The 57,671-nt window shown below is 38.0% G+C and carries 54 protein-coding genes and 1 pseudogene (2 of these 55 running past the window's edge); 30 read left to right on the top strand and 25 right to left on the bottom strand.

The genetic code is table 11. The annotated features are described in order from the left end of the window. From VB715_RS15905 to VB715_RS15890, 4 genes and pseudogenes are all read right to left on the bottom strand, one after another. Nucleotides 1–1,395, bottom strand: the 5' portion of a protein-coding gene (locus VB715_RS15905) for a diflavin flavoprotein (RefSeq protein ID WP_323302196.1). 342 nt of this gene lie to the left of the window's left edge; 1,395 of the gene's 1,737 nt are visible here — the first part of the coding sequence; its start codon is at nucleotides 1,393–1,395; its stop codon lies off the left edge, out of view. 282 nt (nucleotides 1,396–1,677) lie between these two features. Next, a pseudogene (locus VB715_RS15900) lies at nucleotides 1,678–1,794 on the bottom strand (restriction endonuclease); the annotation flags it as partial. Nucleotides 1,795–1,840: 46 nt separating this feature from the next. Further along, nucleotides 1,841–2,383 (bottom strand): phosphate-starvation-inducible PsiE family protein, encoded by a 543-nt coding sequence (locus tag VB715_RS15895; protein ID WP_323302195.1) that lies wholly within the window; start codon nucleotides 2,381–2,383, stop codon nucleotides 1,841–1,843. Between the two features lie 79 nt (nucleotides 2,384–2,462). Then, complete coding sequence (locus tag VB715_RS15890) at nucleotides 2,463–4,193, bottom strand: diflavin flavoprotein (RefSeq protein ID WP_323302194.1); 1,731 nt, start codon at nucleotides 4,191–4,193, stop codon at nucleotides 2,463–2,465. A 267-nt stretch (nucleotides 4,194–4,460) separates the two neighbouring features. Here VB715_RS15890 and VB715_RS15885 point away from each other — a divergent pair, with 267 nt between their 5' ends. The 4 genes from VB715_RS15885 (at nucleotide 4,461) to VB715_RS15870 (ending at nucleotide 9,381) form a co-directional block, all read left to right on the top strand. Then, nucleotides 4,461–6,905 carry a pentapeptide repeat-containing protein gene (locus VB715_RS15885; RefSeq protein WP_323302193.1) on the top strand — a complete coding sequence of 815 codons (2,445 nt, stop codon included), beginning with the start codon at nucleotides 4,461–4,463 and terminating at the stop codon, nucleotides 6,903–6,905. Between the two features lie 101 nt (nucleotides 6,906–7,006). Continuing rightward, entirely contained in the window at nucleotides 7,007–8,425 is a 1,419-nt protein-coding gene (locus tag VB715_RS15880) for a protein adenylyltransferase SelO (RefSeq protein WP_323302192.1), read from the top strand. A gap of 11 nt (nucleotides 8,426–8,436) precedes the next feature. Continuing rightward, nucleotides 8,437–8,988, top strand: a complete 552-nt coding sequence (locus VB715_RS15875) for a nucleoside monophosphate kinase (RefSeq protein WP_323302191.1) — start codon at nucleotides 8,437–8,439, stop codon at nucleotides 8,986–8,988. A 177-nt stretch (nucleotides 8,989–9,165) separates the two neighbouring features. Next, nucleotides 9,166–9,381: a hypothetical protein gene (locus tag VB715_RS15870; protein ID WP_323302190.1), complete on the top strand. Its 216-nt coding sequence runs from the start codon at nucleotides 9,166–9,168 to the stop codon at nucleotides 9,379–9,381. Here the strand turns inward: VB715_RS15870 and VB715_RS15865 are convergent. Further along, nucleotides 9,375–10,046, bottom strand: coding sequence for an ABC transporter ATP-binding protein (locus VB715_RS15865; RefSeq protein WP_323302189.1), 672 nt, complete (start codon nucleotides 10,044–10,046; stop codon nucleotides 9,375–9,377). The two genes, VB715_RS15870 and VB715_RS15865, sit on opposite strands and share 7 nt — an antisense overlap. A 226-nt stretch (nucleotides 10,047–10,272) precedes the next feature. After that, the gene (locus VB715_RS15860) at nucleotides 10,273–10,911 is read right to left on the bottom strand and encodes a hypothetical protein (protein WP_323302188.1); all 639 of its coding nucleotides are present in this window, start codon (nucleotides 10,909–10,911) and stop codon (nucleotides 10,273–10,275) included. Nucleotides 10,912–11,024: 113 nt separating this feature from the next. Here VB715_RS15860 and VB715_RS15855 point away from each other — a divergent pair, with 113 nt between their 5' ends. Next, complete coding sequence (locus VB715_RS15855) at nucleotides 11,025–12,338, top strand: glycoside hydrolase family 15 protein (RefSeq protein ID WP_323302187.1); 1,314 nt, start codon at nucleotides 11,025–11,027, stop codon at nucleotides 12,336–12,338. A 20-nt stretch (nucleotides 12,339–12,358) separates the two neighbouring features. On the opposite strand, the gene VB715_RS15850 is transcribed toward VB715_RS15855, so the two are convergent. Beyond that, entirely contained in the window at nucleotides 12,359–12,865 is a 507-nt protein-coding gene (locus VB715_RS15850; protein WP_323302186.1) for a hypothetical protein, read from the bottom strand. 279 nt (nucleotides 12,866–13,144) lie between these two features. On the opposite strand from VB715_RS15850, the gene VB715_RS15845 reads away from it, so the two are divergent. Together VB715_RS15845 and VB715_RS15840 are read left to right on the top strand one after the other, a co-directional pair. Further along, complete coding sequence (locus VB715_RS15845) at nucleotides 13,145–14,398, top strand: WcaI family glycosyltransferase (RefSeq protein ID WP_323302185.1); 1,254 nt, start codon at nucleotides 13,145–13,147, stop codon at nucleotides 14,396–14,398. Nucleotides 14,399–14,514: 116 nt separating this feature from the next. After that, entirely contained in the window at nucleotides 14,515–14,853 is a 339-nt protein-coding gene (locus tag VB715_RS15840) for a hypothetical protein (RefSeq protein ID WP_323302184.1), read from the top strand. 149 nt (nucleotides 14,854–15,002) lie between these two features. On the opposite strand, the gene VB715_RS15835 is transcribed toward VB715_RS15840, so the two are convergent. After that, nucleotides 15,003–16,403 (bottom strand): collagen-like protein, encoded by a 1,401-nt coding sequence (locus tag VB715_RS15835; RefSeq protein WP_323302183.1) that lies wholly within the window; start codon nucleotides 16,401–16,403, stop codon nucleotides 15,003–15,005. Nucleotides 16,404–16,624: 221 nt separating this feature from the next. On the opposite strand from VB715_RS15835, the gene VB715_RS15830 reads away from it, so the two are divergent. Further along, nucleotides 16,625–17,914 (top strand): glucose-1-phosphate adenylyltransferase, encoded by a 1,290-nt coding sequence (locus VB715_RS15830; protein WP_323302182.1) that lies wholly within the window; start codon nucleotides 16,625–16,627, stop codon nucleotides 17,912–17,914. Between the two features lie 83 nt (nucleotides 17,915–17,997). Here the strand turns inward: VB715_RS15830 and VB715_RS15825 are convergent, their stop codons facing one another. The 3 genes from VB715_RS15825 to VB715_RS15815 are packed head-to-tail and all read right to left on the bottom strand — an operon-like array spanning nucleotide 17,998 to nucleotide 19,713. Beyond that, the gene (locus VB715_RS15825; RefSeq protein WP_416336944.1) at nucleotides 17,998–18,282 is read right to left on the bottom strand and encodes a hypothetical protein; all 285 of its coding nucleotides are present in this window, start codon (nucleotides 18,280–18,282) and stop codon (nucleotides 17,998–18,000) included. 21 nt (nucleotides 18,283–18,303) lie between these two features. Continuing rightward, entirely contained in the window at nucleotides 18,304–18,945 is a 642-nt protein-coding gene (gene ruvA, locus VB715_RS15820; RefSeq protein WP_323302181.1) for a Holliday junction branch migration protein RuvA, read from the bottom strand. Nucleotides 18,946–18,963: 18 nt separating this feature from the next. Beyond that, complete coding sequence (locus tag VB715_RS15815) at nucleotides 18,964–19,713, bottom strand: sucrose-phosphate phosphatase (protein ID WP_323302180.1); 750 nt, start codon at nucleotides 19,711–19,713, stop codon at nucleotides 18,964–18,966. Nucleotides 19,714–20,024: 311 nt separating this feature from the next. On the opposite strand from VB715_RS15815, the gene VB715_RS15810 reads away from it, so the two are divergent. Both VB715_RS15810 and VB715_RS15805 read left to right on the top strand, forming a co-directional pair. Continuing rightward, the gene (locus tag VB715_RS15810; protein WP_323302179.1) at nucleotides 20,025–20,636 is read left to right on the top strand and encodes a hypothetical protein; all 612 of its coding nucleotides are present in this window, start codon (nucleotides 20,025–20,027) and stop codon (nucleotides 20,634–20,636) included. A gap of 29 nt (nucleotides 20,637–20,665) precedes the next feature. Further along, complete coding sequence (locus VB715_RS15805; RefSeq protein ID WP_323302227.1) at nucleotides 20,666–21,253, top strand: GGDEF domain-containing protein; 588 nt, start codon at nucleotides 20,666–20,668, stop codon at nucleotides 21,251–21,253. A 94-nt stretch (nucleotides 21,254–21,347) separates the two neighbouring features. Here the strand turns inward: VB715_RS15805 and VB715_RS15800 are convergent, their stop codons facing one another. Beyond that, entirely contained in the window at nucleotides 21,348–22,211 is an 864-nt protein-coding gene (locus VB715_RS15800) for a sugar kinase (protein ID WP_323302178.1), read from the bottom strand. Between the two features lie 11 nt (nucleotides 22,212–22,222). Here VB715_RS15800 and rsmI point away from each other — a divergent pair, with 11 nt between their 5' ends. After that, nucleotides 22,223–23,074, top strand: coding sequence for a 16S rRNA (cytidine(1402)-2'-O)-methyltransferase (rsmI, locus tag VB715_RS15795; protein WP_323302177.1), 852 nt, complete (start codon nucleotides 22,223–22,225; stop codon nucleotides 23,072–23,074). A 33-nt stretch (nucleotides 23,075–23,107) separates the two neighbouring features. Here rsmI and VB715_RS15790 read toward each other — a convergent pair whose 3' ends face one another. Then, on the bottom strand, nucleotides 23,108–23,269 hold the full coding sequence (locus VB715_RS15790) for a hypothetical protein (RefSeq protein ID WP_323302176.1): 162 nt from the start codon (nucleotides 23,267–23,269) through the stop codon (nucleotides 23,108–23,110). A 97-nt stretch (nucleotides 23,270–23,366) separates the two neighbouring features. Between VB715_RS15790 and dusB the strand changes: the two genes are divergently transcribed. Together dusB and VB715_RS15780 are read left to right on the top strand one after the other, a co-directional pair. Further along, entirely contained in the window at nucleotides 23,367–24,398 is a 1,032-nt protein-coding gene (gene dusB / locus VB715_RS15785; RefSeq protein WP_323302175.1) for a tRNA dihydrouridine synthase DusB, read from the top strand. A gap of 61 nt (nucleotides 24,399–24,459) precedes the next feature. Continuing rightward, a complete protein-coding gene (locus VB715_RS15780; protein WP_323302174.1) occupies nucleotides 24,460–25,839 on the top strand; it encodes an aldehyde dehydrogenase in 1,380 nt (459 codons plus the stop codon). A 63-nt stretch (nucleotides 25,840–25,902) separates the two neighbouring features. Here the strand turns inward: VB715_RS15780 and VB715_RS15775 are convergent, their stop codons facing one another. Then, nucleotides 25,903–26,100 carry a hypothetical protein gene (locus VB715_RS15775; RefSeq protein WP_323302173.1) on the bottom strand — a complete coding sequence of 66 codons (198 nt, stop codon included), beginning with the start codon at nucleotides 26,098–26,100 and terminating at the stop codon, nucleotides 25,903–25,905. A 357-nt stretch (nucleotides 26,101–26,457) separates the two neighbouring features. Here VB715_RS15775 and guaA point away from each other — a divergent pair, with 357 nt between their 5' ends. Further along, entirely contained in the window at nucleotides 26,458–28,086 is a 1,629-nt protein-coding gene (gene guaA / locus VB715_RS15770) for a glutamine-hydrolyzing GMP synthase (RefSeq protein ID WP_323302172.1), read from the top strand. 244 nt (nucleotides 28,087–28,330) lie between these two features. On the opposite strand, the gene VB715_RS15765 is transcribed toward guaA, so the two are convergent. Further along, on the bottom strand, nucleotides 28,331–29,383 hold the full coding sequence (locus VB715_RS15765; RefSeq protein ID WP_323302171.1) for a TIGR00341 family protein: 1,053 nt from the start codon (nucleotides 29,381–29,383) through the stop codon (nucleotides 28,331–28,333). 139 nt (nucleotides 29,384–29,522) lie between these two features. Then, entirely contained in the window at nucleotides 29,523–31,280 is a 1,758-nt protein-coding gene (argS, locus tag VB715_RS15760; RefSeq protein ID WP_323302170.1) for an arginine--tRNA ligase, read from the bottom strand. Between the two features lie 181 nt (nucleotides 31,281–31,461). Here argS and VB715_RS15755 point away from each other — a divergent pair, with 181 nt between their 5' ends. Further along, complete coding sequence (locus tag VB715_RS15755) at nucleotides 31,462–32,316, top strand: diguanylate cyclase (protein ID WP_323302169.1); 855 nt, start codon at nucleotides 31,462–31,464, stop codon at nucleotides 32,314–32,316. Between the two features lie 10 nt (nucleotides 32,317–32,326). On the opposite strand, the gene VB715_RS15750 is transcribed toward VB715_RS15755, so the two are convergent. Further along, nucleotides 32,327–32,458, bottom strand: a complete 132-nt coding sequence (locus VB715_RS15750; RefSeq protein WP_323302168.1) for a hypothetical protein — start codon at nucleotides 32,456–32,458, stop codon at nucleotides 32,327–32,329. Between the two features lie 109 nt (nucleotides 32,459–32,567). Continuing rightward, nucleotides 32,568–33,284 (bottom strand): dethiobiotin synthase, encoded by a 717-nt coding sequence (gene bioD / locus VB715_RS15745; protein ID WP_323302167.1) that lies wholly within the window; start codon nucleotides 33,282–33,284, stop codon nucleotides 32,568–32,570. Nucleotides 33,285–33,595: 311 nt separating this feature from the next. Between bioD and VB715_RS15740 the strand changes: the two genes are divergently transcribed. Next, the gene (locus VB715_RS15740) at nucleotides 33,596–34,552 is read left to right on the top strand and encodes a ribose-phosphate pyrophosphokinase (protein ID WP_323302166.1); all 957 of its coding nucleotides are present in this window, start codon (nucleotides 33,596–33,598) and stop codon (nucleotides 34,550–34,552) included. A 105-nt stretch (nucleotides 34,553–34,657) separates the two neighbouring features. Here the strand turns inward: VB715_RS15740 and VB715_RS15735 are convergent, their stop codons facing one another. Together VB715_RS15735 and VB715_RS15730 are read right to left on the bottom strand one after the other, a co-directional pair. Further along, the gene (locus VB715_RS15735; RefSeq protein WP_323302165.1) at nucleotides 34,658–35,044 is read right to left on the bottom strand and encodes a type II toxin-antitoxin system VapC family toxin; all 387 of its coding nucleotides are present in this window, start codon (nucleotides 35,042–35,044) and stop codon (nucleotides 34,658–34,660) included. Further along, nucleotides 35,045–35,278: a hypothetical protein gene (locus tag VB715_RS15730; RefSeq protein ID WP_323302164.1), complete on the bottom strand. Its 234-nt coding sequence runs from the start codon at nucleotides 35,276–35,278 to the stop codon at nucleotides 35,045–35,047. A 110-nt stretch (nucleotides 35,279–35,388) separates the two neighbouring features. Here VB715_RS15730 and VB715_RS15725 point away from each other — a divergent pair, with 110 nt between their 5' ends. The 3 genes from VB715_RS15725 to VB715_RS15715 all read left to right on the top strand — a co-directional run bounded on the left by VB715_RS15725 (nucleotide 35,389) and on the right by VB715_RS15715 (nucleotide 38,658). Then, entirely contained in the window at nucleotides 35,389–37,872 is a 2,484-nt protein-coding gene (locus tag VB715_RS15725; protein ID WP_323302163.1) for a dynamin-like GTPase family protein, read from the top strand. 83 nt (nucleotides 37,873–37,955) lie between these two features. Then, nucleotides 37,956–38,348, top strand: coding sequence for a KGK domain-containing protein (locus VB715_RS15720; protein ID WP_323302162.1), 393 nt, complete (start codon nucleotides 37,956–37,958; stop codon nucleotides 38,346–38,348). Between the two features lie 67 nt (nucleotides 38,349–38,415). Beyond that, nucleotides 38,416–38,658, top strand: a complete 243-nt coding sequence (locus tag VB715_RS15715; RefSeq protein WP_323302161.1) for an HNH endonuclease — start codon at nucleotides 38,416–38,418, stop codon at nucleotides 38,656–38,658. Between the two features lie 77 nt (nucleotides 38,659–38,735). Here the strand turns inward: VB715_RS15715 and VB715_RS15710 are convergent, their stop codons facing one another. Then, nucleotides 38,736–40,562, bottom strand: coding sequence for an FAD-binding oxidoreductase (locus VB715_RS15710; protein ID WP_323302160.1), 1,827 nt, complete (start codon nucleotides 40,560–40,562; stop codon nucleotides 38,736–38,738). Nucleotides 40,563–40,670: 108 nt separating this feature from the next. Here VB715_RS15710 and VB715_RS15705 point away from each other — a divergent pair, with 108 nt between their 5' ends. The 5 genes from VB715_RS15705 to VB715_RS15685 all read left to right on the top strand — a co-directional run bounded on the left by VB715_RS15705 (nucleotide 40,671) and on the right by VB715_RS15685 (nucleotide 44,558). Then, nucleotides 40,671–41,609 (top strand): NAD(P)-dependent alcohol dehydrogenase, encoded by a 939-nt coding sequence (locus tag VB715_RS15705; RefSeq protein WP_323302159.1) that lies wholly within the window; start codon nucleotides 40,671–40,673, stop codon nucleotides 41,607–41,609. A gap of 112 nt (nucleotides 41,610–41,721) precedes the next feature. Continuing rightward, entirely contained in the window at nucleotides 41,722–42,414 is a 693-nt protein-coding gene (locus tag VB715_RS15700) for an MBL fold metallo-hydrolase (protein ID WP_323302158.1), read from the top strand. A 214-nt stretch (nucleotides 42,415–42,628) separates the two neighbouring features. Further along, the gene (locus tag VB715_RS15695) at nucleotides 42,629–43,153 is read left to right on the top strand and encodes a DUF3122 domain-containing protein (RefSeq protein ID WP_323302157.1); all 525 of its coding nucleotides are present in this window, start codon (nucleotides 42,629–42,631) and stop codon (nucleotides 43,151–43,153) included. Between the two features lie 61 nt (nucleotides 43,154–43,214). Continuing rightward, nucleotides 43,215–43,769 carry a rhodanese-like domain-containing protein gene (locus VB715_RS15690; RefSeq protein ID WP_323302156.1) on the top strand — a complete coding sequence of 185 codons (555 nt, stop codon included), beginning with the start codon at nucleotides 43,215–43,217 and terminating at the stop codon, nucleotides 43,767–43,769. A gap of 3 nt (nucleotides 43,770–43,772) precedes the next feature. Next, nucleotides 43,773–44,558 (top strand): sulfite exporter TauE/SafE family protein, encoded by a 786-nt coding sequence (locus VB715_RS15685; protein ID WP_416336947.1) that lies wholly within the window; start codon nucleotides 43,773–43,775, stop codon nucleotides 44,556–44,558. Here VB715_RS15685 and VB715_RS15680 read toward each other — a convergent pair. Next, nucleotides 44,555–45,280 carry a hypothetical protein gene (locus VB715_RS15680; protein WP_323302154.1) on the bottom strand — a complete coding sequence of 242 codons (726 nt, stop codon included), beginning with the start codon at nucleotides 45,278–45,280 and terminating at the stop codon, nucleotides 44,555–44,557. The two genes, VB715_RS15685 and VB715_RS15680, sit on opposite strands and share 4 nt — an antisense overlap. 189 nt (nucleotides 45,281–45,469) lie before the next feature. Then, the gene (gene truB, locus VB715_RS15675; protein WP_323302226.1) at nucleotides 45,470–46,360 is read right to left on the bottom strand and encodes a tRNA pseudouridine(55) synthase TruB; all 891 of its coding nucleotides are present in this window, start codon (nucleotides 46,358–46,360) and stop codon (nucleotides 45,470–45,472) included. 177 nt (nucleotides 46,361–46,537) lie between these two features. Here truB and VB715_RS15670 point away from each other — a divergent pair, with 177 nt between their 5' ends. The 3 genes from VB715_RS15670 (at nucleotide 46,538) to VB715_RS15660 (ending at nucleotide 47,862) form a co-directional block, all read left to right on the top strand. Beyond that, entirely contained in the window at nucleotides 46,538–46,756 is a 219-nt protein-coding gene (locus VB715_RS15670) for a type II toxin-antitoxin system HicA family toxin (protein WP_323302153.1), read from the top strand. Beyond that, a complete protein-coding gene (locus VB715_RS15665; protein WP_323302152.1) occupies nucleotides 46,743–46,961 on the top strand; it encodes a type II toxin-antitoxin system HicB family antitoxin in 219 nt (72 codons plus the stop codon). The genes VB715_RS15670 and VB715_RS15665 overlap by 14 nt, the downstream gene beginning before the upstream one ends. Before the next feature lie 289 nt (nucleotides 46,962–47,250). Then, nucleotides 47,251–47,862 carry a chorismate lyase gene (locus VB715_RS15660; protein ID WP_323302151.1) on the top strand — a complete coding sequence of 204 codons (612 nt, stop codon included), beginning with the start codon at nucleotides 47,251–47,253 and terminating at the stop codon, nucleotides 47,860–47,862. On the opposite strand, the gene VB715_RS15655 is transcribed toward VB715_RS15660, so the two are convergent. Together VB715_RS15655 and VB715_RS15650 are read right to left on the bottom strand one after the other, a co-directional pair. After that, nucleotides 47,854–48,336: a GNAT family N-acetyltransferase gene (locus VB715_RS15655; protein ID WP_323302150.1), complete on the bottom strand. Its 483-nt coding sequence runs from the start codon at nucleotides 48,334–48,336 to the stop codon at nucleotides 47,854–47,856. The genes VB715_RS15660 and VB715_RS15655 overlap by 9 nt on opposite strands. Before the next feature lie 6 nt (nucleotides 48,337–48,342). After that, on the bottom strand, nucleotides 48,343–53,730 hold the full coding sequence (locus tag VB715_RS15650; protein ID WP_323302149.1) for a translocation/assembly module TamB domain-containing protein: 5,388 nt from the start codon (nucleotides 53,728–53,730) through the stop codon (nucleotides 48,343–48,345). A gap of 321 nt (nucleotides 53,731–54,051) precedes the next feature. Here VB715_RS15650 and VB715_RS15645 point away from each other — a divergent pair, with 321 nt between their 5' ends. From VB715_RS15645 to VB715_RS15635, 3 genes are all read left to right on the top strand, one after another. After that, nucleotides 54,052–56,076 carry a M48 family metallopeptidase gene (locus VB715_RS15645; protein ID WP_323302148.1) on the top strand — a complete coding sequence of 675 codons (2,025 nt, stop codon included), beginning with the start codon at nucleotides 54,052–54,054 and terminating at the stop codon, nucleotides 56,074–56,076. Between the two features lie 137 nt (nucleotides 56,077–56,213). Further along, nucleotides 56,214–57,149: a glycosyltransferase family 2 protein gene (locus tag VB715_RS15640; RefSeq protein WP_323302147.1), complete on the top strand. Its 936-nt coding sequence runs from the start codon at nucleotides 56,214–56,216 to the stop codon at nucleotides 57,147–57,149. Nucleotides 57,150–57,153: 4 nt separating this feature from the next. Further along, a protein-coding gene (locus VB715_RS15635; protein ID WP_323302146.1) for a GDP-mannose 4,6-dehydratase crosses the window boundary here: on the top strand, nucleotides 57,154–57,671 show its 5' portion. It continues 457 nt past the right edge of the window; the window shows 518 of its 975 coding nt (coding positions 1–518); the start codon lies at nucleotides 57,154–57,156; its stop codon lies off the right edge, out of view.

Here is a 57,671-nt window from a genome sequence, read left to right as displayed (position 1 = left end):
ATTAAAACTTGCTTGAGACACCCAAGAAGTCAGAAAAGCGCGATCGCTGCCGTTGTGGTGTGCGGTGACAACACAAATAGACCCGATAATGCGTCCTACAGCTTGTTCTGTGCGGTCAATATTAGCTTCTGTGATTCCTTGGAGGGGGATGCGCTGTTTTTGCTTTTTCTTGAGGTTTTGGGCGAATTCTGCCCCTGCTTGGTGAGATTGTTGTAAGGACTTTTGATCGGGCGTAAAGCGGATACGCAAGGCATTAAAGCCAAAACGATAGTTTGCATCGCGTAATTTAGCGGAAATTAGGTCAATTGCTTCCCCACTCCACCCATAGGAACCAAATACACCAGCTAACTTCGTTTTAGAGGCACTAGCTAAAACTATTCCTAAAGCGGTTTGGATCTGTACAGGTGCATGACCCCCCAAAGTAGGCGATCCTATGATAAACCCATCACAGTCTTCTAGGGTACGGGCGATCGCATCAGGATCAGCGACTTCACAGTTCAATAAGTCTACCCCTACCCCATTATCCATCAATCCTTGGGCGATCGCATTGGCTAAAATGGCGGTATTGCCATAAGCAGACGCATACAATAAGGCCACTTTGAGAGTTTGGCGTTTTTGTTGTTGACACCATTGGCGATAATCATAGGTAAAACGGCTGAGACTATAGCGGACGATGACACCATGATTAGGGGCGTAATATTTAGCTGAAAATCCTTCTATTTTGTCTAAAATGCCCTCTAATTGTTTACCTTGCCCCCCATGAAGACAGTCAAAATAGTAACGGCGATCGCTATCTAATTGTTTCCAGTCTTCATCAAATAAATTATCACTGCACAGATGAACCCCAAACAGTTTATCAGTATAGAGGATGCGGGTTTTGGGGTCATAGGTAAAAAGTCCATCCGGCCAGCGAGGAGTAGGCACTAAAAGAAACTGTAACTGATGTCCCTGTCCTAAGTCTAGGGTATCCTCAGACCTCACCACACGGATTTTGGATTCCCAATGAGGAAAAGAAGTTTTAATGGCGTTTGCGGCTGATTTAGAGCAAATTAAGCTTAGTTGAGGGCATTTTTCGACTAAAACCTTGAGGGTGGCCATGCGGTTGGGATTAACATGACCTAAAATTACATAGTCTAATTGGGTTAGATCGAACTGTTTGGCTAATTCTTCCAGAAAAAGGTTGGTAAATGATTCACCAGGGGGATCAATTAAAGCGGTTTTATCAGCTTGAATTAAGTAAGAATTGGCGGTTGTCCCCTTTTCTAAGGCATATTCTACTTCAAATTTGAGGCGATCCCAGGTTCGAGAACGAAATACCGTTGTCTGGGTTCCTAATGGGGCAATTTGAACGTCACGGGGACGGGTAGTCATGGGGGTTAAAGTTGGTGTAGACATGGTTTTTTCCTGTAATAATTTATGATTGAAAATTGGCTAGAGTGGTGAGGGATAAAAGATTTTAAATACTCGCTTTTATGGGTGGTTTCTCATTCCATAAAGTGAGACATGAGTAGAAGTAAAGGGCGGTTTTAGATGTTAATAAATTGAATATTTTTAGGGTCATTTTTTTCTCCGAAAAGCTCAAAAAATAAACGGTATCATAAAAAATAACGGGTTGATTATTGATGGAAATAATAAGTCTAAAATAAAGAGGATAACCTAATAAATAGAGATAATACCTTCTTCAACACAAACCATCAAATAATATCCTAATCCAAATATTTTTTGTCTGGCTGATTTAAAAGGACATGATGATTGAGGCTGCTTAATACTCGTAACTTTCATATCAATCAATAATTACTGCAAGCCTTAATCATCATTTATCCTACATTGCTAAACCAATTTATTCAATCGATGAGGAAGAATGGACATAAGAATTGTTGGATTGACCAACGGTTTGTTTAAAGTGAGTTTTGCGACGTTGAGACACTGTTTCTTCTGGGTCAATATTTTCAAAAGTAGGAGGCAACCAGACACGAATCACCATTAAAACACTCAAAGAAAGTAAAAACGCACAAACGGCTAAAACTTGTGTCCCTTGGGTTTCTAAAATTCCTCTGACAATGATTTCTCGTAAGACAGAAACTATCGCTACTTCAACGGCAACCCCGATAGAAATACGCTTTTCTTGTAGATAAATAATCAACAGACGGAACAATTCAACCCAAATTAATAGGGATAAAATATCGGCTGTGACCGCATTAAAATTGACTGGAGGCAGCAAAGACAAAAACATTAAGCGAATTTGCAACACCATGAAGCCAAATAACCCAATACACAACGAAATCACAATTAAATCTTGGACTAACTCCAAGGCTTTAACCACTGGGTTAACATTAAGCCAGCCATTTTTCTCAGAGGGCAACGAGTCAACTAATTTAGACATTTTTATTCACTGATAACTGATGATCTGACTACTTAATTATCTCGGACTATTTAACTGGTAACTGTTCACTGATCACTGATTAATAATGGTTTCCCACCTTACGATGATGTACAGCCGTCACTCCATCGACTTTTGAAACTCGTCCCGTTTGCACTGTGGTATAAATAATCCAGTGATCGCCAGCTTCGAGGCGACTGGTGACGGTACAGTCTAAATATGCCAAAGCATCAGCTAAAATGGGGGAACCGTTGCTAGATTGATAGGTTTTAATCCCTGTAAAGCGATCGCTACCAGGGGCAAACCGCTTGAGAAAATGCTTCATTAACCCCTGATAGTTCCCTTCTTCTAAGACATTAAGAACAAAAGTATCATTGACTTGCAATAAAGATTCAATGGCCCGATCTTTCGCAACGGCGATCGCCACTCCCAAGGGTTGCAAACTTGCTTGTGTCACCCAAGAGGCGAACATTGCCCCCGAAACTTCGCCTTTTTGGACGGTAATTAAATATAATCCGCTACTAAGGCGACCTAATGCCCGATCTAAATCAGAATCAAGGGATTTCATCTGTTTAATAGTTTTATCACGGGTTAACCACTGTCCGAAATCCGTTCCTGCTTCCTCTGCCAGCTTCTGGGTGGTGGCTGTGGGGGCATTTTTGCTTAAAATGGGGGAAAATGCTTCAGTTAAGCCTATTTCTTGAAATTTATTGCGTAGGGGGAAAATGGGTTCATCTTCTCCCCCACCAGACTCGAATAAGGCGATCGCTTGTTTGCCATGAACTGAGGCTAAAATAGTTTGCAGGGCAGTTTGTGCGATGGGATCGTGTTGAGAAGGCATTCCTATGACTAAGCCCTTCGCTTCGTGGACGAATTCCCGCGCTTCATGGGGATCAGTCTCACTAAGATTAACTAAATCAACCGTTACCTCTGTTTTTAGGAGTCCTTGAGCAATATCCCGCCCAATTTGCTCACTATAGCCATAATCTTCACTATAGAAGATTACAACCAAGTTATCGCTTTTCGCCTGTGCTTGACTCCATTGTTGATAATAGTTGATCCATTGAGGAATATTATAGTTCAGTAAGGGGCCATGACCCGTTGCAATGGTCTTAATTTCTAAGTTTTGAATGCGTTTGAGTGCTGCTAATACAGAACGAGCATTTGGCCCCATTAAACAATCATAATAATACTGGAAATCTTCTGTTAGCAAGTCTGATTCTTCGTCATAAAGATAGTCATTACAGTAGTGCATTCCAAAGACATCACAAGTGTAAAGAACACTGGTTTGATGATCGTAGGTAAAAATGGTATCAGGCCAATGTAAATTAGGAGCGGAAACAAATTCTAACTGATGCCCATTGCCTAAATTTAAGGTTTCACCGCTTTTAACTATTAAGAAATTAAAAGGTTGATGTACCATATTCTCTAGAAATTGTATGGCAACTTTTGAGCCAACAATGGTAACTTGAGGCGCAAGGTTTAGGATATTTTTGACTAACCCACTGTGATCGGGTTCTGTATGACTAATAATCAGATAATCTAGTCTAGAAAAATCAATTAACTCCTTTAATTCTTCTAGATATAAAGATTCAAATTTTATATGAGAAGTATCAACTAATGCTAATTTTTCTCCTTGAATTAAGAAAGAGTTATAAGTTGTTCCATTCCTTAATCCAAATTCAATATCAAAGCGATCTCTATCCCAGTCTAATGAACGAATAGCTGTGGTTTTTTCAGCAATTTCTTGACTTTTGATTGTTAAACGACTTGAGGTTGTAAAATCCTCAGAATGAACTGTGAGTGCAACCATACGCTGCTACCTCCTATAATTTGGGTTGTTATAAATCTGTTTCTCTATTTCCTATGATTACTCAGTCTTACTAATTTGTAAAATGTTAATCTCTTAAGTTTTTTATAAGTAAATATTATATATAAGCAACTAAAATATTTCATTTGTTAAACTATGATCATCCTCACGGTAGGGACGAACATCCGTTCGCCCCTGCCTAGTTGTGCTTAATCGTTAGTATTCGTTATAACTAAGGAAAAATTAACCATTAATAGCCAAAATTGTCTCATGTTTATCACAACGGAACCCTTTAATTCTAGGGGAGAAGGGGGAGAAAAATTGGTTTGGGAAGCCATACAATCTACATTTTATCAGAGAAAATGTTTAGCTTATTGGCGTTATCCAATTTTTTCACAAACGGGAAAATTTCGCAAAGAACCTGATATTTTAGTTGCTGATTTTGAGTTAGGATTAATTATTATTGAAGTTAAATCTATTACTCTAGATCAAATTGTCAATATTCAAGGACATCGCTGGGAATATCAGAATTTTTATACAAAATTTGGCAACCCTTATCAACAGGGAGAAAACCAATTATTTTCTTTATTAGAATACCTAAATCAAGAACCAGATTTAAAGCATAAAGTAACAGCAAAAGTCCTGGTTGCTTTACCATTTATTCAACAAGAAGACTGGAAAGAAAAAGGATTCGAACAACTGCCGAGTTGTCCTCCAATTATCTTTAAAAATCACTTATTTTTATTCCGATCTCTTGAACAAATTATACAACAAACACCCCCCATTATTTCAGGACAAGTATTAACAGATCAACAATGGGAGTTATTATTAAATATCTTGTCAGGAACCCCTGTTTTTACACAACCCAATCATAAAGTCTTAAGTCATGAGAAAAGTCGAGGAAAAATATTACAAGAAGTAAAAAAGTATCTTTACAAATTTGATTTAAAACAGGAAAAAATTGCCAAGCAAATTCCTCCAGGATGTCAACGAATTCGAGGAATAGCAGGATCGGGTAAAACGGTTTTACTCTGTCAAAAAGCAGCAATTATGCACCTCAAATATCCTCAATGGAGAATTGCTTTTATTTTCTTTTCTCGCAGTCTGTATCAAGAGATAATACAACAAATTGATCAATGGATTAGATATTTTAGTCATCAAGAAAAAACCTACAATAAAAATAATCAAAAATTACAGGTATTTCATGCTTGGGGTTCTAGGGAACAATTAGGATTTTATCGCTTACTTTGTCAAGTAACAGGAGTGATGCCATTAGGGGTTAATCAAACAACTTTTCAAGCACCGAATGAAGCATTAGGTGAGGTATGTGTAGATCTCTTAAAACAGAAAGCAATTCCTCAGTTATTTGATGCTATTTTAATTGATGAAGGACAGGATTTAATGGTTGATAATTGGCTTTATCAAGACAAACAGCCTTTTTATTGGTTAGCTTATCAATCATTACGGTCCATTAATTCTATGTCTCCTCAGCAAAGACGCTTAATTTGGGCTTATGATGAATTACAAAGCTTAGAGAGTTTAAAAGTGCCTAATACAAGTGAGATTTTTGGAGAACAATTAGGCAATTTAGTGACAGGAAAATATAATAATGATATAAATAAAACAGAAATTATGCCCCGTTGTTATCGGACTCCTCATCAACTTATTATTGTTGCTCATGGCATTGGAATGGGATGGTTAAGATCCCAAGGAATGTTAACAGGAATCAGTAATCAAGAAGACTGGAAAAGTTTAGGCTATGAAATCGAAGGTAACTTGATTGAAGGACAGAAAATCACCCTAAAACGTCCTCAAGGAAATTCACCTCATCCCTTATCTTCTTTATGGAAAGATTCACTAATTAACTTTAATACTTATTTATCACGACAGCAAGAAATTAGTGCCTTAGCACAACAAATTAAGCACAATTTACGTCAGGATGGATTAAGACCGAGTAAAGAAATTTTAGTGATAGTTTTAGGAGAATATTTTGACGCAGTTAAACTGCAAAAGACTATTGCTACTTTTTTGATCAGACAAGGGATCGATATTTTTATTCCAGGGACTAAAAAATGTAACTGTTTAACGGAAGAAAATCATGAAGATCGTAATCAATTTTGGTGTGAGGGTGCGGTGACAATTTCTCGTATTTATAGAGCTAAAGGACAAGAATCTGATATGATTTATATTGTCGGATTAGATTACCTCGCTCAAAAAGAAGATAATCTATTTTTACGCAATCAATTATTTATTGCCATCACGCGATCGCGGGGGTGGGTTAATCTCAGTGGAATTGGTAATTATCCCTTTTATCAAGAGTTAAGAAATTTGATCGATAATAAAGATACTTTTAGCTTTATTTATACTAACCCTAAACAAAGAGAAATTATTGGCACTGAAGCAGGAGAATTATTACATCGGTATCGTTTAGGAGAGAGAAACTTTCAACAGGCAGAATTAGCCAATGTTGTCCTAGAAAATCTCAATTTAGAGGATATTAATCTGATTGGGTCTAATTTATCCGGTGCTAATTTACAATATAGTCAACTCAATCGTGCTAAATTAATTGCGGCCGATTTACAAAAAGCAAATTTACAAGGAGCAAGTTTAGTTAATGCAAAATTAATGGGAGCAAATCTCAGGGATGCGAATTTAACCAATACAAATTTAACCAATGCGGACTTAACTGATGCTATCCTGAATTCTGAAATATAAATTATAAATTATGAATGAGCCATAAAAATCGAGATAAATGTACAATTTGATCAATAAACATCTCTCAGTAATTGCATTTTTAAACGGCCTAAATTAGTAATATGACACCAAACCGAGATAACCCCTTACTCAATCTCGATTATGAACCAGCCTTAGAAAACTTAGGAGACGACTATTATGATCAAGTCGCGGCTGCTGAGTTTCCCCAACATATTCTACGGTTTCGCAACGATCAATTATTACCCCAATTAGGATTAAACCCTGATCTGGTAGAAGATGGACATTTTATCGAAGCATTTGGCAAATTTCAAGGAATACGCCCCTTTCTTGCCCTGCGCTATCATGGTTATCAGTTTGGAGAGTATAACCCCTTTCTGGGAGATGGTAGAGGCTTTCTTTACGGACAAGTAAGAGGGGTGGATGGGACATTATATGATTTTGGCACAAAAGGGTCGGGACAGACCCCTTATTCACGGGGTGGTGATGGTAGATTAACCCTCAAAGGGGGTGTCAGGGAAGTCTTAGCAGCAGAAGCTTTACAAGCATTAGGAGTCACTACCTCCCGTTGTTTAAGTTTAGTGGAAACTGGGGAATCTTTATGGCGAGGAGATGAACCCTCTCCGACCCGTTCCTCTGTTATGATTCGCATGAGTCGTTCTCATATTCGCTTTGGTACATTTGAACGTCTATATTATCTAAAACGGCCAGATTTAATTAAAAAATTATTAGATTTTGTCATTGATATTTATTATCAAAATCTGCCTGATTCAAGCGATCGCTACGTTCTATTTTATCAAGAATTAGTCAAAAGGGTAGCGAACTTAGTGGCACAATGGATGGCTGCGGGGTTTTGTCATGGGGTTTTAAACACCGATAATATGTCGATTACAGGGGAAAGTTTTGACTATGGCCCCTATGGTTTTATTCCTACTTATGATCCCCAATTTACTTCAGCTTATTTTGATTATGGGGGACGGTATAGTTATGGCAATCAACCCCTAATTTGTCGGGTCAATTTAGAGATGTTACAGTTACCCTTAATGACCCTCATTTCTCCTCGTCAATTAGAAGCTGCCTTGAATCAGTTTGATGATTATTATGCTGCAGCTTATCGTGAATCTATGTTAAAAAAATTAGGAATTGAAGGGTTAAATATTGCGGAAGGGAATGAGTTATTAGATAAGACTCTTGAGGTTTTAAAGACCAGTCAAATTGGTTATCATGAATTTTTTGCGGCCTTAACTGATCAATTTAATTGGGGATGGCGTGAAGACAGTTCTACTATTTTAGAAAATAGCACAATTCCCTCCGCAGACTGGGAAACTTGGCGACAATTATACTATCAGGTTTTAAGCAAAATTCCTCAAGAAAAAATGGATGAAGTGAGTCACTGTTTACATCAATATAATACCCAAACGCCCTTACTTAGACCCATAATTGAATCGGTTTGGGAAGCGATCACTTCTGAAAATAATTGGCAACCGTTTGAAGAATTAGTGAATAAACTACAGAAAAAATAAGGGTTAAAGTGATGCGATTAGTGATTTTAGGCGGCCCAGGATCGGGAAAAGGAACCCAGGCAAAATGGTTAAGTGATTACTTTAAAATTCCCATGATTTCCACAGGAAATATCTTAAGAAATGCTATTAGTGAGCAAACACAATTAGGAAAAAAAGCGCAGGATTATGTAGAGAAAGGTGAATTATTGCCCAATGAAATAATGATTGAATTCATGAGAGAACATTTAGAGAAAAATGCTCTAGATAAGGGTTGGATTTTAGAGGGATATCCTCGCACAGCATTTCAAGCAGAAGAATTAGATTTTTTATTAGAAACTTTAGAACAAAAATTAAATTATGCCATTTATTTAGAAGTGAGTGAACCAGTAATGAAACAAAGATCATTAAGGCGATCTCTGATGGATGATCAACCTGAAATTATTGAACATCGTATTAATATTTTTAAACAGTATACAATACCTCTTCTTGATTATTATCAAGGGACAAAACGACTTTTAACTATTGCGGGTGAAGCATCAACAGATGAAGTGGGACAGGAAATTTTAAGCAAAATAATCCATTGATCACGATCACATGAAATATTCATTAATATCACAGTTTATCACTTCTTAAACTTGTTATAGTGAAATTATAAACAATCCCAAGGATTAAACCTGTTTAACAAGTTATCACTATTAACTAGGTCAAATCCCTCATTGATTAATTAAAATATTATTAAAAATAAAGGCGGGAATTTGATAATGTGCTATGTAATAAATTCCAGTTCTCATTCCTATCTGATCTCCCAAATTAACCGAGTTCTTCAAGAAGGAAAACTAACAGCAACGGAGGAAAAATATTTTTTAGATGCGATGCTTTGTTATCAACCCATTACCCAAGAAGAATTAACGGGAATTACAGAAATTTTTAGTAGATTACAATCAGGAAAATTAAAACTTATCGAAGAAAATCATTGAACCAGTTTCCCTTGATTAAGTCTTAAAATATTATCGGTAAACTTTTCTACCATATTTAATTGATGATTAACCATAATAATTGTAATGGTAGTATGATCACTTAACATCACTAATTGTTCCATTAATTGGTAAGCGCGGTCATTATCTAATGCAGATGTTGGTTCATCTAATAATAATAATTTTGGTTCCATCACTAAACCCCGAACAATACTAACAATTTGTCGTTGTCCTAAAGAGAGTTGTAACTCATTTCGTTCTAACCAAGCATCAGGAATAGATAATTGCGATCGCCATTGTTCAATTCTTTGTTGAATTTCTGGTTTAGGGATCTGTTGTAAACTTAAAGGATAAGCCAAAGTTTCTTGCACTGTCATCCCTAATAATTTAGGTTCTTGAGGAACTAAAACAATTTGCTGACGAAGTTTAATCACAGGAATATTTGTCAGGGGTTGAGACTCAAATGTAATTGAGCCAGTGCTAGGATCTTGTAAACGGTTAATGAGACGTAATAGAGTTGTTTTTCCTGAACCAGAGGGGCCAACAATGGCCAGGCGATCGCCAGAATTAATCGTCAAAGAAATCCCATCTAATAACTTATTTCTCCCTGAAGGTTCAGTTAAACTAACATCAAATAATTGTAAAAAAGAATTTTTTTCCTGTTTCATATTTATTGGATCTACTGAACCTAGTATGTAAACTATTAAAAATTATCTACTCAAACCCTTAAGGGTTAAGCTATACAGACAAAGCCTGCGAAGGCGGGCTGATCATTAGGCTGTGCAGACAGCCTTTGTTGTTATAGTATCAGGCTTTAGACTGTATATAATTGTTGATTTTGCCTTGCAAGTTCGGTAGAACCTATTTATTGCTTATTACTTATTACTTATTGATTTACTCCTGATTTTCTTCTCCATGTTCTCTTCCTGGGGTACTTTCCAAAGCAGCTAAAATAGCCTGAGAACCCGCAATAATATCCCGTTCCTCTCCCCCTAAATATAGCCGTCCAAAGCTCCCAATAGCTGAAACCTGTAAAATATTAATTAGAGCCGCTTTTTCTGCTTCATTTGCGGCTAAAGCTGCATAGGCAGCAGGTTGAACTTCTAACACATACAAAGTCTGTCCCTGAAGCAACATTTGTCCCCGTCGATTACGATTAATTAACTGCGCTTGATAAGCATCAATATTACGAATAATTTGACTAGAAACAACTTTAGGTTTGAGACAATCTTGTCTTCTTACCCCCAATGCTGCTAGAATAGCCTGACCTGCCGCCCTAATTTCTCCCTGGTTACTCGCATGAATTTCGAGAAGACCATAAAGACGTTCAACAAATTGCACCCCAGGACGAACAACTGCAGATTTTAAAGCAACATCAGTAATGCGGTTAATTTCAATTCCTGGAGAAATTTCAATCCAAAGAGAAGCATCTCCAGGGAGGGGTAGAAATCCGACTGCAACTGCGCCAATATAGGCAGCGTGTTGTGATTGTAAGCGATCTAGATAGACGTAACTGCGTAATTCAACTCCCAAAGTTTAACTCTCCGATGGTTGTGATGAGAAGTCATCATAATTTAGCCCCTACAACAAGTTACCATAGTATTTACCTAACTGAAATAATTGCCTAATCAAGTCTAACTTAAAAAATGCTGATTATTCATAATCAAACCCTATTAGATTTCATGGGTTTTCACTATTCCTTACAGGATATTGAGGGAATTACGGCCTTTCTAGATCGTCAAATGACCTTGAGTTTTTCTCCTCTAGAAAATGGTTTATTTCCGGCGGCGGCTGTGGTAGATAAAACAGCCTACACTGGTTATAGGAATGTTTGGGTCAGAGATAATATTTATTTAGCTTATACACACTATTTTTGTCAGCAAACAGAGATTGCTATCAAAACAATTAAAACTTTAATTCAATATTTCCAGAAACATCAAAACCGTTTTCAAGATATTATTGAGGGAAAAGTCAATAAAAATGAGGTTATGAAACGTCCCCATATTCGCTTTAATGGGGAAACTTTAGAAGAAATAAACCAAGAATGGAGTCATGCTCAAAATGATGCCTTGGGATATTTTCTTTGGTTTACTTGTAAGTTAATTAGAGAAAAACTTTTTATTCCTAATCCTGATGAACTAGAAATTTTAGCTCTTTTTCCTTTCTATTTTGAGACTATTTCTTATTGGGAAGATGAGGATAGTGGTCATTGGGAAGAAGACCGCAAAATTGAAGCTTCTAGTATTGGGGTAGTGGTGGCAGCTTTAACAGAGCTAAAATTACTGATTTTAGAAACATCTGATCAGGTTTATTTTCAAAACAAAACTAATATTTATCCCTTGGAACTGTTAGATAAATTAATTGATAAAGGTCAAGAAGTTCTCCATACAATATTACCTTATGAATCTATCCAAGCTCCTCCTCAAACAAGAAAATATGATGCTGCTTTATTATTTTTAATTTATCCCTTACAAATCATTCAGGGAGAAATGGCTGAAATAATTGTTAATAATGTCATCAATAATTTACAGGGAGATTATGGGATTAGAAGATATTTAGGAGATTCTTTTTGGTGTCGAGATTATCAAGAAATTCCTGAAGCCATTCGGACTACTATTTCTGCCGAAAGAGAACAATGGTTTAAAGATAATAATCGAGAACTAAGAGCAGGACAAGAAGCACAATGGTGTATTTTCGACCCGATTATTTCTGCTATTTTTGGACTCAAATTTCAACAAACCCATCAACCCAAATATCTCGAAAAACAAACCTACTATTTAAACCGTTCTTTAGGACAATTAACCGCATCGGATAGTCAATTTGGCAGTTTAAAATGTCCTGAATTATATTACTTAAAACAGGGTGGTTATTTTCCAGGAGATGCCACCCCGTTACTCTGGACACAAGCCAATTTAAAAGTAGCTTTAAAAATGATGGAGAAATCTTTGGGAAAGTTTTAGGGGACAACGGCCCTTAGCCCCTACTTCAACCTAGCTAACCCATTAAAATCAAACATTTCTAACCAAGCTTGGCGATCGCTTTCGCTAAAGGCCGGATCACGAGAAAGTACCTTAACCTGAAAACGACCCGCGACTAAAACAGCCGTTGCGGTGCTTCCTTGAGAAATAGCGGGATAACCCCCAATTTTTTGGCTACTTTTCTCAAATTTCGTCACAGCACTGGGATTATTAAGAGTATCAGAAATAGCCATCACGGCCATTTCCTTGCCATCTTTTTTCAACTTAGCTTCAGCAAACCCCTTTTTCTCCTGGGTATAAACACGCTCATAACCAGCACTAGAAGGGGGAAAAAATCGATTAAAACTCCCCCCAGACTCAGATTCACGAACCACCGCACTTGCACCCCGTTGAGTGCTTTCTTGTTGTGCTTGCTCAAACCGTGAGGGAGCTTGTGTGGCACAAGAAGAGAGAAATAATAGGGTACTTACCAGGAAAACCGCGAAAAATTGGCGTAATTGAAACAGCATTTTAAAGACCTCCCTAAGCTTTGATGAGGATAAATTTTCTTGAATTCCAGATCAGGAGATTTACCCTGATTAATGGGACTTGTGCTTTTAGTGTAAAGGGAATTCCGTAAAAAACTTCTTGACCTTTGTTAATTATTAGGTTTGAATGAAAAAAAGTCAGTAGTTTACAAAAATTCAACTTTCAGCCAACAAGCTTTATGATTAACAACGAGTAACTGACGGATCAATCCGCTGCTCAAACCTATTTTTCCCTAATTTCCCTAAATTATAACTATTCATATGAGAATCCTCATTTATTCTTACAATTATCATCCAGAACCCATTGGTATTGCGCCTTTGATGACAGAATTAGCAGAAGGATTAGCAAAACGGGGACACCAAGTGAGGGTAGTCACGGCAATGCCTTGGTATCCAGAAAGTGAGATTGCGCCAGACTATCGAGGCAAGTTATATTTAACAGAAAAGCAGAATGGGGTAAAAATTCAACGTTGTTTTGTTTGGATTCGCCGTAAAAGAAATTTTAAGAATCGCGCTTTTTTTGAAATTAGCTTTATGGTTTTGAGTTTTTTACAAGCGTTAAAAGGCTCTCGTCCTGATGTAATTTTTTTAACGATTCCTGGCTTACCTGTTTGTGTTCCTGCGGCTATTTTGGGCTGGTTATATCGAACCCCTATTTTATTAAATTTACAAGATATTCTTCCTGATGCTGCGATTCATGTGGGATTAATTCGTAGTAAAAAAATGATTCGTCTCTTTCAGTGGTTAGAAAGATTTGCCTATCGTACTGCCACAAAAATTAGTGTTATTAGTGACGGATTTACTAAAAACCTCTTAGAAAAAAGAGTACCTGAAAATAAAATAATTGAAGTTCCCAATTGGGTGGATGTCAATTTTATTAAACCCCTTCCCCAAGAGAATAATTATTTTCGTCAAGAAAACGGGTTAGAAGGAAAATTTGTGGTTTTATATTCAGGCAATATTGCTTTAACACAACCCTTAGAAATTTTAATTGATGCCGCTATTAAATTAGAACATATTCCTGATTTGGCCGTGGTTATTGTGGGTAAGGAAGAAGCTTTAGAAGGCTTAGAGAGATATTGTCAAAGAAAAAAAGCTCATAATGTTATTTTACGACCCTTTCAACCCAGACATAAATTACCTGAAATGTTAGCCGCAGCTGATATAGGAATGGTGATGCAAAAAAGCAATGTTATTTCCTTTAATATGCCCTCAAAAATTCAAGTTTTATTAGCAAGTGGTCGCGCCATTATTGCCTCGGTTCCTGGGGAGGGAACGGCAGCAAGAGCGATTGAAAATAGTGGGGGAGGAATTGTAGTTCCCCCAGAAGATTCGGATGCTTTAGCACAAGCAATTGAGCAGCTTTACTCTGACCCCAATCTCGTCATTTCTTTAGGCAAACAAGGAAGAAAATATGCTGAACAATATTATGATTTTGAAAAAACTTTGGATAAATATGAAGACTTGTTATCATTAATGAGTCAGCCAATGAAAAAACAACATCAATTTTTATAGAAATTAAGGGTTGTTAAGGGACTAATTATCATTAACAAGCCTTACTAAGTCAAGCTGGGGAAGCAGATGTTATGATTGGCATAATAAATCAATCTACATGGAGTAAATTTTGAAACATGACTGATTCTCCAACGACGGCCCAAAAAATTGCCTTTCGCAGAAAAACGATTAGGACGATGAAAGATGAATTAGATCAAACCTTATCATCCGTTCAGTCCCGTAATTATCAAGCTGCGAAAACTCCTTTTGAAAGTGCCAAAAAGAAATGGTTTACCTTTGGGGGAACTATTAAGAGAATTGCACCAGATCTTTATGAAATAATTGATCCAGGATTTAAGACAGTGAATACACTTTTAAATCAAGCAAGTCCCCAACAAGGCAACTTAACAGCACAATTACAACGAGTTGTTGAAGCTGCCACTAAAGCTGTAACAATAAGCGATGCCACAGAATAAATTTAGCCCGCGTAAGCTGTTGTGCATTTAAACTGCGTATTGTTTAAATTAATAAAACAGGCTGTAATCCACTTCCCTTTTGCCTTTTGCCTTGCTAATACACATTTAAAATGCGTATTAGCTTAGGGACACCCTTTTTAGGGTGTTTCTTATTGAAATGGCCCAATAACATCTGTAACTGTCAGGGTTTGTTCTGCTGTGTAACCAGCAAAAGTTCGAGTTGCTACGAGCTTAATTTCTACCCCTAATCCTGACCGCAAATAGTTAGGATCAATCGGTAATTTACCAACATTAATAGTAAATTTATTGCCATCAAGCACAACTAAATCTTCAGGAATTTCTCCCTCATATTTGGTACTATAATCAGAAACGGGACGAAAACGGGGGTCAGAACGAGTAATACTATAGGCAATTTTAAATTTAGTCGCAATTAAATTAGATTGATCCGCTTTATCAATTAAAGTTAATTTCATATCTGTTCCCTTTCCTGATAATTTCTGACTTTCTAAGCGGGTGGCATCTGCTCTGGGAATGGCATTATAAACGATAAATTGAGTAATATTATTCCTCTGTTGTGTCGTTGCTTCTATCCAAAGATCTTGAGGGGGATCAACCGTAATTCCCTGATCATTTTCATATTTTAAAGTAACTTGTTGCTCAGCAAATTTATTAAAAGGTTGGGGTGCATTCCAAATTAATAAAAAAGAGCGTTCTAATCGTTGTACCAAAGCTAAATATTGATCTTCTATTAGGGAACCTGGTGCAAATAACCCTGATGCTCCGTTGCGGGTTTCCCAAATATTTTTAGAGAGAAGATATCCCTTATCTTTTAAATTTCCCATCGTCACCGTTGCCGCAGGTTTATCCGGTTCTAGGGGCTTATCTAAATTAATTAAGGTTAATTTTCCTGGCAACCCTTCTCTTCCTAATACTCCAGTCGCACCCTTCGAGCCTTTTCTCCCATCTTGACAACGAAATTCTAGGGTTGTACAACGGTAATCAGCGTCTCCAGGATTGCCCCTACAGGTTTCTAGGGTCCAATAGGGTTCTGTACAGTTACATCCGTCCCCACCGTCTCCCCCTTGGCCCGCTTGTCCTCCCTTTCCTCCCGCAGCATTAACATAAATTTGTCGGAGTTCAGAAAGATTCGTTGCATAGATGGTTAAAGAGCCACCATTGCCCCCATCTCCCCCATTTCCGCCAATACCGCCATTTCCCCCACTGGGAGCCTGCAGGTTATATTTAACCCCAACAGGTTGATTGTCACATTGGGCATTTTCCCCTGATTTACCGTTTTCCCCCGGTTGACCATTTTCCCCCACTAAATTGAGGGTTAAAGGAGAACCATCAGCAAAAATGGTCAGATTTTCGCTATTGTCTCCAGCTTGTCCTGACGACCCATTTTGGGCGTTAGTACCATTTTGACCAAAGGTTTTAATTTCCGCCCCCCAAGCTGCACCTGCGCAGCTCTCAGAGAAGGAAGGGAAGGGGATCACAAGAGAGCTTGTGAAGAAGAGACTAGATAGAACAATTTTACTGAGAAGGTGCATTGATTCGTTAGGTGGTTAACGAGAGCCAGATCTGGTGACTGCTTTAGGTTAACTTTTGTTTCCTTCAGTTAATCAATGTTTGCTTAATCATCTTGATTTTGGGATTTTCTTAGGGGTTTCTGATAGACTCCCTCACTCCCTCCTTCCCCATACTTCCCAGATGTCCCCCTCAGTTCTAAACTTGACTTGAGAGGTGTAACAGGCAGTCGAGAGGTTATTTTGTGAAGAAAGTTCTAGCAATCATACTCGGTGGTGGCGCAGGTTCGCGCTTATATCCCTTAACCAAGTTAAGGGCCAAACCCGCCGTTCCCTTGGCGGGTAAATATCGCCTAATTGATATTCCCGTTAGTAATTGTATTAACGCAGAAATACTCAAAATCTACGTTTTAACTCAGTTTAACTCCGCTTCCCTTAACCGACATCTGACACGCACTTATAATTTCTCAGCCTTTAGTGATGGGTTTGTAGAAGTATTAGCAGCGCAACAGACAACGGAAAACCCCAGTTGGTTTCAAGGAACTGCGGATGCTGTGCGTCAGTATCTCTGGTTGTTTGAAGATTGGGATGTGGATGAATACTTGATCTTGTCTGGCGATCATCTCTATCGTATGGACTATAGTGATTTTGTCCGACGACATCGAGAAACGGGGGCTGATATTACTTTGTCGGTGGTTCCTATTGATGAAAAACGGGCCTCTAGTTTCGGGTTAATGAAAATTGATGATCATGGCAGAGTCATTGATTTTTCAGAAAAACCCAAAGGGGAAGAATTGAAACAAATGCAGGTTGATACGACTGTTTTAGGGTTAAACCAAGAACAAGCTAAGGAAAGTCCTTATATTGCTTCTATGGGTATTTATGTCTTTAAAAAGGAAGTGTTGACTACTCTGCTCAAAAATAACCCTGAACAAACGGATTTTGGCAAGGAGATTATTCCTGGTTCTTCTAAGGACTACAATCTACAGGCCTATTTATTTAAAGGGTACTGGGAAGATATTGGAACCATTGACGCATTTTATCAGGCTAATTTGGCTCTTAATCGTCAGCCAACCCCTGCCTTTAGCTTTTACAATGAAAAAGCTCCCATTTATACCCGTGCGCGTTATTTGCCCCCTACCAAGGTGCTTAACTGCAACATAACTGAATCCATGATTAGTGAAGGCTGCATTATTAAAGATTGTCGCATTCATAATTCAATTTTAGGGATTCGCAGTCGCATTGAAGCTGATTGTGTCATCGAAGATACGATGGTTATGGGGTCGGATTTTTATGAGTCTCCAGAGGAGAGACAATCTCTCGACGATCAGGGTAAGATTCCCATGGGGATTGGTAAAGGTAGCATCGTCCGACGGGCTATCATCGATAAAAATGCTCGTATTGGTCGCAATGTCTCTATTGTTAATAAGGAAAACGTGGAAGAATCTAATCGTGAAAACGAAGGGTTCTATATTCGTAATGGCATTGTTGTGGTGATCAAAAATGCCATTATTCCTGATGGGACAGTGATTTAAAAGATCATTAGGGGACGATCTTTCGTCCCTCTTTTTTGATCCGATCGCCAAAATATAGCACTTGATTCAGTCACGAATATTAATTATAAAATCATCTGCATTTGTTCCCAAGTTAATCCTTGTTGGATATAGTTAGGATTATTAGGATTATAAGGACTCATTAACCGATCAATACTAATAATAATTGCGTCATCAGATAACATGGGAACATCGGGATCAAAGTCAGTGGGACGCATTAAAGAACTAGAAAATCCTTTGAAAATTAAAAGTTGATCCCCTTCTCCATCTATTTCAAGGGTAATTAATAAGACTTCTTGGGGATGTTTAAGGGTATATTGTTCTAATTGTTGTATTCTAGACATTGCCATCGTTTAAATAATTGATTATGTTTAAGAAGTCCCTTGACTTAACCAAGCGATCGCCTCTCGAATCCATTCTTCTGTATTGGTATTTTTTAACATCAGATTATCTTGACTCAAGGTAGAAATTGCTTGATTAATCTCTTCATTAGTATAACCTAAAGCTAATAAGGTCATCTCAATATCTTCTAAAATGTCTAAGGATGGCATCGCCGATGATGTTGTTACTGTTACCCCAACTAATTGCCGCCATTGAGATAGTTTCGTTTTTAATTCTAAGGCAATACGTTCGGCTGTTTTTCTTCCTACGCCTGGGGTTTGGGATAAAATTCTAATATTTCCTGTGACAATGGCTTGCACTAATTCTTCTAATCCTAATGTGTCAATTAAGGCTATACCTAATTGTGCGCCAATACCACTGACACTAATTAATTGACGAAATAATTCTCGTTCTGATGCTGTTGAAAAACCATACAAAATTTGCTGATCTTCTCTAATTTGTAGATGAGTAAAGATTTGAATTATTTTGGGTTTATCTTGGGATAATTGTCGCGCCATTCGAGAGGGTATTTGTATTTCATATCCCACCTGATTTACGTCTAAAACCAGCACAATTCGCTGGTTAGTATTCTTGATTATTTCGACGGGGTTGCCTTTAAGATAGCTAATCACAGATGATAAATATAATGATTATTGAATAAAACCAAAATGGGTTAATCCTTCTAAGATTCCTGCTGCATAATGATCTTTAGCGAGATAACGAAATGGGGTTTGATGATTATAATACCACTGAAGCAGTTCAGGTTTAGCATTGCCAACAATGATCCCCCTTTCTTCTCCTTGAAATAAACTAATATCGTTACCTGAATCCCCACAAACTACTGTTTTATCAGCCGCAATTCCCCATTTATTTCGTAAGTATTGTAAAGCTGAACCTTTGCCGCCATTGATCGGTAAAATATCTAGGGCATAACTCGCACTATAAATGATTTGAGTTAGTAAATTATGATGAGCTAAATCTGATTTTAAACGGGGAATGATTTCATCAGCAATAGACTCAGATAAATAATAACTTATTTTAAAGGGAGTTTGTTCTGATTGGGGTTGTAATAATAAATCAGAAAAATGACTAGCGATAGCACAAATTCCCTCCCGATCCCATCCTTCTGATACCTCATTGGCCCAAGCTAAATCAAAGTTATGATCAGATGGGTTGATATAGATTTCTGTCCCCACAGATGTGATTAATCTATCCGGTGGTAAAATTGATTTTTCCTGAATCAGTTGATGATATCGATACAGCGATCGCCCTGTAGAATAGACAATTTTTGTACCATAATCAGTGCGATTCTTATTTAAAATTTTGTTAAGAAGACTCAAGGGAATATCGTCACCGATTAAAGTATGGTCAAGATCAGTAACAAATAAAAAATTTGCCATTTTATCGCCTAAAAAAATTGATTATTCTGTGTTATTTTTCTTTGATTATAACATTAAATTAAACTCCCTCTCAAAATTTTGTTTAAGAATTTTCACAAGAGAGGAGACAACTAGAGCTTGGGTTTGAATAAGTCTCAATAATTTAGATAAGCATTTCAGGATTCTCAGGGTTTATACGGAGATTATTTTTCCCAATTATGGAGTAGTTATTGACAAAATTCAGACTATTTCTTGAGTTAACAACGATTTAAACTATCATTATTAATATAGAGTTCCGAATGTAAAATTTAATTAAGAGTCAATTAGCGATTATGTGGGATTTTCTTACCCAAAGATTATTGTCTGAAACTTATATTCCTCATGGACATTGTTACTTGTGGAAACCTTCTTTAGTGGGGTTACACCTTATTTCTGATGGCTTAATTGCCCTAGCTTATTACTCTATTCCCCTAATTTTGCTCTATTTTATCCGTAAACGGGAGGATATGCCATTTAAAGGCATTGTAGTCCTATTTGGGGCTTTTATCCTCTCCTGTGGCACTACCCATATATTTAACATCTTGACATTATGGAACCCGATTTATTGGCTATCAGGAACCGTTAAAGCTTTTACGGCAATGATTTCAATTTATACTGCCATTGCCCTCATTCCCTTAGTTCCCAAAGCCTTAGCCTTACCTTCTCCCAAGGAATTAGAAGTATTAAACCATCAATTAGAAGGACAAATTAAAGAACGTCAAACAGCAGAACAAATTGTCCGTCAACTCAATGAAGAATTAGAAAATCGAGTTCAACAACGTACCGCCGAACTGGAAGCAACTAATCAACAATTACAAACTGAAATTAAAGAACGTCAGCAAGTTGAAACTGCCTTGCGGGAAAATCAACGATTTACGCAAAGAATTGCTGATTTAACGATTTAACCTATTTACACTTACCATTAAATGATTCTATAACCCCTTGTCAAAAACGTTTAGCAGAGGCAATATCTAAGCAAATTGCCATTTCTTTAGCCAATCTAAAACTAAGAGAAACCCTACAATATCAGAGTTTTCGTGATGCTTTAACTGGTCTGTTTAATCGTCGTTATTTAGAGGCATCTATTGTGAGAGAAGTCCATCGTGTCAGTCGAGAAAATCAGCCTCTAGGAATTATTATGATTGATGTGGATAACTTTAAAAAATTTAATGATACTTTTGGCCACGAAGCGGGAGACTTAGTGTTACAAACAATTGGGACTTTTCTTAAGGATAATATCCGTCAATCTGATATTGCTTGCCGTTTTGGGGGAGAAGAATTAACCATTATTTTAGCCAATGCCTCTCTAGAAAATACCAAAGAAAGAGCCGAACAAATCCGTCAAGGGGTTAAAAATTTACACCTTAAATATGGTGATCAATCATTAGGAACAATTACCATTTCTTTAGGAGTTGCTGTATTTCCTAATCATGGAGAAACACCAGAAGACTTATTTCATGCGGCTGATATTGCTTTATATCAAGCGAAAAGTCAGGGACGAGATCGCGTGGTTTCTGCTTAAAACTTAGCGTCGTAACCAGCTAAAGACTCATCAATATTAGGGAGTTTAAGCAAGTCTTCAAGCAAAATTGTTTGAGAAAGTGAAGTCTTCATACTTAGGTTTTTTTTGTAACGGACATCCATTGACGAGTGCCAAAAGATTGACAAGCAACCGAGGCAACATGAGAAGATTTAGCCAGGGCATCAACAAAATTATAGCCTAAAATAAAATGACAAAACGCCCCATGAAAAATATCTCCTGCCCCTAAAGTGTCAATAGCTTTAATCGGTGGAATATCAATCATTCCTGCTCCTTTTTTAGTCCAATATTGAATGGGTTTTTCTCCTTGGGTGATGGCAATATAAGGAATTGATTTTTGTTTTAAATAATCAAATACTTCTTGAGTATTAGAACAATTAGGCGGATAAAAATTAGCCGAACAAATGGCATAATCAACATAGGGTAAAACCTTCTCAAAGCCAGGTTTCCAACTTCCTCCATCAATAACAACAGGAATACCTTTTTCTTGGGCTTTTTGGGCAATAATTTGACTTGCGGTCATTTGATGACCATCAATTAAAATTATGTCAATATCTTGTAAAATTTCTAAGGATAATTTACCCACTTTTGCCTGAGATTTGGTAGCATTAATGGAAATCACTGCCCGTTCTCCTGTCCCTTGATTAACAATAATTGAAGAAGCAGGGGGAGGATTTTGATAAAAAGGTTCGAGATCAAAAACATTAATGTAACAATCTTCTAATTCTGCACAAATCAGTTGACTAATGGGATGATTTCCAATCACACTTAAAACTGTTGCTTGATGGCCAAAATATTTGAAGGTAATAGCCGCATTTGTCGCTGGCCCTCCTGCGGCAATAGTTTGATCAATGGCAACAATTTTTTCATTATGGTCAGGCAAATGATCAGTAAGATAAATAATATCTAAAGTCGTTAAACCGACAAATAATCCATTCATGAGTGAAGATAATGAACAATGAAAACTTACAGCAAGGAACCCTTTATCTTGTGGGAACTCCTATCGGTAATTTAGAAGATATCACTTTTCGGGCTATCCGAATTTTACAATCAGTCAACTTTATTGCCGCAGAAGATACCCGTCATACTGCTAAATTGTTGCAGCATTTTCAGATTAGCACACCGCAAATCAGCTATCACCATCATAACCGTTTGGCCCGTCAAACAGAACTATTAAAAATACTCCAACAAGGGGATAGTATTGCCTTAGTTAGTGATGCAGGAATGCCAGGTATTTCTGATCCAGGTTATGAGTTAATTTGTGCTTGTATTGCAGTTAAAATACCCATCATTCCTATTCCTGGGGCAACGGCGGCCATGACGGCCTTAGTTGCTTCTGGTTTACCCACTGAACGCTTTGTTTTTGAAGGTTTTCTTCCTACCAAGGGGAAGGAAAGACGCGATCGCTTGACGAATTTAATCACAGAAACTCGCACCCTCATTTTTTATGAAGCTCCTCATCGTATTCTAGCAACTTTAACGGAATTTGCTGAAGTTTTTGGAAAAAATCGTCAGATAAGTTTGGCTAGAGAGTTAACTAAACGTTATGAAGAATTTTGGCGAGGAACTTTAGAAGCTGCTGTTTTATTTTACCAAGATTCTCAACACATAAAAGGAGAGTTTACTTTAGTTTTAGAGGGATGTCCTCAAAGTAGTTCTCTTAATTTGACGGTAGACCAATTAAAAGAGGAATTACAACAATTATTAGAGCAAGGAATGACGCGATCGCAAGCTAGTCGTCAGTTAGCCCAGTTTACCTCTTTTTCTCGTCGTCAAATCTATGATTTATCCTTAGAAAATTAGTAACATTTTATCAAGATGTTTTGAAACCTTAACCTAGTAGTCGCTATCGGCCACACAAATGCCCTTACATTTAATACCATTACTAGCCGTACGTCGGCAATGGGGACAAAGTATCGGCTCATCCTCAATTTTTTGAGCTTGTTTGTTGTCAGTAACGACTTCTGGATAATCCTGATTATTCTGGTGGGAAAACATTATAATTGATGAGGAACTGAATCTGATTAAAGTGCTAATAATTTTCATTATAACACTTTCTTGACATAACCTATCCTTAATGGTCTGTAATTATTAAATGGTATCTTTATCTTATCCCCTAAAAGAGAAATTATCAACCCCTTTAAAAATTGGCACAGTTGAGGTTAAAAGTCGCGTTTTACAATCTCCCTTATCAGGGGTAACAGACTTAGTTTTTCGTCGCTTAGCGAGACGTTATGCTCCCTATTCTATGATGTACACAGAGATGGTGAGTGCCACAGAAATCCATCATTTAAAACAACTACCAAAACTAATGGAGATTGATCCCCATGAGCAACCTATTAGCATTCAATTATTTGATTGTCGTCCTGATTTTATGGCAGAAGCGGCTCAAAAAGCTGTAGGCGAAGGGGCGCAAACTATTGATATTAATATGGGATGCCCTGTTAATAAAATCACTAAAAAAGGTGGTGGATCTTCTTTACTTCGTCAACCAGATATTGCTCAAGCGATTGTTCAAGAAGTGATTAAAGCTGTTGAGGTTCCTGTTACAGTAAAAACGAGAATAGGCTGGGATGATAATGAAATTAATATCCTAGAATTCGCCCAAAAAATGCAAGATTCTGGAGCATCTATGTTAACTATTCATGGGAGAACTCGCGCCCAAGGTTATCAGGGTTCTGCTCGTTGGGAATGGATTAAAAAAGTCAAAGAAATTTTGACCATTCCTGTCATTGCTAATGGAGATATTTTTTCCGTTGAAGCAGCCATTAAATGTTTAGAAATGACAGGTGCTGATGGGGTAATGTGTTCTAGAGGAACCCTCGGTTATCCTTTTTTAGTGGGAGAAATTGACTACTTTTTACACACGGGAAATATTTTACCCCCTCCGACAGCAATTCAACGTTTAGAATGTGCAAAAGAACATCTCCAAGGGTTATGGGAATATAAAGGAAAACGGGGGATTTATCAGGGAAGAAAACATCTTACTTGGTATTGTAAAGGGTTCCCTGGTGCATCAGAATTAAGAGAACAAGGATCTCGGATTGAAACCCTTGAAGAAGGACATAAATTGTTAGATAAAGGGATTCAATTTTGTTTATCTAATTTTAGCGATACTACTCATTGATTTTATGATATTATTGACTCATAAAATCCTTGTCTTTGTAAACTTTGGAAAAACATAAGTGATGTTAATAGCCAGTAATATTCCTCAGTTAATTCAAACACAACGTCAATTTTTTGCCACTGGAAAAACCCAGGATATACAATTTCGTTTAGAACAGCTTAAACAGCTTAAAACGGTAATCAACGAGTATGAAACTGAAATTTTACACGCCCTACAAAAAGACTTAAGAAAACCAGATTTTGAAGGCTATCTTGCCGAAATTAGAGCGACTATAGCAGAAATAAACTATACCTTAAAACATTTAATAAAATGGGTGAAAAAGAGAAAGGTTTCTCTTCCCATTGAACAGTTACCCGCTACAGGTTGGGTGCAACCTCAACCGAGAGGAGTTGTCTTAATTATTAGTCCTTGGAATTATCCCTTTAGTTTAGCAATTATACCCTTAATTGGAGCGATAGCTGCTGGAAATTGTGCCATCATTAAACCATCAGAAATGACTCCTACTACATCTAGAATTATTGCTGAAATTATCGAGAGAACCTTTGACTCATTTTATCTAAAAGTGATCGAAGGAGGTAAGAAAAGCAGTCAAGAATTATTAGGGAAAAAATTTGATTATATTTTCTTTACAGGTAGCCCATCAATTGGTAAGATTGTGATGGAATCTGCGGCTAAATATTTAACCCCTGTCACCTTAGAATTAGGGGGAAAAACTCCCTGTATTGTTGAAACAAAGATTAACTTAAAAGAAACAGCAAAGCGTATCACTTGGGGAAAATTTATCAACGCTGGACAAACTTGTGTTGCTCCTGATTATTTATTAGTTAATCAGCAAATAAAGACTGAACTAATCAAGGAAATTTGTCAAGTAATCAAGGAATTTTATGGAAACGATCCCGCCCAAAGTCCTGATTATGCTAGAATTATCAATCAACATCATTTTGAGAGATTAATCCCCTATTTAAACTCAGGAAAAATCTTGATTGGCGGTCAAATTAATCCAGAAGACTATTATATTTCACCGACAGTTATGGATCAAGTTTCTGCGGAAGATCCTATTATGAAAGATGAGATATTTGGACCTATTTTACCTGTTTTAACCTACAAAAATATTGAAGAAGCGATCGCTTTTATCAATGAACGACCAAAACCCTTAGCTCTCTACTTATTTTCTAATGATCAAAAACAGCAACAAACTGTATTAGAAAAAACGATATCAGGGGGAGTTTGTATTAATGATACAATTATGCACTTAGGGGTTCCAGAATTACCCTTTGGAGGAGTAGAAAATAGTGGTATCGGCAGTTATCATGGCCAAGCAAGTTTTGAGACATTTTCCTATTATAGAAGTGTTTTAAAACGCTCATTTTGGCTAGAAACAAATTTACGATTTCCCCCTTATTATGATAAATTAAAATGGGTCAAACGTTTATTAGGATAAGAAAAAACCCTCACAAACAGGAGGGTTATTTATAAGAGAAACAAGGAGCATGGTAAACTTTAACTAACGGAGTAACCTTGGTAATATATTAACTAAACCCGCATTAAAATAGCGTCCATAATGATCGAGATATTGTTGTTGTTTGAGACGGTTAGGGTTAGTAAAAACATCAGTTAATCCCCAACTAATAAACATAACAAACAAGGCAAGAATCAGATAGTTTCGGAGAATCACAAAAACTTTTCCAGAAGTTAAAAACATTAAAATTTACCCTAAAAATTGCTTATAATTTATTGGCTCTTACTTGCCTCAACTATATTTATGATATCGAGAACGTCAAGAGGATGTCAGTCCCAAAATGCCAGAAAATCAAACAAGTTAATCCTTCTTGGTTGTCGAAAAAAGTAGAATAAAGTAGAATAAAATAAGTAGGTAGTCATAACTAAATGTCAACTAATTGGCAAAATAATGCTATAATAGCAAGAATATTTAATTGTAATTATTAAACCGATCATCTCTCTATTCCACGACAAACCAGAATAGAAGATCTGCTTTGAGTAGGTTGTGATCTTAGCAAAGTTTTACCCATCAATCCCTATCTGTTTGACTTGTTGAAACGTGACTACCCAAACCCCCTCCCTTCCCCAAAACTCAGAGACTGTACCTACAACCTCTCTCGAACAAAGTCTAAAAGGCCAAATTATCGTCATTCTTGACTTTGGTTCTCAATACTCAGAATTAATTGCTCGTCGCATCAGAGAAACCCAAGTTTACTCAGAAGTATTACCCTATCGAACCACTGCCGAAAAACTTCGCCAAATTAACCCCAAAGGGATTATTTTATCTGGGGGCCCCAACTCAGTTTATGACGATCTCGCCCCACAATGCGATCCCGAAATTTGGCAACTGGGTATCCCCGTCTTAGGGGTTTGCTATGGAATGCAGTTGATGGTAAAACAACTGGGAGGCAAAGTCGAAAAAGCCAAACGAGGGGAATATGGTAAAGCATCCCTGACAATTGACGATCCCACCGACTTACTGACCAATGTCGAAGATGGTTCCACGATGTGGATGAGTCATGGGGACTCCTGTACCCGTCTCCCCCAGGATTTTGAGATTTTAGCCCATACGGAAAATACCCTTTGTGCAGCGATCGCCGACCATCAGAAGAAACTGTTTGGGGTGCAATTTCATCCTGAAGTAGTTCACTCCATCGGTGGCATTGCCCTAATTCGGAATTTTGTCTATCATATTTGTGAATGTGAACCCACTTGGACGACGGAAGCCTTTGTTGAAGAAACCATCCGAGAAATTCGGGCCAAAGTGGGGGAGAAAAAAGTCTTATTAGCCCTTTCTGGAGGCGTTGATTCTTCAACCTTAGCCTTTCTACTTCATCGGGCGATCGGTGATAATTTGACCTGTATGTTCATCGATCAGGGGTTCATGCGGAAAGGGGAACCCGAACGACTGGTCGATATTTTTGATCGTCAGTTTCATATCTCCGTTGAATACGTCAATGCGCGGGAACGCTTCTTAAAACAAATAGAGGGAGTGACAGATCCTGAAAAGAAACGCCGTCTCATTGGCCATGAATTTATTCAAGTCTTTGAAGAAGAATCTAAACGTCTGGGGCCCTTCGACTATTTGGCCCAAGGAACCCTTTATCCTGACGTGATCGAGTCGGCCGATACCAATGTTGACCCCAAAACAGGGGAAAGAGTAGCTGTTAAGATTAAAAGTCATCATAATGTGGGGGGACTACCCAAAGATCTCCGGTTTAAGCTGGTTGAACCCCTCCGTAAGTTATTTAAGGACGAAGTGCGGAAAGTTGCCCGGGCCATTGGTTTACCGGAGGAAATTGTCCGTCGTCATCCCTTTCCCGGCCCTGGGTTGGCCATTCGGATCATTGGGGAAGTGACTTCAGAACGGTTGAACATCTTACGGGATGCGGATTTCATCGTGCGGGATGAAATTGCCAAGCAGGGGATGTATCATGATTTTTGGCAAGCTTTTGCGGTACTTTTACCCGTCCGTAGCGTCGGTGTGATGGGAGATAAGCGCACTTATGCTCACCCTATCGTCTTACGGTTAATTACCAGTGAAGATGGTATGACAGCAGACTGGGCCAAGGTTCCCTATGACTTATTAGAAACCATCTCTAACCGCATGGTTAATGAGGTGAAAGGGGTTAACCGTGTGGTTTATGATATTACCTCTAAACCCCCAGGAACTATTGAATGGGAGTAAGGACAGATCCCAATACTGCTCGGTTAAGGTGAAAAACGTTCTGGAAATCGGGGTGTGGGGAGTGTGGGAGGTGTAGGAGGATAGTGTTAATTTCTTCCCCCTCTTCCCACCCTTGTCTCAACTAACAATTATTTCTTAACCGAGTAGTATTGGGACAGATCCGGGTTTAACACTGTTAAACCCTTACATTGTTTAAGAATTTTATCGGGGCATAATATTATTATGCCCTCTTTATTTGATGCCACTACTTATTAGTTTTGGAAGTTGGAGAAACCTCATAATTTAGAATCTCCATCGGAAAAATTCTCACCTGTAACTTAATGGGTTGTTTAGTTTTCTGGATGAGAAATTTTTGAGCTAATTCTAGTTTTGCTCTGGGGTCAATTTGATTAAGTTTTGCAGGGGTAAGAATGATATCAGCAATTACCAAAACTTTGCTTTCTTGAAAGTTAACTTCTAGTGAAGAAATCATTCCCTCTGTGCTAGGTAAATATTGACGAGAATACTCAGCTAAAGCATGACGAATTTGATTTTCAACGATCATTTGTCGAAAGGAAAATTTTAAGGGTAACGTAATCGCTAAGAGACTCCCTATTAAGATCACTAAGGCCCAAATTGCTTTTTTCCAACTTCCATAGGATTCAAAGAGAAAGACCAAGGCAGCACTTAAAATAATTCCGACCAAATTAGTCAAAAAAAGCAAAAATGACCCTGTAGCAAGGCGAAAATCATAAACAGCTAAGCTAATTCCTACCACACATAAAGGAGGTACTAGGGCAACGGCGATCGCTACCCCAGGAACCGCTTCTGACACACTGCGACGAATTTTGGCAAAACCCCCGGCTGTTCCCGCTGCGATCGCCACTCCTAAATCCAGTAAAGTGGGTTGAGTCCGGGCCAAAATCTCGGAACCTGGAATTCTAAACCCGATGACTTGGGTGGTAAAAAAAGCGATCGCAATGGTTAGCAAAATGCCAAAAATTAGCTCAATGACAGAATAGCTCATCAGTCGAAATTCAACAAGAACAAAAGCATAAGCAAGGCTAATAATTGGCCCCATTAAAGGCGCAATAATCATCGCACCAATGATAGTAGCAGCACTATTAGAAATCAATCCAAAAGTGGCGATCGCTGTGGCCAGAATTAATAAAATAGAGAAGTTACTGGCTAAAATTTGCTGAATGAAACTCTCAGATAAAGTATTCTCTGAGAGTTTTTCTTCACTGACATTTTTTCGTAGTTGACGGAATAATGTCCATTCTTTTTTAAGGAAAGACCACCGAGATGATGCGGCCATAAATTTAACAAATATAGAGTTACTTCTAAATTATGATTTAAGTAAAACTTAAAATTCCATTAAATTTTTAACAGCTTAAAAACTAGAGAATTACATAAAAGGGTTTAACCGTGTTAAACCCCTACAAAATTCTTAATTATTACATCCTTTCTAATACAGAAATTCCCAATAAAGATAACCCCAATTTAAGCGTTCTTGCTGTTAAATCACACAACAATAAACGAGATGTTTTTAAGGAGTCTTCTGATTTTAACACCGGACAATTTTCATAAAAACGGTTAAACTTTTTACTGAGTTCATATAAATAATCACAAAGACGATTCGGTAATAGGGTTTTTTCGACTTCCTTAATTACATCACTGAGTTGTAAGAGATATTTCCCTAACTCAATTTCTGTCTCTTCTTTAAGCATAATTTGGGCAGCTTCTCCCAAGTTTTCATAGTCAATATTTCCCTCTCGACTAATACTTTGTATTCTCGCATAAGCATAGAGCATATAGGGGGCCGTATTACCTTGCAAAGCTAACATCTTATCGTAACTAAAGATATAGTCACTGAGACGATTTTGGCTTAAATCTGCATACTTAACGGCACTAATTCCCACCACTTCCGCAACATTATTAATAAACTCATCAGACTCGGTTCTTTCTTCTAATTCTAAGCGACTTTCGAGGTCTTTACGAGCATAATTAATCGCTTCATCTAATAAGTCCTTAAGTTTAATAGTTTCACCAGAACGAGTTTTTAATTTCTTGCCATCTTCTCCTTTTACTAACCCAAAAGGAATATGAACTATTTCTACCGTTTCGGGTAAAAAATTGGCTCTTTTTGCTACTTGAAAAACTTGAGCAAAATGGTTAGATTGTCCCGAATCTGTGACATAAATAATGCGGGTTGCCCCATCTTTTTGAATGCGATATCTGAGGGCCGCTAAATCTGTGGTTGCATAGTTATAACCCCCATCAGATTTCTGCACAATTAAGGGTAAACGATCACCAGATTTATTCGTAAATCCTTCTAAGAAAACACATTGCGCTCCTTGATCTTTTTCTAAGATTCCTTGCTGCTCTAAATCCTTAACAACATCTTCTAAAAAGGGATTATAAAAAGATTCTCCTCTCTCAGTTAATTTAATATCTAAACGATTATAAATTACTTGAAATTCTCGACGAGATTGTTCACAAAGTAATTGCCATGTTTGACGAGTTTCGGGATCACCTGATTGTAATTTTACTACCGCTTCCCTGGCAGTTTCTTGAAAGTCTGGATCTTCATCAAACCGCTTTTTTGCCTGTTTGTAAAAGTTAACTAAATCGCCAATATCTAAAGCGTCTGCTTCAGTTAAAGCATCGGGATAAACCTCTTTTAAATAGGTAATTAACATCCCAAATTGTGTCCCCCAATCTCCCACATGATTGAGTCTTAAGACATCATAACCAGAAAATTCTAAGGTGCGGGCAATACAATCACCAATAATGGTAGAACGAAGATGGCCGACGTGCATTTCCTTGGCAATATTGGGACTAGAAAAATCTACAATTACCTTGGGAGAGTTAGGGTTCTTTTCAATCCCTAAACGCTGATTGTTTTGTAAGGTTTTTAGTTGAGTTTCTAAGTAAGTTGGTTTGATTTTAAGATTAATAAAACCAGGGCCGCCAATCGTTGGGGTTTCACAGATATTTTCTAAAGATAAATTATCAATAATTATTTGAGCAATTTCTCTGGGTGGTTTGCCTAAAGTTTTGGCTAAAGAAAGGGCAATATTAATTTGATAATCTCCATGTCTGAGATCTCGGGCCGGGCCAACTTGAGGATCAATATCTTTTAAGTCAGAGCCAAACCCTTTGACTAAAGCTTGACTAACAGCATGGTTCAGTTGTTCATTAATAGAAATCATAGGAAATTAGAATAGTTATCAAAAATTAACTAATGTTTGTAGCTTATTCAGTTTATCATAATTAATGGAGTAGTTATTCTAAAATTATCAAAAAAAATTAGCTTGTTTGCTTTTTGGGTTCAATTGATGTTAAACATCATCAAAAAATTATCAAAAAATCAAGGAAAATAAATAAACTAAAATGAAGCAGTTGCTCATTACATTATTCAAGAAATTGGAATATTTACCCAAGTTATTGGTTTTTAGTTTGGGATTTTTACTGGTTGTTATTATTGGAACTATTGACTATCTTATTAGACTTGATATATCTTTATCAATTGTCTATTTTATTCCCATTATTTTAGTTACTTGGTTTGTGGGTAGAAGTTCTGGTATTTTGATTTCTCTACTGTCTTCTTTTAGCTGGTTTTTAGCAGATTTGGTTAGTAATAAATATCCCTATAGTTGGTTGATTGCTTGGAATACAGGGGTAAGACTGGTTATTTTTCTGCTCATTACTTATCTGCTTTCAGAACTTAAAGCGGCCTATGAAAGAGAAAAAAAATTAGCGAGAACTGATGGACTAACAGGGGCAATTAATCAGCGATTTTTCCGTCAACTATTACAGGCAGAAATTGAGCGTTCTCATCGTTACAAACATCCCTTAAGTTTAGCTTATTTTGATGTTGATAACTTTAAAAAAGTCAATGATGATTTAGGTCATAGTCAAGGAGATTATCTTTTACAATTAATCACTAAAACTGTCCATAAAAATATTCGACAGACAGATATTTTAGCACGACTAGGAGGAGATGAATTTGCTTTAATCTTATTAGAAACAGACTATGAAGCAGCAACAATAATTTTAAATCGCATTCAAAAAGAACTTTTCGTCATTATTGAATTAGAAAAATTACCCATTAGTCTTAGTATTGGAGCCATGACATATTACAGCTTTCCTGAATCAGTTGATCAGGCAATAGAACAGGTTGATAAGCTAATGTATGATGTCAAAAATAATGGGAAAAATGGACTAAAACATCATATATTTAATTAGTTACATATCTCTAGATAACTGTCATCCATTGATTGATATCTGATTCTATTTGTTCAATACTCTGATGTCCAAACCAACCTGATAGAATATTTAGCTGCTTATCAAAGAGAATCAAAGTAGGGGTTCCAGGTAACTGATTCATTGTAAATGTATAATGAATCATGGGTAATTTTATGAGGTAATTCTTCACCTGATTCTTGGATAGTTGCTTTTCCTCTTGATTTCCTCGAATAAAAGATGTAAGGTTCGCATTAGTTAATGTAGTTAAGGTTTTGTAATGACTCAAATCTGCTTAAGGTTATTATCAATTCTAAGTCTAAATTAGAAGCAACTTGAGCTAATTTATCGAGATCTTGAATATTTGATAAATGTGGTAAATTACCCAAAACGGGAATTTGTGTTAAAGATTCAATTAAATTAATCGGAGCCAGATCCGCTATTTCTTGGTCAGAAATAGGATAAGAACAACTCAAAATAATCCCTTTTAAATTAACCTTTTTTTGACGAGCTAACGCCACATTAGCTACAGTTTGCGCGATCGCCCCTAACTTAACTGGAACCACCAAAACCGTGGGTAAACGCCATTCTCCGGCAAGATCAGCCACCGTTAACTCCCAAGTTACCGGAGATCCTAAACCCCCCATTCCTTCCACTAATACAAAATCTTTGGTCTGTTGCAAGGAAATCAAAGCCCGCCAAACCTCGTCTAAAGGGATGGGACGTTCTTCTCTTTCTGCGGCGATGGGAGGAGCAACCGGAGTCTGAAAACAGAGGGGCGTAATAATATCAATAGCAGAATCCCCAAATAATTGTTGATAATGCTCTTTATCGCCAATTCCTGTCTGTATCAGCTTCATGACTCCCAGAGACTTGTGACTATAATAAGTTTGCCAATAAGCGGCTAGAGCAGTGGTTAAAACCGTTTTACCTACCTCTGTATCCGTTCCTGCAATTAATAGTGTCTTCATCTCGATTTAACCACCTTAACGATAATTTAATTATATTTTTAGCTGTCAATTTTTGGGCAATTTAAGGGAATTCTAAAACTAACCTCCTTCCCTTCTCCCATTATGGGTAAAAATCTCGAAAAGATAACAATATCAGCAGAAATCCTAAATCTCTGTATAATTTTGTTGATTTAAACCTGATTTCGATATGATCGGGAAAGGAAGAAAATCTGATCAGACAATCAAAAAACCTGAGATGATAGAGTTTGCCGTGAGTTGAGGGTCAAGAGTCTGCTGTGAGCCATACTCCCATATTAACGCTACAACCGACAATGCCATCATTGTCAGATAATAACCGCCTAAGTGTTTTTTCTGGATCAGCGAACATTCCTTTGGCCCAAGAAGTCGCCCGTTATTTAGGGATGGATATTGGGCCGATGGTCAGAAAAAGATTCGCTGATGGTGAATTATACGTTCAAATTCAAGAATCAATCCGAGGCTGTGATGTTTATTTAATACAACCCTGTTGTAATCCGGTCAATGACCATTTTATGGAATTATTGATTATGATTGATGCTTGTCGTCGAGCGTCAGCACGGCAAATTACCGCAGTTATTCCCTATTATGGTTATGCCAGGGCAGACCGTAAAACGGCTGGCCGTGAGTCCATTACGGCCAAATTGGTGGCGAATTTAATAACTGAGGCCGGGGCCCAGCGAGTTTTGGCCATGGATTTACATTCTGCCCAAATACAAGGCTATTTTGATATTCCTTTTGATCATGTTTACGGTTCCCCCGTTTTATTAGATTATTTTGCCACTAAAGATCTCTCTGATTTGGTGATTGTTTCTCCTGATGTGGGAGGGGTGGCCCGGGCCCGGGCCTTTGCTAAAAAGTTAAATGATGCCCCTTTAGCAATTATTGATAAACGTCGTCAGTCCCATAATGTTGCCGAAGTGATGAATGTCATTGGGGATGTTAAGGGCAAAACGGCGGTTTTAGTTGATGATATGATCGACACGGCCGGCACTATTACAGAAGGGGCGAAATTATTGCGGGAAGAAGGGGCGCGTCAGGTTTATGCTTGTGCGACTCATGCGGTATTTTCTGGCCCGGCCATTTCTCGGTTGTCTAGCGGTGTGTTAGAAGAGGTGATCGTTACTAATACTATTCCCGTACCAGAGGCCCACCGTTTTAAACAGTTAACGGTGCTTTCTGTGGCGAATTTATTGGGTGAAGCTATTTGGCGCATTCATGAAGATACTTCTGTTAGTAGTATGTTTCGCTAATAGAAAACCCTAATTATTTTTTTGAAAATCCTATCTGTTTTAAGGTAGGTTTTTTTTGTTTGATTGGAATAGGTTAATTGTGTACTTTTTCCCTAACTGGTTTTATTAAGGATAAGGAAGTAGATTAAGGGATTCAATAAAACAATAATCTCGCTGATTTTTACTTAACAAACCAATATTATAACCCATCGCAGTCGCAGCAATTAAAGCATCTGGAATCAGTAAACCATGACTTAGATAATACTTTTTAATTAAGTCAATTCCTAGTCCAGAAATTTCTTGATTAAGGGTTAATACATGAAATTGAATTAAAAAACTACTCAACACTTGTAACTCTGACTTATTACGACAACCCACAATTAACTCCATTACCGTAATGACAGAAACCGATAAAACTGCATTTTTCGCCTCATTAGATAAACGAGTTTGAGCGGTTATATCATCATTAGCAATATCAATTAAAATATCCGTATCCACTAAAAGATAAATCATCTAACCTTGCCATTGTTTTCGTCTTAATTGACGCACCCAATCAGAACTATTTTGCATTTCTGCTCTGTCCTTCCACATTCCGACAAAAGGCTGATTTTCTAGAGAAAAAGTTGAATAAACTGCTTTAAATTCTGGGTTTTCTACTTCTTTAAGAAGAATCATCGCAATTCTTTCCTGTTCCGATTCAGGTAATTGTTCAAGTTTAGCTATAATTTTATTGAGTGATTCAATCATTTGAGTTTCTCCTTTAGCTAAGTTAATAATATAATATCATTCTTTAGTGATGATTTACACTCATAATTGGGGAACTCTAAGAGAGAAATATCACTAACTGGATAATCTCTATGAGTCAAAGTCTTCCCCAATGTGAGCATTTATCTACTCATGTCAATCTTTTACTAGAACTCTTGTATCAAGAACATTCTTTGCGTTCTCAACAAGATGTAAGTACGATCGAAGCATCTCTAAAAAAAGCGGTTTCTCCTCAGTTTGAAATTGTCTTTGCCGGGGCATTTAGTGCGGGAAAATCTATGTTAATTAATGCCCTATTAGAAAGGGAATTATTGTATAGTGCAGAAGGTCACGCAACAGGAACAGAATGTCATATTTATTATGCCGAACCCGAACAAGAAAGGGTAGTTTTAACTTTTCTCAGTGAAGTAGAAATTCGAGAGCAAATACAGGCCCTTTGTCAACGCTTAAATCTACAAAATTCTACCAATATTAATCAAGCTGAAGTGAAGGACTTCTTAAATGAATGCTGTCAACAAATTATTGAACAAGAAGGGGGAGAAAATAAATCTGAACGGGCAAAACAAGCCAAAGCATTAATGCTTTTGTTAGAAGGGTTTACCCAAAATCGGGATCGCATTCATACTATTAATGCTGCTACTTATTCCATGGAACAATTTAATTTTTCTAACTTGACAGAAGCAGCAAGTTATGCTCGTCGAGGCAGCAATAGTTCGGTACTAAAAAGGTTAGATTATTATTGTCATCATCCCCTCTTAAAAGATGGCAATGTTTTAGTTGATATGCCTGGAATTGATGCCCCTGTAAAGAAAGATGCTGACCTAACTTATCGTAAAATTGAGCATCCCGATACTTCGGCGGTTGTTTGTGTTTTAAAACCGGCTTCGGCGGGGGATATGACAACAGAAGAAACGGAACTTTTAGAGAAAATGCGAGCTAATTTAGGCATCCGCGATCGCGTGTTTTATGTGTTTAACCGCATTGATGAAACTTGGTATGCTGCTCAACTGCGTCAACGTCTTGATAGCCTCATTCAAAGTCAATTTCGAGACACTTCAAGGGTACATAAAACCAGTGGGTTATTAGGGTTTTATGGTAGTCAAATTAAACATACCAATAGTAGTAACCGTTTCGGACTTGATACCTTATTTGCTGAGAGTGTTAAAAGCATGGGAGGAGAAGAAGAAACCCCCCAATTTGTCAGTGAATTCAACAATTATTGTGCCAATTCTGGTAAGTTAACCCGCACAGAATTTAAAGTATCTGTTCATGGATATGAAACCCCTAACGAAAATTATATCCGCATTCTCAGCGAATGGGGAATACCTCTGATTAATCAGTTAATTACTGATAGTGGAATTGAAGATTTTCGCAGTTCCATTACTCGCTATTTAACAGAAGAAAAAAGACCTCAATTATTTGCTACTTTAGCAGATGATTTACAACCCTTGTGCATTACTTTACGGAAATACTATCTTGATCATTATCGAGACTTAGAAAGTCAACCCCGTGAAATTGATGCCATGAAAGCACAGGAGTTAACTCGGTTAAATCATGAGTTACAAGAAGTGGGACTACAATTTAAAAAATATATTGCCAATGAAGTCAATGAAATCATTGTCAATGGTGACAATTTATTTGAAGAAGACTTCCAAAAACTAAAGGCAAGAATGGTCAGTCGTCTTGATGAATTAGTTAATACTTTTTCAGTTCAAAATGCCCATCGCAACGCTGCTTTAAGTCATCCACGCAATGCCACTGTGCCTTTAATTGCCATTTTAGTTGAGGCCTTATATTACCTCGCTAATGAGTTAGAGAATGTTTTAGTTGAGGGTGTTAAAACTTTAACTAATGCCTTTTGTCAACGTTTATTAGATCGGGTCAAACAAACCGAATATTACCGTAAATTATACCGTTTATTGGGCAATGATGGGGGAATAGAAAACCAATTAAAACAGGTAGAAATTAGCTTAATTCATGCTTTAGTAAGTGAGGCTAAAGTTGAATGCGATCGCTATGTACGAGAAAGTCCAAGGTTTTATGACGAAAATACATTTTCTATCTATCAATTTCGTCAAACTTTACAGCAGGTTTCCCAAGGTTATGACTGTAGCTGTATGGTGGAAGCTGAACCAGCAATTCGTCAATTATTGAAGTTAGATTTTGAGCCAAAAGTATCAGCAACCATCCGTAAATATTTCCGTCAAACCATCAATGAAACTCTGAAAAGTCAATTATTACCTATGGCAGATCAACAAGCAGATATAATCTTGCAGCAGTATGATCAAGCAAGGGAATATTTAGGGCAAACTTTGGAACAGGAAGCACAAGAAAAGATTGATAAAAATCTTCGCTTACAAGGAGAAATTAAGGAGAAAATTGAGGCATATAATGAGGCAGTTTTAGGCATTAACCATTGTCTCAAAGCAATGCAGGTTTATGAGCGTCAGTTACCCTTAATTGGTGAGGAAAATTTACAGTTAAAAGACTATGTTGTTAAGGCTGTAACTGTTGATAATTCGGTTAGTAATGGTAATGGGGATAGTGAAAATAGTGAGGTGTTGAATATTATTTAGGTTGTCGTTTTTAAGGTGGGCAATGCCCACCCTACTAAACCCGTACAAAGTTTCAAATACACAAAGTTTTTTAGGAGTTTATCATGAGTAATAATCGAGTTTTTGAGCATAATGAGTATTTAGAGAATGATGATGATGTGATTGCTTTTGGTGCTGATTCGATGCGTAAAACTTCTAAAATAAAGGATATAATTCGTGTCTTTTTAGAAGGTGAATTACCCAATAAATTAGTTGAATATTTAGAGAAGTCAGGAATACAGTGCGCTAAAATTTATGATTATAAAAATCGATCTACTAGCAATTATAAGTGGCTAACAAATGGCAAAGACTGTGAGATTTTAAAAGTAGGTTCTAACGGATGGAAAAAAGGTAAAATAAGACTTAAAATAACCTTAGAATTCATCCCTGATAAACCTGAAATTAATGAAATGGAGTCACCCTTAGATGATATTCGTCAATCGATGAATCAATCTTAGAATATTGTATCCATAAAGGTAGGGTGGGTATTGCCCACCTTACTACATCATTTTTTATAAAAAACCAATGACTAAAACCCCCAGAATACCGTTCCCAAAATCAGTTAGAGATTATATCTTTCAACGAGATAACTATCAATGTAAAAGTTGTGGCAAAAAACAACAAGAAACTATTTTAAACATTGATCATATTATTCCCTTAGCAAAAGGAGGTAGTAATGATATGAGTAACTTACAAACCCTTTGTCAACCCTGTAATCAACAAAAAAAACATCATTTTGATCCTCGTTTTCGTCGTCATTTTACTTAAGTTTAATGTTAACAATATACCCATAAAACCGTAGGGTTCAACGGCCGTTGACCCCTACCAAAGATTAATTAATGATGTTAAACATCAATCACAACTCGTCCTTTAGGATGAGCAATACAAGCCAAAATATAGCCCTCATTTTGCTCATCAGAACTTAAACCATCAGGATCACTATCATAGTGTATTTCTCCCTCTAATTTCTTCACTTTACAACTACCACATCCCCCACTCCGACAACTACAGTCAACCTCAATCATTTCCTGTTCAGCTAAGTCTAATAAAGACATTGTTTCATCACACATAACTTCTTTTTGTGACTGAGAAAATACCACAGGATAAGACTTAGTTGCAACAGGAGAGTAAACAGGTTTAGGTGCAGGAGCATGACCATTTTTTGTAATAGAATGAGTTGGTATTACAACCGCAGAATGACCATTTTTAGACTCAGAAGATACAGGAGTTTGTTTCTTAGCACCCCCAAAACTTTCTTGATAGTAATTGTTCATAGGAAACCCTAAACTCTCAGCCAAATTTTTGACCCCTTTCATAAACCCATCAGGGCCACAAACATAGATAAATCGTTCTTTAAAATCAGGACAAATAGCAGGTAATAAAACCTCATTTAAACGGCCTGTAAACCCCCACCAAGGTTCCCCAATAGCAGCGCGAGTTATGGTTAATGCGAGATGAAAATTAACATGATTTGCTGTCATTGCTTCTAATTCTTTGCGGTAAATAATATCATGAGGAGTTCTCGCACTATGTAAGAAAACAATGTCTCGATTTGCAACAGTATCTAAAGCCCAACGAGACATAGACATCATCGGAGTAATACCACTTCCTGCGGAAATAAATAACAGTTTAACCGCGTTATTATCGACACAGGTAAACTTACCAGACGGCCCGGTTAATTTGATTTCATTTCCTACCTTAATATGGTCATGTAACCAATTGGAAACAAGTCCAGGAGGTGCATTAGGAACGTCAGGTGGAGGGGGAACTCTTTTGACTGTAATTTCTAAAGTATGGGGCCGTGAAGGAGTGGAAGAAATTGAGTAGGAACGTTTAACTATTTGTCCATTAATATTAAGGTTTAAGGTGACAAATTGCCCCGGTTTATAATTAAATAATGTGGGAGAATCTGCCATAAATCGGAAGGTTTTAACATCCTCAGTGTCTTCAATAATATTAATACAACGGACGGTTAATTCTCCCTTTGTCCACCATTTCATTCCTTCTAAAATAGGGGTTTGCTCAAGGGAAGAATTAGCAGGAGTTAAAGACTGTTTAGAAATAGCAATATCAGGGGTTTTTATTGTTGGTAAAGGAGGAGATAAAGTGACAGATGGTTGGGAGGATACAGGAATTTTAGATGCTGCAATAGGAGATGAATTATTTTGAGTAACTGCTGTCTTTTGAGATGTTGAGTTATCAGCAGATTTTACTGAAGTTTCAGCCGTTTTTTCCTGAGTACGACTGTTTCTTCTAGTTAAGGATTTAATATTTTGTAAAGTTCGCTTATTGGCAGGTTTATTGTCTTGATTTTTTTTGTCTTTCCTTTTACTAAATTGGGATTTCTTTTTAACAGGAAGTCCATCAACAATTAAAACAAATTCACCAATGCGAATAATATCATCAGTTTCTAAAGGATAAGACTGCTCAGTTTTAACTATTTCATCATTAAATTGGGTGTTGCTTTCTCCTGTAATATCTTGGAAGAAATATTGTCCCCTTTCTGTAAATAACTTGCCATGAACTTCTTTAATTTTTATACTGGGAAGTACAAGACCACAAGTAGGAGAAGTGCCAATTAAACAACCATCATCTTTAAGACGATGATCACTTAATTCTAGTTCCTGATGTTCTAGGGGATGTTGTGAATTAAACAGCTTAATTTTTAGCATAGCGTTAACTTTGAAAAAAAATAATGTAACGTCTTGGAGCTTTTACCTTTAGAATGCCCAAAAAAATGCTAAAATTAACATAGCTGGAATCTTTTTTAAAAGACTGTCATGAAAGCTGTAATTTTTCATCAATATGGCTCCCCCGATGTTTTACAATATACAGAGGTAGCTAAACCTTCCCCCACTCCCGAACAATTACTGATCAAAGTTTTTGCCAGTAGTATTAACCCCATTGACTGGAAAATTCGGCGCGGAATGTTGCGTGTTGTCACGGGAAATAAGTTTCCTTTTTTCTTGGGTTCGGACTTTTCTGGGGAAGTGCTAGAAGTGGGTAAAAACCTTACTAACTTTAACACTGGAGATCAAGTTTATGGGTTCGTTAAGCCAAATTTTGGTGGTGCTTACAGCGAATATTTAGTAACAACTCCTCAGTTCATTTCTCCTAAACCGAATAACCTCAATTACTTGCAAGCTGCGGCGGTTCCTTTGGCAGCTTCTACGGCATTACAAGCCTTACGAGATCAGGCAAACATCAAAAATGGTCAAAAAGTCTTAATTAACGGTGCATCAGGTGGTGTAGGTACGTTTGCGGTACAAATTGCTAAGGCATACCAGACAGAAGTAACGGCTGTTTGTAGTAGCAAAAATATTCCTCTAGTACAACAATTAGGGGCCGATCATGTAATTGATTATACTCAAGAAGATTTTACAAAAAATGGGCAGCAATACGATATTATTTTTGATGCAGTTAGTAACCGTTCTTTTTCTGCTTGCAAAAATAGTTTAACATCTCAAGGTATTTATATTACCTTACTGCCCAGTTCGCAATTAATTATTGATAATGTTCTTGCCTTTTTTTCCAGTAAACAAGTAAAATTTTTATTAGCAGAAACTAAACCTCAAGATCTAGCTGAATTAACACGCTTAATTGAACAAGGACAAATTACCCCAATTATTGATCGCACCTATAATTTATCAGAAATTATTGCGGCCCATACTTACAGTGAAGAAGGTCATGCAGTCGGTAAAATTGTAATTGAGGTTTGAAAATTATCAATAATAAATATTTTGTAGGGTAAATTCATGAATTAACCCTAGGCACTGTCATATTACTAAATAGTTGTATAATGAAAGCATATAAGAAAATCACGATAAAGCCATGCTCTTTCGTCAATTGTTTGATGGGGAATCATCGACCTATACCTATTTAATCGCCGATCGCACTCTCAAAGAAGCGTTACTGGTTGATCCGGTTTTAGAACAAGTTCCCCGCGATCGCCAGCTTTTGCAGGAATTAGGACTCACCCTAAAATACTGTTTAGAAACCCATATTCATGCGGATCACATTACGGGAACGGGAAAACTGCGAGAATTAACGGGATGTTTAGGAATAGTGCCTGAAAATGCCAAAATTGCCTGTGCAGACCGTTTTTTAAGAGATGGGGAAACCTTAAAATTAGGAAATATCGTCATTGAAGCGATCGCAACTCCTGGCCACACCGACAGTCATCTGGCCTATTTAGTCAACCAAACTGCTGTGTTAACGGGGGATGCGTTATTTATTCGGGGATGTGGACGGACAGACTTTCAAAGTGGAGATGCGGGAACCCTCTACGACTCGGTGACGCAGGGACTTTTTACCTTACCAGAGGAAACCTTTGTCTATCCTGGCCATGACTATCGGGGACAAACGGTTTCAACTATTGGGGAAGAAAAACAATGGAATCCTCGTTTTTTGGGACGCGATCGCTCACAATTTATCACCTTCATGAATAATCTTAACTTACCAAATCCTAAAAAGATGATGGAAGCTGTTCCTGCAAATCAAAGTTGTGGCAAAATTGCAATGTAATTTGTCGATATTATGCAAAGGTTTAACAGTATTAAAGCAGGGCTATTTCATTCTTTCACATTCCCTCAGTCTAAAGCCTGGGGTTATACAAACGAAGCCCGCCTTCGCGGGCTTGGCGATGATAGCTGAACCCTTTAGGGTATCAGCGTCAGGGAGAATCAAATAGTCCTGGTGTTATGCCAAAAAATACAAATTGTTTGAATAAGGAGGAATCATGAAAAAACTTTTAATATTAATTTTGAGTATTGGGTTAACTTTATTATTAACAAATCCTGCTTATGCGTTAATTCGGGAAACCAAAACATCAGCGAATACTATACTTTATCAATCTCGACAAACCTTGCGAGATAAATCAGATCATTCTTGGCAAATCGTTTTTTTTAAACAAATTAAAGATGATAAACCGCCTCAAATCAATCTCAGATTAGTGGGATTTCCTGATGTTTTTGAATTTGCTCATCCTCAATCCTTAATTATTAAAATAAAGGATGATTTGATTGTAAAAGCCCCTGATATTTTTGCCAATGAAAAAGAAGCCTTTGCCCCCAATGTCGGACAATATGACTTTACTCAGATTCTGAATCAATTAGAAAGTAACAATTTTTGGGTTTTAGAATTACCCTTAAAAAACAACGATACTACTCTCAAAATTCCTTATTTTATCCTAGAAGAATGGACAAAAATTATCATGAAACCAGATCTAATATCTGAAACTTTAACAAGTAACACAGACTTCTAGGCTGTCACAAGCAAGATGCTTGTATTACAGAATTCATAGAAATAAAAATCAGGAGATTATTATGAGTCAAACAGTTAACAAAAACCAAGCAATTAATACCATTGATCCCGCAACTCTTAAACAATTAATTGATAGTAATACAATCACCTTAATTGATGTTAGAGAACCGGTAGAATATGCTAGAGAAAGAATTGTTGGAGCAAAATTATTTCCTTTATCGCAATTTAATCCCAATAAATTACAACAGGAAACAACAAATAAACCATTAATTCTCTATTGCCAAAGCAGTAACCGTTCCTATCAAGCAGCCCAAAAACTCCTAGCATCAGGTTACACCGAAATCAGCCATTTACAAGGAGGACTCAATGCTTGGAAACAACAAGGATATCCCACACAAATCAATAAAAATGCCCCGATTCCTATTATGCGACAAGTACAAATAGTCGCTGGTTCTTTAGTCTTTACAGGAACAATATTAGGCGCGTTTATTTCCCCTTGGTTTTTAATTTTAAGTGGCTTTGTTGGGGCAGGATTAATGTTTGCAGGAATCTCAGGAACCTGTATGATGGCTAACCTCTTAATAAAACTGCCTTATAACCAAATTAATAACCAATAAACCATCATGTGGATACAAATTATCGGTCATTTATTAGCAGGTTGTATTGGATTAAGTTTAGGATTATTAGGAGGCGGTGGTTCGGTTTTGGCCCTTCCTATTTTAGTCTACGTCATGGGCATTTCTCCCAAACCTGCGATCGCCATGACCTTAGTTATTGTGGGAACCGTTAGTTTAATTGGAACCATACCCCATTGGCGAAAAGGCAACATTAACCTGAAAAAAGCTTTAATATTTGGCCCATCAACCATGGCAGGGGCGTTTTGTGGGGCAAAATTAGCTCATTTGCCCTTTATCACAGAAACCCTGCAACTTTCGTTATTTGGGGTGATGATGTTAGTCGCCGCTATTTTCATGATTCGTAAAGGTTCCCTGTCATCTCCAGAAAAAAAAGAGGATACTGAGTTGTATCCTCCTCCCATCTGTCAATATTGTTGGCTGTGGCTGATCACTGAAGGGCTAGCCATCGGCATTTTAACGGGGTTAGTAGGGGTTGGTGGCGGTTTCGCCATTGTTCCCGCCTTAGTTTTGTTGGGCAATACCCCCATGAAAGAAGCTATTGGTACATCTTTATTAATTATTACTCTCAATTCCCTCGCAGGGTTTCTGGGTTATGTAGGAACCGTTCCCTTAAATTGGGGTTTAATGGCATCTTTTACCGTTGTTGCTGCCTTCGGCACCTTTTTGGGGGCTTATTTATCCCAATACATTGAGGGTAAGCAGTTACAAAAAGGCTTTGGTTATTTTTTGATCGCCGTCGCCACCTTTATCCTGGTTCAACAACCTTAGAAGAAGCTGAGACGATAGCCATTCCCCCGATAGTTGTTATTGGCAACGGAAAAACTCGATTGTAAGGTAACGGTTAAATCTTGGTTCGGATCGATCGAAATCACTTCACTTTGTCCTCCCCCGATGATTCCAGCTTCGGGTAAACCCCATCCGGCCAAGGTTCCCACAGCGGCCCCTGCTAACACTTCTAAGGCATCAATACTGCGATCGCCTGTGACTCCGGCAATAATAGCAGCGGCCCCGGCCCCTGCTACCGTTCCCCCTAAAATTTCTCCAATACTGGCCCCTTCGTTAATGGTTTCTGTTGTGGTCACTACCGCAGAGTTAGAATAAAAAGGATAGGTTTGACCATTGATGATGATTTCACGGGAAACAAATTGAGATCCACCTCTGGCGGGGCGAATTTCTCCCACCACGTCGCTACCTGCGGGAATTAAGACATTTCTGTTACCATCTCGAACAGTGGCGGCGGTTTTTAAGGTAAGTGGGACAATTTCTGTTTCACTGACTAAAATCTTTTCTCCATCATCAAACATCATAGGAATTCGTGTTCCTGCGGGAATGGCGACGGTTCCGCTGCTAGGTGTGGAATTTCTGCTAGGTTGAGGTAATAATTGCGCTGTTGCGGGTTGTAAAGGATAAAAAGGGACAATAGCTGTAATTCCCATTAAGAGGGCGATCGCTGTATAAGTGCCTGATTTACCATAGTTTAAGTTAAACATAATTAAGCCTCCCTTTGCCTCACACCGATTGATTGGGTGTTGATTTATCATTAACCTCAGCTTAGGCGATCAACTCCTGGGATGTCAGTCCCATTTTTTGGGAAAATTTGGCTTTAATTTTGATTCTTAAGTGGAAAAAAAGGGAAGTATTGATAATTGATAATTGTAGGGACATAACACTGTTCTGTCCTAGTACAATTTAATAACTACTTGGGGAATCAGTAATTGATAGTCATCTTCTTCCCTTAAATTTCCAATCCCTAAAAATTCTCCTGTTTCATCATTAACTCGTATAATTGAAGATAATAATTCAAGATTAATAGGGATCTTTTGACCTTGACACCAGCGTTTACCTTCTTCTAAAGATAGAGTAATTATGGGTAAATGTTTTAGAACTAATTCCGGTTTAATTAAGGAAAAAGTTTCTTGTTCAATTTGTATTTTAAGTTCTTCTAATGTAATTGTTTCTGATAGTATCATCCCACAACTTTCGGTGCGTTTTAACCCGGCCAAGGTTCCCCCAATATTTAATTTTGTGCCAAGATCTCTGGCGATCGCCCGAATATAAGTCCCTGGGCCGCAATATATATCTAAGTCTAATTCGGGAAATTCCCCAGGATACCACCCTAATATATCAATTTTGGTGACTTCAACCGTTCTTACGGGAACTTCTACGATTTCCCCTTTCCTAGCTAACTCATACAAGCGTTTTCCGTCTTTTTGAATAGCACTATAAGCCGGGGGAATTTGTTGAATACTGCCAATAAACTGCTTTAATAGGGGTTGAATGTCTTCTAAGCTTAAATTAGGGGTCGGTTGCGTCTTAATTACCTCTCCTTCGAGATCATCCGTTGTAGTTTGCATTCCTAGACGAATTTTGGCATGATAAGACTTATTTTCCGGCAAAAATTGCAATAAACGGGTTGCTCTTCCCACGGCAATGGGTAAAACTCCCGTTGCTAAAGGATCAAGGGTTCCACCGTGGCCCACTTTCTTTAATTTTAACAGTCGTCTCACTCTAGCGACGCAATCATGAGACGTTAACCCCGATGGTTTATTTAAAGCCATGAATCCTAACATATATTTCAGTGTAGCATTTGTCACTAAATTAAGTCAAAAAAATGCTGACACTGATTAATAATTGTCCCAGGAATGCCATTATTATCGGTTCTGAGGTTGAATTGAGTGGTGAGAATAGTCATGAGTTTGTCCTCTTAAGTTATAATCAATAGATGAACAGAAAAACTTAGTGGCAAAATGCCTAAAAAAGTTAGAGAGTTAAAGCAAATGCTACGCAAAACTGGGTTTATTCAAAAACCAGGAAAAGGTAGTCATACAAACTGGGTACATTCTCTGTATTCTGGTAAGATAACAGTTTCTGGAAAAGACAGTGAAGATGCAAAGCTTTATCAAGAAAAAGAAGTAAAACAAGCAATTCAAGAAGTTAAGAGGAAGCGAGAAAATGGAACAAATTAAATATCGCATGGTCATTCAATGGTCTGATGAAGATGATTGTTTTTTGGTAGCATTACCTGATTTTCCAGGGCAATATTGGCGCACTCATGGAGATACTTATGAGGAAGCTGTTGCTAAGGGAAAAGAGGCTATAGAATCCCTAATTATTGCTTATGAAGCTGATAATGAAGCATTACCTGAACCTCTATTTTGTAGGATGGATTAGCGATAGCGTAACCCATCAAAACCTATCAGAATTAATCTCAATTATTGGGTTTCCTTACGTCAACCCAACCAACAAATAAAACAGGTGTTAGTTTTTCTATTTGCTGAATAACAGTTTCTAGGACAGAATTGCTCATAAATCGTGATAATTCTTTTAAGTTTAACCATTATAACAAAGGGACGCAAACCCTATCGCTTACGTCCCCAACCCTCAATTAAGGTTTATTGATTAAATAACTAAGGTTTTGCTATGATAAAACTTAAAGATTAGTGAAGTTTTATTAAGAACCTTGACAGCTAACCTGAAACCCTCTCACAGCAGCACTTTAGCCCATAAATGGCACGCCCTTGACATTATTTGGGAAGGCGGCGAAGATATCGTAAAGCAAGGCTTACCCCATTCTCAATTATCCCCTGCGTGGCAAATTTTATTATTGGGGGATGGTTCCCCAACTCGTCATTTACAATTGTTAACGACGGAAAAAACCGAGATTGATCTGATAGATATGTCTCCCATTGGTAGCGAAAATGATGGGGCCCCACCGCAGATTGACATTATACCTGAACCGAGGTTAAGACGACAGGTGTGGTTAAGGACAGCTTCTGGTCAAAGATTAGCTTATGCTGCTTCTTGGTGGGATGGAAACCATGTAGACGAGTATCTACAAAATCGTTCTTTACCCATTTGGGAGAGTCTGTCACGGTTACATACGGAATTATACCGCGATATCCAAGGGATTTATTCTGGTAATTCTTCGGTATTAGAAGACGCTTTTCATGAAAAAGGGCCTTTTTGGGGACGACATTATTTATTTTGGCACGATCGCAAACCTTTGACTTTGATTTATGAAGTTTTTTCCCCTTATTTACAGAAATATCTGGGAGAAATGAGTTTAAGTTAGTTTTTTAATATAAGCGCGATCGCAGCGTTTTGTCTCGACTTCTGTAATGGGTTCATAGCCTGATTTTTCATACAAGATCACGGCTTCTTCTAAAACACTTGCTGTCTCAATAATAATGGTTTTAAAGCCTTTTTGTTGAATGACAGTTTCTAATTGTTCTAATAAAAACCTTCCTAACCCTTTACCTCTCACATCAGGTAATAAATACATCTTGCGAATTTCTACAGCATGATCTTGTTTATGGATGGGATAATAAGCAGCAGTGCCAACAATTTTACCCTGGTTTTCAATTATCCAAAATTCTCCCCCAACCTGTAGATAAAATTGCTCAATTTCTATCACATCTTGGTCAGCTTCTTCGGGTTGCCAAGGTAAACCATATTCCTGTAATACGGTTTCAATTACTTTAGCAGCTAGAAGGCGATCGCTCGGTTGCCAATCTCTGATTAAATAGTTTTTATAGTACGTTTTCATCTGCACTTAAAATCGCTGTTCAAATTGAATACTTCCTCTATTATCATCAGAAAAATTACTCGATCCTCGTAAGGTTGTACTGTCATTAATACGATAACGAAGACCAAATTGTGCTGGGCGATCGCTGTTCATAATTTTCTGAATTGATAGGGATAAATCTTGAGTCACATTAACCCCTGCTTCTGCTGCAACCCCGATAGAAGAAGAATCAATGCGATCTTTTTCATTAATTAATGGGGTGGGAAAAATGCGAAATTCATTGAGTCCTAAAGCTTCTCCAATGGCCCCTTGAACTGGGCCTAATACAGCACTTCCCGCTAAATTTGCTAATCCTAAAGTTGTCTCTCCTGTCCCTAATGTATTCAGGAAATTTCCCCCTAATAAGGTAATAATTTGTTGCTGACTTCTTTTCGGTTGACTACTCAGTTGAATTCCATTGGTAATTTGACTAGCAAACCCTTGAACTTCTGCTTGAATTCTCACCGTTTGTAAACTATCCTTGTTCGCACTAAAGGGTTCCTCAACTTCTGAAGAAAGGGGGTCAATACTCACTGTATTACGATTGGTTTCTGTGGCCGCAGCAAAGAGTCTAATATCTAAGTAAGGATCGAGTCCTTTATGGGGATAAAATTGGGCGATATTATTGTCACCCCCGGCTAATCTTAACTGACTAGCAAATAGATTCACCAACCCATTTTCTAGCTTAATTTGACCTTCCGGTTTGGGTTGGTTTAAAGTGCCATTTAAGGTTAACCCTCCCGTCGCTAAAAAGGTTAAAATTGGGGGGCGAGTAATCAGAATTTTTTCTCCTAAAATTAATCTTAACCCCGTTAATTCTGTAGACCCTAATAACCCCCCACGTTGGTGCATTTCTGCCATTCCTTCCCCTAATAATACCTGACCATTAAATAACTGAACATCGCCGCCAATTTTAGGCTTTAAGGCACTTCCAGCAATGTTTAATGACCCTGTAACACCCCCCTGATAGAGTTGAGGAAGATTGAGGGCTAAATTATTAAATTGAACGGTTAAGGGTTGTTTTTGTGGGATTTCTGTCAGTAGAGGTAAAGAACCCATCATGGCGACTTGACCCCCGCTAAATTGCCCTGTTAAACCCTCAACCATAATCTGATCTAAATTAAAGAAGATTTTGCCCTGAACTTTGGTTAAAGGGGCTTGGGGCATCATTTGAGCGGCAATGGTGGCATTTTTAATCTGGGCTAAACCCTCTCCTTGCAGTTGGGTGGGAATGCCCCGTTTCGGGTCAACCCTTCCTGATAGGGTTAATTGTACGTCTCCCTCTCCCCCTAACCAAGAAATTTGTCCTTTGCTGAGAATATTGAGGAGGGTTAATGCTTCATTTCGGGCCTGGAATTTGAGAAATAGGCGATCGCTTTCGGGTTTAACTTTGGCCAAAGGAAACTGATAGGGAAAGTTTCCCTCCATGATCAAGGGTTCACTCTGACGCGCTAGGTTACTACTGGCCGTAAAATTAAACTGACCGCGACTATAGGTAAATTGTCCTTCTGTTGCACCTAAAGGGGTTTGGTTAATGGTTGGGTGGTTGATCGTCAGTTTTCCTGTTGCTTGGGGGTTGTCACGGGTTCCTTCTAACTTCATGCTTCCGTTGAGTTGTCCCCCAATATTGACGGTTTCTGGTAAGTCTACCCAAGTTGACACCGTTTCTAAGGGAATATTGATGACTTGAAGGGTTCCCTGTTGCATCTTATCCCCAATGCGGCCAGCAAAAGCGATCTGACTGTCTCCTAACTGCAAGTTTAGGGGTTCTAAGGTCAAAATTCCCTGTTTCCAGTTGCCTTTGGCCTGAAATTGACTTAACCCATAAGTCCCCCATTGCCAATTTTCTCCTTTTAGCTCAAAATTCCCGTCTAGTCCAGTTTTGGGAGCAAATTTAAGGGCCAACTCACCATTAAATTTGCCTTGTAAGTCTTTGAGGGGGGGAAGGGGTGACGTTTTTTGCTGTTGTTGCTGTTGCTGTTGCAACCATGCGTTAATATCTGCAAAATGGGTCAAGCGATCGCTGAGAGAAACGTTATCCGTCCCGACGGTTGAAAGGGGAGGAAGGGAGGAGGGGTCTTCAGGAGGTTTTGGATAGAGATCGGCAGCTTTGGCGTAGTTTGGCGGGTTTAAACCCCGTTTTAAGTCTGTTAATTCAAAAATTTGTAGGGTTTCTAGGATATCTTGTAAATTGCCTTGATTAATGCCTATATTAGCTACGAGATCAGGCCCTTGGGGGGTTGCAGTATATTTGCCATTGAGGTCATATTGACTGTTATTGCTGGAAAATTGACCATCTTTTAGGGCTAAACTTCCTTTAGCATAGTGAAAGTTCCCTGTAAATTCTTTTCCTTTGATATTTCCTATCATGGGGTTAAGAATGGCAACTTCTTGACCTGCGATCGCCCCTGTTTTAAGATTAACGGTAAATTGACCGGACAAGTCCCCTGCTATAGTTTGGGAAAGTAGGTTATTAGGGGTTTTATACCAAGTTTTGGCGAATTTTTGCACTAATTGTAAGGGAATATCTTTGGTTGCAATGATAAATTGTTCTTGTTGACGGGTTGCGGTTGCTTGTATTTTCCCCTGTTTGATGGCTAAGGTTAAGGGGTTTAATTTGGGATCTAGTTCTAGATGAAGTTGATCGGTTTTGCCATTTAGTGCTATTTTAATTCCTTTTTGGGGATTTCCTTGAATATCTCCCGTTAATACAGGTTCAAACTTGAGTTCTCCTATGTTTAGATTAACTAGGGCCATTTCTCCGTTAATGGTGGGAAGTTTGGGAGTTCCCGCAACTACTCCATCAAAATCGACTTTTCCACCATAATTTAACCCCGGAATGGGAGAGGATAGAGGTAAATTGATTAAATTAAAGTTTTTGGCGGCAATATCCAGGAAAAATCCCTCAATCATGGCTAATTGCTCAGATTTTCCTTCTAAACTGATGTCTATCCATCCTTTTCCCTGTAAACCAGATGCGCTGACGTTTTCTAAGGTTAACCGTTGTCCATTCCAACTGACTAAAGTTGTCAAGGGATGGTCAAACTTAGATAATCCTTGACTTAAGCTTAATTCCCCTTTAGCTTGTAAATACTCAGGGGAAATATTTGTTAATAATCCACTTACAGTTATTTCGCCATCTAAATTGCCTTTTAACTGAGAAGAAAAAGGCGTTAAGGCAATAGATTGAGGCAATAAAGTTGTCGTAAATTTTCCGTTAGTGATGGTTACAGCTTGAGCCGTTATCGTACCTTTGGCTAGGGCTAAATTGCCTTTTCCTTGAGCTTTTAGACTATTTAAGGGGGAATCAATGTTACCGGATAGTGTTAAATGACTATTTAATTTGCCGTTTAAATATTGGGGAATTTGCTCACTTAAATGATTAAAACTGACATTTTCTGTCATTAATTGGGTTGACCAATTTTTTTGATGTAATTGGATATTTTGGGCTTTAATTTTTCCCCCACCAACGGCTAACATTCCCTCTCCCTTTGCTTGAATTTCCTTTAAGTTAGAATTGAGATTGCCTATAAGATCAAAGGTACCATTAAAAATACCATTAATCGGAATTGTGGGGACAATTTTGTTAAGGTTGACTCCCTGTATGCCTAAATTTGTTTGCCAAACCCCCTGAGATAACTGTAAGTTTTGCGCGTTAATTTCCCCATTATCTAAGATTATTTTAGCTTGTCCTGTTGCCTTTAAACTTTCATTAATTGGTTGATTAGTTTGACCAGCAATTTGAAACTGTCCCGTTAATATTCCTTGTTTAAAAGGAACCTCTAATTGATTCAAATTAATAGTATCAGCGATAATATTACCTTGCCAATTTCCTCCCATATAGGTCAAATCATAAGCATTAATTGTTCCTCCTGCCAGTTTAAAATTAGCAGTTCCTTTTGCTTTAAATGTCTTTGGTTGTTTCAAGTTTCCCGACAAATTTATCTGTGTTGACACTTGGCCCAAGTTGCGGGCAACTGTCTCATTATAAAGATTAGCAACAGAAGCAGAGGGAATATTTTTCCCTTGTAGATCAACGATAAACTTGGGAGAAGAAGGATTTAAGTCGAGCTTTCCTGTTCCTATAATTTTCCCTCCTAGGGTGGGAATTGCTCGAAAATCTTTAACAATTAAATGAGACTTATTTAGTTGTAAGTTAGCATCAATTGACTGAAAATTGACCCGATCAATTTTAGTTATTTTATCATTAGAAAAAGCAATCAATAAATTAGGATTATTCAAATCCCCCTGAACCGTAAAAGAGGCTTTGAGATTCCCTGACAGGGGGATTTTGGGGGCTGGTTGTTTAATACTTTTAAAGATAGATTGAATGGTAGTAGGTTGAGTTTTAGCCGTTAAATTATAGCCCTTTTCAAGATCAATATTTCCCCGCACCACTCCCGTCACTTCCCCAAATCGAGTCACTACCTCATCAAACTTAATTTGTCTATCTTTAAAGCGTAATTGTCCTTGAGTTTGGAAAGGTTGAGGAAGGGTTGCGACTTTTCCAGTAACTTGATGAAGGGTTGCCACTCCTTGTAACCTTGGTAATTGATTTCCTCTTAGTTTAACCTCTAAATTAGTATCAAGTTTACCCTGTTTTAAATCTATCGGCAGGGGAATTAAACGACTAATTTCCGTTGCCGTAAGTTGATGACTTCTCAGCAATAAATTAACTTCTTGATTTTGAGTATCAGCAACCCCTGAAATCTTAAAATTGCCTCCCTTAACTAAATGGGAGTCTACCTCAAATTGAATCTGATCATCATTGTTATTATCTTTAATAAACTTTGTTTGACTCGATAAATCCTTTAATTGAACAGATGCTTGCGTTTGCCCCATGATCGACCGAGAAACCAAGGTAGCATCAGCATTTTTTATTTGTAAAGCTTTTAATTTAATGGGATTATTAGGCTTCAGAGAATCAAATTCTGTTAAGATCCAATTGCCTTGTTTTCCCTGTTCAAGATAAATATTAGGAGAGACAACAGTAACAGAAATCTCTAACTTTTTTTCGATAATAAATTTAATCGGATCATAACTGATCGCCAAAGCAGACATAGAAACTTTAGCAGGATCAGTCGGTGTGGTTAAAATATTAGTTTCCCCAAAACGGACTTGATTCAGAGAAAAAGATTGCAAATTACCCAATTTAACGGGACGATTGAGAAAATCGCTTAATTCCTGTTCAACCATTGGGGACAGATATCGCTGTATGAGTAACCCCCCCGCAACCATACCCCCACCCATTCCTATCACCAAGACAGTCGCACCCCACCCCATAAGAGAACGATAACGTCGTTTTGCTTGGGGTTGCTTTTTGAGAGGACAAGGTAAGTCAAAGTCCCGTTTTTTGTGGGAACGGTTTTTCATCATAATACTGTCTCACACCACCAAAGTCTCGGCTAATTACTCAGGGATTTTGTCTTTACATTATAGTTGTTAAGGAAAAATAAGGAGCTAAGGATACATTTTTTAAAATAACCCTAGCTAATATTTTGTATCAATTCCCACAATAATTGATAAAACGCTGAATTATTAATGATCATAATCACCCAAGCTCATTTTCTCAAAAATTCCAAAGTAAACCTAAAATTATGCTAAAAGATGCTTCAGCCGAAAACATTGTTTATAACATAGAGAGAATAGTTTGCGACAACATCATATCTCCTATCTATAAGAAAAAAGGATTGTTTTATGAGACTAAACTGGTACTTATCTCTAATTCTTGCCGGCATTCTTTGTCCGACGGCAACATTTGCTCAAACATTGCCCCAACCGGAAACCACACCATTAACGGCTGATTTTAAGGCTGAGATCGTTCCTCTAGATAGCACGTCTTTTGAGATCTCTAATTCCTCCCATAGTAATACAACGGAAATAATTCCTGAAGAAATCCCTCATACTGCTGAGGTACAACCGCCAGAAACCACCCCCGAAGTGGTTAATACCGATAAAAAACAGCCTGAACCGACCAAACCTGAGACGGTAACTCCCTCCTCAACGGAAACCACCCCTGAAGCGGTTAATACCGACAAAAAACAGCCCGATCATAAAAAACCGGCCCCTGTAACCCCCCCCTCAACAGAAACCGAAACAGAAGCTACTCAGACAACCACCCCAGAAACAGCAAATAGTTGTGAAAGTGCGCCTCCTTTAGCACAATATCCCTTGGCAACTCCCATAGAAGTCGCTCAAAAAGAGAGTCAGACCCCTCTCCCCACTCAAGGAGCCGCCGCCTTGGAAAAACCCCCCACAGCAGACCCTGAAAGCACTTCAGAAGAAACTAACGGCCCTTCTCCTGAAGACATTGCCCGTTATCAAACCCTGGCCAAAGGAGATCATTTTTATCGTTGCGGTGATACCTTATTAGCAGAAAGATTCTACCGTGATGCCAAAGAACCGTTTGGCAAAGAAGCAGAATTAAACCGAGAAATGCTTGCTCAAGCGGTTTATGAACCAGAATATTTGTTGCCAGGGGGTGGGGTTTATTGGCGACTCTATCAGGAAAGTTTAACGGATAATCAGGTTTACAAGAGCAAACGTTTAGCCCCCTTAAGACTGTTATCGGAAAAGTATCCTGAATTTATTCCAGGCCATCTTAAGTATGCTGAAGCCTTAGAACAAGATAAACGCCCTGAGGAAGCGCGGGAAATCTTAACGACTGCGGCCACCCTTTATCCCAATGAAGCCCCCTTAGTTGATGCTAAAATTACTGCTGATGAAGAAGCTAAGAACTGGTTAGCCGCTTCCTTAACTGCCCGTCAGTTTGCGATCTTTAATCAGGATCATTTTCGGGCAGCAGAGTTTAAAAAACGGGCTGATGATAATTTAGCTCGTTATCAAGGGGACTTACAATCCCAAATGACCTGGAATATGGTAGGAAATGCCGTTATGGGTGGTGTCGGTGCCGCTTTAATGGGCAATGTCTTCGCGCCCCTGTCTACCTTACAAACCAGTTATCTTTTGTTACAAGGGGAATCAGTTATTGGGCAAAGTTATGCGGACGGGATGAAAAATAAACTCAAATTGGTTGATGATCCCGAAGTTTTAGCCTATGTTAATGAAATTGGGCAGAAATTAGCTAAAGCAGCCGGACGAGAGGAATTCAACTATGAATTTTATGTAGTCATGGATGAAAATATCAATGCTTTTGCTTTGCCAGGGGGTAAAATTTTTGTCAATGCCGGGGCGATCGCCAAAACACAATCAGAGGCCGAGTTAGCGGGGTTATTGGCCCATGAATTAGCCCATGCTGTCCTTTCCCACGGCTTTCAACAGATGACCCAAAGTGCCTTAACCAGCAGTGTAGTGGACTATATCCCCTATGTGGGCGGTTTGGCAAGCAATCTCGCTGTTCTTGGCTATAGTCGAGGTATGGAAGAACAAGCTGACTTGTTTGGCACTCGTTTACTCGCTGCTACGGGTTACGCTGCTGACGGGGTACGGAATTTAATGGTAGTCATGAATGATGAACACAAAAACCGTCCCCCTGCTTGGCTATCTACTCACCCTGATACCAGCGATCGCGTGAAATATATTGAGGTGGAAATTGTCCGCAATAATTTCAACCGTTTTGCTTATGAAGGAGTAGAAAAACATCAACAAATGCGGCAACAAGTTGATGAAATATTAGCCGCTTATAAAGCCGAAAAAGAAGGCAAAAAACCAGAAGAAAAGAAGGATAAAAAGCAGAAACCCCCAGAGCAAACCGCCAATTAATTGTAGGGTGGGCAATGCCCACCTTACTTATTTATATTGCCTAGGGTGGGTTAGGTGGTGATCTGCTATGCAGCTAATTGGTTAATTAAATAATATACTTAGCAGTGACCACTTAATAACCCAGAAAATGCTAAATCATGTATGAAATTGCTGCCATTATTTGTACCCATAACCGCGATCGCTATTTAGGAGATGCCATTGATAGTTTATTAGCCCAAGAAGGCACAAATTATGAGATCCTGGTAGTGGATAATGGCTCCACAGACACCACAAAACAGGTGGTAGAGTCTCGTTTGTCCCATCCCCGTTTAAAGTACGTTTATGAGCCAATTTTGGGGCTATCAGTGGCACGCAATACAGGGGCCCAAGAAACCACCGCGCCCATTTTAGCCTATCTTGATGATGATGCGATCGCCTCTCCCCAATGGTTGCGGGTTTTGGTGGATGCTTATCAACACCAGGAAAAATTGGCGATCGCCGGGGGCAAAGTTACCTTAATTTGGCCAGAAGGAATATCTCCCCCTCAATGGATTTCTGAAGATTTAGCGGGAGGGTTAGGAGCCTACGATTTAGGTGATAAAATGGTTTCCATTACCAATCCTCAGTTAACCCCTAGAGGCTTAAATTACTCCCTAAGACGGTTATTTTTAGAAAAAATTGGGGGGTTTGATGTTAATTTAGGGAGAGTCGGCAAAAAACTCCTTTCCAATGAGGAACTATTCATGACAGAATTGGCCTTAACCCAAGGATGGGAAGTCGCCTATCTTCCTGATGCCTTAGTCGGACATAATGTGTCCCCTGAAAGACTCAAACCCGGCTGGTTTTTGCGACGTAGTTGGTGGCAAGGGGTAAGTGAATGTTATCGGGAGGAAATTGCGGGACGCACGGGAATTGTTCAATTGAGAAGGGGAGGAGAAAGGTTAATGAGGGGGTTGTATAAATCCTTGAAATATGTGACTAATCCGGCTCTCAGTTTTGATAATCTAGTCTATGCTTATGGGCAAATTGGCTATTTAAAGGAAGCGATACAATTATTATTAACCCCTAAAAACAATAAGAACACAAATCACTAAATTTATGGGACAAAAAACCGCTTTAATTTGTGGCATTTCTGGTCAAGATGGGGCTTATTTAGCTCAATTTCTTCTGGATCAAGGTTATATTGTTTTTGGGACATCACGGGATGCCCAGATCTCATCATTTCATAATTTAGTCCGTTTAGGGATTCGGGAGCAAATAAAGATTGAATCTATGTCTCTCAATGATTTTCGGAGTGTTTTGCAAGTCCTCAATAAAGTTGAGCCTGAAGAAGTTTATAATTTAGCCGGCCAAAGTTCTGTCGGATTGTCTTTTGAGTTACCGGTCGAAACCTTAGAAAGTATTGCGACAGGGACATTAAACCTGTTAGAAGCGATTCGATTTACTGGCGCACCAATTAAGTTTTATAATGCAGGGTCAAGTGAATGTTTTGGAGATATTGGGGTTTTTCCTGCCGATGAATTAACCCCTTTTCGTCCCCGTAGTCCCTATGCTGTGGCTAAATCTGCGGCTTTTTGGGAAGTGGCTAATTATCGAGAAGCTTATGGAATTTTTGC

Source organism: Crocosphaera sp. UHCC 0190 (assembly GCF_034932065.1).
In the GTDB taxonomy this organism is placed as follows: Bacteria; Cyanobacteriota; Cyanobacteriia; order Cyanobacteriales; family Microcystaceae; genus UHCC-0190.
This window is presented reverse-complemented; position numbering and strand designations above follow the sequence as displayed.

What these genes read in the sequence shown, in the direction of transcription:
- VB715_RS15670 (WP_323302153.1), top strand. Translation starts at nt 46,538, where the DNA reads ATGCCTAAAAAAGTTAGAGAGTTAAAGCAAATGCTACGCAAAACTGGG.
- VB715_RS15815 (WP_323302180.1), bottom strand. Translation starts at nt 19,713, where the DNA reads ATGGCAAATTTTTTATTTGTTACTGATCTTGACCATACTTTAATCGGT.
- VB715_RS15765 (WP_323302171.1), bottom strand. Translation starts at nt 29,383, where the DNA reads ATGGCCGCATCATCTCGGTGGTCTTTCCTTAAAAAAGAATGGACATTA.
- VB715_RS15640 (WP_323302147.1), top strand. Translation starts at nt 56,214, where the DNA reads ATGTATGAAATTGCTGCCATTATTTGTACCCATAACCGCGATCGCTAT.
- VB715_RS15825 (WP_416336944.1), bottom strand. Translation starts at nt 18,282, where the DNA reads ATGGCAATGTCTAGAATACAACAATTAGAACAATATACCCTTAAACAT.
- VB715_RS15715 (WP_323302161.1), top strand. Translation starts at nt 38,416, where the DNA reads ATGACTAAAACCCCCAGAATACCGTTCCCAAAATCAGTTAGAGATTAT.
- VB715_RS15695 (WP_323302157.1), top strand. Translation starts at nt 42,629, where the DNA reads ATGAAAAAACTTTTAATATTAATTTTGAGTATTGGGTTAACTTTATTA.
- VB715_RS15730 (WP_323302164.1), bottom strand. Translation starts at nt 35,278, where the DNA reads ATGATTGAATCACTCAATAAAATTATAGCTAAACTTGAACAATTACCT.
- argS (WP_323302170.1), bottom strand. Translation starts at nt 31,280, where the DNA reads ATGATTTCTATTAATGAACAACTGAACCATGCTGTTAGTCAAGCTTTA.
- truB (WP_323302226.1), bottom strand. Translation starts at nt 46,360, where the DNA reads ATGTTAGGATTCATGGCTTTAAATAAACCATCGGGGTTAACGTCTCAT.
- VB715_RS15740 (WP_323302166.1), top strand. Translation starts at nt 33,596, where the DNA reads ATGCCATCATTGTCAGATAATAACCGCCTAAGTGTTTTTTCTGGATCA.
- VB715_RS15835 (WP_323302183.1), bottom strand. Translation starts at nt 16,403, where the DNA reads ATGCACCTTCTCAGTAAAATTGTTCTATCTAGTCTCTTCTTCACAAGC.
- VB715_RS15755 (WP_323302169.1), top strand. Translation starts at nt 31,462, where the DNA reads ATGAAGCAGTTGCTCATTACATTATTCAAGAAATTGGAATATTTACCC.
- VB715_RS15880 (WP_323302192.1), top strand. Translation starts at nt 7,007, where the DNA reads ATGACACCAAACCGAGATAACCCCTTACTCAATCTCGATTATGAACCA.
- VB715_RS15700 (WP_323302158.1), top strand. Translation starts at nt 41,722, where the DNA reads ATGCTCTTTCGTCAATTGTTTGATGGGGAATCATCGACCTATACCTAT.
- VB715_RS15655 (WP_323302150.1), bottom strand. Translation starts at nt 48,336, where the DNA reads ATGAAAACGTACTATAAAAACTATTTAATCAGAGATTGGCAACCGAGC.
- VB715_RS15750 (WP_323302168.1), bottom strand. Translation starts at nt 32,458, where the DNA reads ATGAATCAGTTACCTGGAACCCCTACTTTGATTCTCTTTGATAAGCAG.
- rsmI (WP_323302177.1), top strand. Translation starts at nt 22,223, where the DNA reads ATGAACAATGAAAACTTACAGCAAGGAACCCTTTATCTTGTGGGAACT.
- VB715_RS15705 (WP_323302159.1), top strand. Translation starts at nt 40,671, where the DNA reads ATGAAAGCTGTAATTTTTCATCAATATGGCTCCCCCGATGTTTTACAA.
- VB715_RS15725 (WP_323302163.1), top strand. Translation starts at nt 35,389, where the DNA reads ATGAGTCAAAGTCTTCCCCAATGTGAGCATTTATCTACTCATGTCAAT.
- VB715_RS15650 (WP_323302149.1), bottom strand. Translation starts at nt 53,730, where the DNA reads ATGATGAAAAACCGTTCCCACAAAAAACGGGACTTTGACTTACCTTGT.
- VB715_RS15810 (WP_323302179.1), top strand. Translation starts at nt 20,025, where the DNA reads ATGTGGGATTTTCTTACCCAAAGATTATTGTCTGAAACTTATATTCCT.
- VB715_RS15800 (WP_323302178.1), bottom strand. Translation starts at nt 22,211, where the DNA reads ATGAATGGATTATTTGTCGGTTTAACGACTTTAGATATTATTTATCTT.
- VB715_RS15780 (WP_323302174.1), top strand. Translation starts at nt 24,460, where the DNA reads ATGTTAATAGCCAGTAATATTCCTCAGTTAATTCAAACACAACGTCAA.
- VB715_RS15710 (WP_323302160.1), bottom strand. Translation starts at nt 40,562, where the DNA reads ATGCTAAAAATTAAGCTGTTTAATTCACAACATCCCCTAGAACATCAG.
- dusB (WP_323302175.1), top strand. Translation starts at nt 23,367, where the DNA reads ATGGTATCTTTATCTTATCCCCTAAAAGAGAAATTATCAACCCCTTTA.
- VB715_RS15865 (WP_323302189.1), bottom strand. Translation starts at nt 10,046, where the DNA reads ATGAAACAGGAAAAAAATTCTTTTTTACAATTATTTGATGTTAGTTTA.
- VB715_RS15855 (WP_323302187.1), top strand. Translation starts at nt 11,025, where the DNA reads ATGCTGATTATTCATAATCAAACCCTATTAGATTTCATGGGTTTTCAC.
- VB715_RS15735 (WP_323302165.1), bottom strand. Translation starts at nt 35,044, where the DNA reads ATGATTTATCTTTTAGTGGATACGGATATTTTAATTGATATTGCTAAT.
- VB715_RS15875 (WP_323302191.1), top strand. Translation starts at nt 8,437, where the DNA reads ATGCGATTAGTGATTTTAGGCGGCCCAGGATCGGGAAAAGGAACCCAG.
- VB715_RS15690 (WP_323302156.1), top strand. Translation starts at nt 43,215, where the DNA reads ATGAGTCAAACAGTTAACAAAAACCAAGCAATTAATACCATTGATCCC.
- VB715_RS15720 (WP_323302162.1), top strand. Translation starts at nt 37,956, where the DNA reads ATGAGTAATAATCGAGTTTTTGAGCATAATGAGTATTTAGAGAATGAT.
- VB715_RS15845 (WP_323302185.1), top strand. Translation starts at nt 13,145, where the DNA reads ATGAGAATCCTCATTTATTCTTACAATTATCATCCAGAACCCATTGGT.
- VB715_RS15665 (WP_323302152.1), top strand. Translation starts at nt 46,743, where the DNA reads ATGGAACAAATTAAATATCGCATGGTCATTCAATGGTCTGATGAAGAT.
- VB715_RS15850 (WP_323302186.1), bottom strand. Translation starts at nt 12,865, where the DNA reads ATGCTGTTTCAATTACGCCAATTTTTCGCGGTTTTCCTGGTAAGTACC.
- VB715_RS15775 (WP_323302173.1), bottom strand. Translation starts at nt 26,100, where the DNA reads ATGTTTTTAACTTCTGGAAAAGTTTTTGTGATTCTCCGAAACTATCTG.
- VB715_RS15895 (WP_323302195.1), bottom strand. Translation starts at nt 2,383, where the DNA reads ATGTCTAAATTAGTTGACTCGTTGCCCTCTGAGAAAAATGGCTGGCTT.
- VB715_RS15885 (WP_323302193.1), top strand. Translation starts at nt 4,461, where the DNA reads ATGTTTATCACAACGGAACCCTTTAATTCTAGGGGAGAAGGGGGAGAA.
- VB715_RS15870 (WP_323302190.1), top strand. Translation starts at nt 9,166, where the DNA reads ATGTGCTATGTAATAAATTCCAGTTCTCATTCCTATCTGATCTCCCAA.
- VB715_RS15890 (WP_323302194.1), bottom strand. Translation starts at nt 4,193, where the DNA reads ATGGTTGCACTCACAGTTCATTCTGAGGATTTTACAACCTCAAGTCGT.
- VB715_RS15790 (WP_323302176.1), bottom strand. Translation starts at nt 23,269, where the DNA reads ATGTTTTCCCACCAGAATAATCAGGATTATCCAGAAGTCGTTACTGAC.
- VB715_RS15840 (WP_323302184.1), top strand. Translation starts at nt 14,515, where the DNA reads ATGACTGATTCTCCAACGACGGCCCAAAAAATTGCCTTTCGCAGAAAA.
- VB715_RS15680 (WP_323302154.1), bottom strand. Translation starts at nt 45,280, where the DNA reads ATGTTTAACTTAAACTATGGTAAATCAGGCACTTATACAGCGATCGCC.
- VB715_RS15645 (WP_323302148.1), top strand. Translation starts at nt 54,052, where the DNA reads ATGAGACTAAACTGGTACTTATCTCTAATTCTTGCCGGCATTCTTTGT.
- bioD (WP_323302167.1), bottom strand. Translation starts at nt 33,284, where the DNA reads ATGAAGACACTATTAATTGCAGGAACGGATACAGAGGTAGGTAAAACG.